General features: G+C 30.2%; 43 protein-coding genes and 1 pseudogene (1 of these 44 running past the window's edge). 9 read left to right on the top strand and 35 right to left on the bottom strand.

From position 1 onward, the window contains the following. The 8 genes and pseudogenes from speE to L1S46_RS16420 form a co-directional block, all read right to left on the bottom strand. Window positions 1–103, bottom strand: partial view of a polyamine aminopropyltransferase gene (gene speE, locus L1S46_RS16455; RefSeq protein ID WP_238858918.1) — the start only. It extends 752 nt beyond the left edge of the window; only the first 103 of its 855 coding nucleotides appear in the window; the start codon lies at window positions 101–103; its stop codon lies beyond the left edge, outside the window. Next, on the bottom strand, window positions 104–1,561 hold the full coding sequence (locus L1S46_RS16450) for an aminotransferase class I/II-fold pyridoxal phosphate-dependent enzyme (RefSeq protein ID WP_238858919.1): 1,458 nt from the start codon (window positions 1,559–1,561) through the stop codon (window positions 104–106). It abuts the gene before it with no gap. An 18-nt stretch (window positions 1,562–1,579) separates the two neighbouring features. Then, window positions 1,580–2,398, bottom strand: coding sequence for an adenosylmethionine decarboxylase (speD, locus tag L1S46_RS16445; protein ID WP_171781401.1), 819 nt, complete (start codon window positions 2,396–2,398; stop codon window positions 1,580–1,582). Window positions 2,399–2,681: 283 nt separating this feature from the next. Beyond that, complete coding sequence (locus L1S46_RS16440; RefSeq protein WP_238858920.1) at window positions 2,682–3,374, bottom strand: hypothetical protein; 693 nt, start codon at window positions 3,372–3,374, stop codon at window positions 2,682–2,684. A 222-nt stretch (window positions 3,375–3,596) separates the two neighbouring features. Next, on the bottom strand, window positions 3,597–3,941 hold the full coding sequence (locus L1S46_RS16435; protein WP_017212590.1) for a DUF3892 domain-containing protein: 345 nt from the start codon (window positions 3,939–3,941) through the stop codon (window positions 3,597–3,599). 195 nt (window positions 3,942–4,136) lie between these two features. Further along, window positions 4,137–4,739, bottom strand: a complete 603-nt coding sequence (locus L1S46_RS16430; protein ID WP_238858921.1) for an HAD family phosphatase — start codon at window positions 4,737–4,739, stop codon at window positions 4,137–4,139. A gap of 82 nt (window positions 4,740–4,821) precedes the next feature. Then, window positions 4,822–5,384, bottom strand: a pseudogene (locus L1S46_RS16425) (HDIG domain-containing metalloprotein). Window positions 5,385–5,631: 247 nt separating this feature from the next. Continuing rightward, window positions 5,632–6,459, bottom strand: a complete 828-nt coding sequence (locus L1S46_RS16420) for a hypothetical protein (RefSeq protein WP_238858923.1) — start codon at window positions 6,457–6,459, stop codon at window positions 5,632–5,634. Window positions 6,460–6,828: 369 nt separating this feature from the next. On the opposite strand from L1S46_RS16420, the gene L1S46_RS16415 reads away from it, so the two are divergent. The 7 genes from L1S46_RS16415 (at window position 6,829) to L1S46_RS16385 (ending at window position 15,235) form a co-directional block, all read left to right on the top strand. Further along, window positions 6,829–7,272 carry an RNA-binding protein gene (locus L1S46_RS16415; protein WP_077309330.1) on the top strand — a complete coding sequence of 148 codons (444 nt, stop codon included), beginning with the start codon at window positions 6,829–6,831 and terminating at the stop codon, window positions 7,270–7,272. Window positions 7,273–7,569: 297 nt separating this feature from the next. After that, window positions 7,570–8,739 (top strand): galactokinase, encoded by a 1,170-nt coding sequence (locus L1S46_RS16410; RefSeq protein ID WP_238900445.1) that lies wholly within the window; start codon window positions 7,570–7,572, stop codon window positions 8,737–8,739. A 107-nt stretch (window positions 8,740–8,846) separates the two neighbouring features. Beyond that, the gene (galE, locus tag L1S46_RS16405) at window positions 8,847–9,839 is read left to right on the top strand and encodes a UDP-glucose 4-epimerase GalE (RefSeq protein ID WP_012060576.1); all 993 of its coding nucleotides are present in this window, start codon (window positions 8,847–8,849) and stop codon (window positions 9,837–9,839) included. A 182-nt stretch (window positions 9,840–10,021) separates the two neighbouring features. Next, on the top strand, window positions 10,022–11,521 hold the full coding sequence (gene galT, locus L1S46_RS16400) for a UDP-glucose--hexose-1-phosphate uridylyltransferase (protein ID WP_238858924.1): 1,500 nt from the start codon (window positions 10,022–10,024) through the stop codon (window positions 11,519–11,521). A gap of 12 nt (window positions 11,522–11,533) precedes the next feature. Continuing rightward, window positions 11,534–12,547: a LacI family DNA-binding transcriptional regulator gene (locus L1S46_RS16395; RefSeq protein ID WP_238858925.1), complete on the top strand. Its 1,014-nt coding sequence runs from the start codon at window positions 11,534–11,536 to the stop codon at window positions 12,545–12,547. Window positions 12,548–13,061: 514 nt separating this feature from the next. Then, window positions 13,062–14,486 carry a putative DNA modification/repair radical SAM protein gene (locus L1S46_RS16390; protein ID WP_077830879.1) on the top strand — a complete coding sequence of 475 codons (1,425 nt, stop codon included), beginning with the start codon at window positions 13,062–13,064 and terminating at the stop codon, window positions 14,484–14,486. A gap of 2 nt (window positions 14,487–14,488) precedes the next feature. Continuing rightward, a complete protein-coding gene (locus L1S46_RS16385; protein WP_238900444.1) occupies window positions 14,489–15,235 on the top strand; it encodes a TIGR03915 family putative DNA repair protein in 747 nt (248 codons plus the stop codon). 865 nt (window positions 15,236–16,100) lie between these two features. On the opposite strand, the gene L1S46_RS16380 is transcribed toward L1S46_RS16385, so the two are convergent. The 12 genes from L1S46_RS16380 to L1S46_RS16325 all read right to left on the bottom strand — a co-directional run bounded on the left by L1S46_RS16380 (window position 16,101) and on the right by L1S46_RS16325 (window position 33,175). Next, window positions 16,101–16,673, bottom strand: a complete 573-nt coding sequence (locus L1S46_RS16380) for a carbonic anhydrase (RefSeq protein WP_087701205.1) — start codon at window positions 16,671–16,673, stop codon at window positions 16,101–16,103. Window positions 16,674–16,781: 108 nt separating this feature from the next. Next, window positions 16,782–17,825, bottom strand: a complete 1,044-nt coding sequence (locus L1S46_RS16375) for a galactose ABC transporter substrate-binding protein (protein WP_238858926.1) — start codon at window positions 17,823–17,825, stop codon at window positions 16,782–16,784. A gap of 56 nt (window positions 17,826–17,881) precedes the next feature. Continuing rightward, window positions 17,882–18,943: a galactose ABC transporter substrate-binding protein gene (locus L1S46_RS16370; RefSeq protein ID WP_238900443.1), complete on the bottom strand. Its 1,062-nt coding sequence runs from the start codon at window positions 18,941–18,943 to the stop codon at window positions 17,882–17,884. Window positions 18,944–19,317: 374 nt separating this feature from the next. Then, window positions 19,318–20,376, bottom strand: coding sequence for a galactose ABC transporter substrate-binding protein (locus tag L1S46_RS16365; protein ID WP_038457975.1), 1,059 nt, complete (start codon window positions 20,374–20,376; stop codon window positions 19,318–19,320). Window positions 20,377–20,453: 77 nt separating this feature from the next. After that, window positions 20,454–21,434, bottom strand: coding sequence for a substrate-binding domain-containing protein (locus L1S46_RS16360; protein WP_012060585.1), 981 nt, complete (start codon window positions 21,432–21,434; stop codon window positions 20,454–20,456). Then, the gene (locus tag L1S46_RS16355) at window positions 21,434–23,242 is read right to left on the bottom strand and encodes a sensor histidine kinase (RefSeq protein ID WP_077856087.1); all 1,809 of its coding nucleotides are present in this window, start codon (window positions 23,240–23,242) and stop codon (window positions 21,434–21,436) included. The genes L1S46_RS16360 and L1S46_RS16355 overlap by 1 nt, the downstream gene beginning before the upstream one ends. Window positions 23,243–23,253: 11 nt before the next feature. Beyond that, window positions 23,254–24,870: a response regulator gene (locus tag L1S46_RS16350; protein WP_238858927.1), complete on the bottom strand. Its 1,617-nt coding sequence runs from the start codon at window positions 24,868–24,870 to the stop codon at window positions 23,254–23,256. Between the two features lie 336 nt (window positions 24,871–25,206). After that, window positions 25,207–26,433, bottom strand: a complete 1,227-nt coding sequence (gene mglC / locus L1S46_RS16345) for a galactose/methyl galactoside ABC transporter permease MglC (RefSeq protein ID WP_023973608.1) — start codon at window positions 26,431–26,433, stop codon at window positions 25,207–25,209. 205 nt (window positions 26,434–26,638) lie between these two features. Then, window positions 26,639–28,138: a sugar ABC transporter ATP-binding protein gene (locus tag L1S46_RS16340; protein WP_012060589.1), complete on the bottom strand. Its 1,500-nt coding sequence runs from the start codon at window positions 28,136–28,138 to the stop codon at window positions 26,639–26,641. Between the two features lie 88 nt (window positions 28,139–28,226). After that, entirely contained in the window at window positions 28,227–29,297 is a 1,071-nt protein-coding gene (locus tag L1S46_RS16335; RefSeq protein ID WP_012060590.1) for a galactose ABC transporter substrate-binding protein, read from the bottom strand. Between the two features lie 718 nt (window positions 29,298–30,015). Further along, the gene (locus L1S46_RS16330) at window positions 30,016–31,722 is read right to left on the bottom strand and encodes a methyl-accepting chemotaxis protein (protein WP_238858928.1); all 1,707 of its coding nucleotides are present in this window, start codon (window positions 31,720–31,722) and stop codon (window positions 30,016–30,018) included. Between the two features lie 28 nt (window positions 31,723–31,750). Then, the gene (locus L1S46_RS16325; RefSeq protein ID WP_238858929.1) at window positions 31,751–33,175 is read right to left on the bottom strand and encodes a bifunctional diguanylate cyclase/phosphodiesterase; all 1,425 of its coding nucleotides are present in this window, start codon (window positions 33,173–33,175) and stop codon (window positions 31,751–31,753) included. A 390-nt stretch (window positions 33,176–33,565) separates the two neighbouring features. Here L1S46_RS16325 and L1S46_RS16320 point away from each other — a divergent pair, with 390 nt between their 5' ends. Further along, window positions 33,566–34,165, top strand: a complete 600-nt coding sequence (locus L1S46_RS16320; RefSeq protein ID WP_077309346.1) for a tyrosine-type recombinase/integrase — start codon at window positions 33,566–33,568, stop codon at window positions 34,163–34,165. Window positions 34,166–34,248: 83 nt separating this feature from the next. On the opposite strand, the gene L1S46_RS16315 is transcribed toward L1S46_RS16320, so the two are convergent. The 8 genes from L1S46_RS16315 to L1S46_RS16280 form a co-directional block, all read right to left on the bottom strand. After that, a complete protein-coding gene (locus L1S46_RS16315) occupies window positions 34,249–35,961 on the bottom strand; it encodes a methyl-accepting chemotaxis protein (RefSeq protein ID WP_238858930.1) in 1,713 nt (570 codons plus the stop codon). A gap of 274 nt (window positions 35,962–36,235) precedes the next feature. Further along, window positions 36,236–37,654 (bottom strand): [FeFe] hydrogenase H-cluster radical SAM maturase HydG, encoded by a 1,419-nt coding sequence (gene hydG, locus L1S46_RS16310; RefSeq protein WP_238858931.1) that lies wholly within the window; start codon window positions 37,652–37,654, stop codon window positions 36,236–36,238. A 135-nt stretch (window positions 37,655–37,789) separates the two neighbouring features. Beyond that, entirely contained in the window at window positions 37,790–38,041 is a 252-nt protein-coding gene (locus L1S46_RS16305) for a TM1266 family iron-only hydrogenase system putative regulator (RefSeq protein ID WP_238858932.1), read from the bottom strand. Window positions 38,042–38,393: 352 nt separating this feature from the next. Continuing rightward, the gene (locus L1S46_RS16300) at window positions 38,394–40,490 is read right to left on the bottom strand and encodes a glycoside hydrolase family 36 protein (protein ID WP_238900442.1); all 2,097 of its coding nucleotides are present in this window, start codon (window positions 40,488–40,490) and stop codon (window positions 38,394–38,396) included. A gap of 209 nt (window positions 40,491–40,699) precedes the next feature. Further along, complete coding sequence (locus L1S46_RS16295) at window positions 40,700–42,913, bottom strand: alpha-galactosidase (protein WP_238858934.1); 2,214 nt, start codon at window positions 42,911–42,913, stop codon at window positions 40,700–40,702. A 58-nt stretch (window positions 42,914–42,971) separates the two neighbouring features. Further along, a complete protein-coding gene (locus tag L1S46_RS16290; protein ID WP_077856483.1) occupies window positions 42,972–43,802 on the bottom strand; it encodes a carbohydrate ABC transporter permease in 831 nt (276 codons plus the stop codon). Between the two features lie 16 nt (window positions 43,803–43,818). Further along, entirely contained in the window at window positions 43,819–44,757 is a 939-nt protein-coding gene (locus L1S46_RS16285) for a sugar ABC transporter permease (RefSeq protein ID WP_238858935.1), read from the bottom strand. A 55-nt stretch (window positions 44,758–44,812) separates the two neighbouring features. Then, window positions 44,813–46,105 (bottom strand): sugar ABC transporter substrate-binding protein, encoded by a 1,293-nt coding sequence (locus L1S46_RS16280; RefSeq protein WP_238858936.1) that lies wholly within the window; start codon window positions 46,103–46,105, stop codon window positions 44,813–44,815. A gap of 450 nt (window positions 46,106–46,555) precedes the next feature. Between L1S46_RS16280 and L1S46_RS16275 the strand changes: the two genes are divergently transcribed. After that, window positions 46,556–47,416, top strand: a complete 861-nt coding sequence (locus L1S46_RS16275) for an AraC family transcriptional regulator (protein ID WP_017210078.1) — start codon at window positions 46,556–46,558, stop codon at window positions 47,414–47,416. 203 nt (window positions 47,417–47,619) lie between these two features. On the opposite strand, the gene L1S46_RS16270 is transcribed toward L1S46_RS16275, so the two are convergent. The 7 genes from L1S46_RS16270 to L1S46_RS16240 all read right to left on the bottom strand — a co-directional run. After that, window positions 47,620–48,453 (bottom strand): DegV family protein, encoded by an 834-nt coding sequence (locus L1S46_RS16270; protein ID WP_238900441.1) that lies wholly within the window; start codon window positions 48,451–48,453, stop codon window positions 47,620–47,622. A 483-nt stretch (window positions 48,454–48,936) separates the two neighbouring features. Continuing rightward, window positions 48,937–50,133 carry a multiple monosaccharide ABC transporter permease gene (gene mmsB, locus L1S46_RS16265; protein WP_023973620.1) on the bottom strand — a complete coding sequence of 399 codons (1,197 nt, stop codon included), beginning with the start codon at window positions 50,131–50,133 and terminating at the stop codon, window positions 48,937–48,939. A 12-nt stretch (window positions 50,134–50,145) separates the two neighbouring features. After that, window positions 50,146–51,681: a multiple monosaccharide ABC transporter ATP-binding protein gene (gene mmsA / locus L1S46_RS16260; protein WP_012060605.1), complete on the bottom strand. Its 1,536-nt coding sequence runs from the start codon at window positions 51,679–51,681 to the stop codon at window positions 50,146–50,148. Window positions 51,682–51,751: 70 nt separating this feature from the next. Next, window positions 51,752–52,891: a multiple monosaccharide ABC transporter substrate-binding protein gene (gene chvE, locus L1S46_RS16255; RefSeq protein ID WP_012060606.1), complete on the bottom strand. Its 1,140-nt coding sequence runs from the start codon at window positions 52,889–52,891 to the stop codon at window positions 51,752–51,754. 207 nt (window positions 52,892–53,098) lie between these two features. After that, window positions 53,099–53,371: a hypothetical protein gene (locus L1S46_RS16250; RefSeq protein WP_012060607.1), complete on the bottom strand. Its 273-nt coding sequence runs from the start codon at window positions 53,369–53,371 to the stop codon at window positions 53,099–53,101. A 661-nt stretch (window positions 53,372–54,032) separates the two neighbouring features. Beyond that, window positions 54,033–55,640, bottom strand: coding sequence for an FGGY-family carbohydrate kinase (locus L1S46_RS16245; RefSeq protein ID WP_238858939.1), 1,608 nt, complete (start codon window positions 55,638–55,640; stop codon window positions 54,033–54,035). Window positions 55,641–56,244: 604 nt separating this feature from the next. Next, a partial coding sequence (locus L1S46_RS16240) for a transketolase (protein ID WP_238900440.1) occupies window positions 56,245–57,671 on the bottom strand: 1,427 nt, incomplete at its 5' end.

Below are 57,671 nucleotides of genomic sequence, written 5' to 3'. Positions count from 1 at the left end.
CATCTATTCTTTGGAATTCAGTTTTTTCAGTATGTATTTCTTTTTCAACTTTAATTGAAAATCTTACATTTTCTGTGTGTTGTTCTGTATACCATAATTCCATTTACTTGTCCTCCACAATATTAATATTCTCAATTTTAGTGTCTTCCGTTCCAGTTAAAAAGCAGCCTTTTTCTTTTGCATAATTTATGTAGTCTAATATTTCTTTTGTTATTTTTTCTCCTGGAGCAAGAATTGGTATTCCTGGTGGATAACACATTACAAATTCAGCACATATTTTCTCATTGCTTTCATTTAGCGGCACTGAAGTTTTTTGAGAATAAAATGCTTCCTGAGGAGTTAATACAACTTCAGGATCTATATACTCATGATCAAACATTCCAATTTTGTCTTTTGAATGCAATCTCTTAATTTCAGATAATGAAGATATTAATCTTTCAATTGCAAGACTACGATCGCCAACAGAAATAATAGCTAAAATATTCGCAATGTCTCCCAATTCAATTTGTATACCATACTCATCTCTTAATAGATCATATACTTCTATTCCAGCGAGACCTATTTCTCTAGTGAATACAGATAACTTTGTTATGTCAAAGTCATACACAGAATCATTATCAATTAATTCCTTTGAAAAAGCATAATAACCGCCTATTTTATTTATTTCTCCTCTAGCATATTCAGAGATTTGCTTTACTTTATCAAAAATTTCTTTTCCATGTAATACAAGATCTCTTCTTGCCAAATCAAGTGATGACATTAAAAGATATGAACCACTTGTTGTCTGAGTCAAATTAATTATTTGACGAACATATCCTATTGCTAAATCACAATTTAAGAGTAGAAAAGAACTTTGAGTTAAAGATCCTCCAGTCTTATGCATACTAACTGCTGCCATATCTGCCCCAGCATCAACTGCTGATAAAGGCATATTGTCACCAAAATAAAAATGTGTTCCATGAGCTTCATCTACTAATACGTACATTCCATTTTCATGGGCAAGTTTCGTAATTTCTTTTAAATTTGAACAAATCCCATAATAAGTAGGATTATTTACAAATATCGCTTTTGCGTCTGGGTTTTCTCTAATTGCTTTTTTTACATCTTCAACTGACATCCCAAGTGGTATTCCAAGTTGTTTATTTGTTCCTGGATTTATATAAACCGGAATTGCTCCGCTAATTATTAAAGCATTTATAGCACTTCTATGCACATTACGAGGCATTATAATCTTTTCACCTTTTTTACATACACTCATAACCATAGCCTGAACTGCAGAACTTGTTCCATTAACCATTAAAAATGCGTGTTTAGAACCAAATGCATCAGCCGCAAGCTCCTCAGCTTCTCTTATAACCGATACCGGGTGAATAAGATTATCGAGTGGTTTCATTGAATTTACATCTACTGAAAGACATTGCTCTCCCAAGAATTCCCTAAGCATATCGTTTCCTCGGCCCTGCTTATGACCTGGTACATCAAACGGAACCACTCTAGCTTTCTTATATTCTATTAATGCTTCATAGATTGGTGCTCTTGAGTGGGATTCTTTGTTTTTCATCGTATACATCCCTCCCCGTTAATATATATTAGTTCCACTAAAAATCTCAATCATCTCTCTTCTTAAGTTGTTTTCAATTTCAAGTCTTTGCTTTGGCTTGATTTCATAAACATCTCTATTAAAAAGGTAATTTTGAAGTTCAATTTCTTTAATTAGCATTTTAGTGTGAAATATATTTGATTGATATACATTTATATCCATTGCATCATATCTCTTCAAGGTATTTTCATCAATATAATCTTGTATTGATGTTATTTTATGATCTATAAATAATTTTTTGCCATCAACATCTCGGGTAAAACCTCTGACACGATAATCTATCGTTATGATGTCTGAATCAAAACTTCCTATAAGATAGTTTAGTGCATTTAGCGGAGATACTTCTCCACAAGTGGCTACATCAATATCAACACGAAAAGTAGCAATTGAATTATCTGGATGATATTCTGGATAAGTATGCACAGTAACATGACTTTTATCTAAATGTCCTACAACAGTGTCTCTAGTTTTCAAAATGTCAATTTCACCTTTATTACAAGATGCATCTATTTCTTTGACTGCTAGGGTCTGTTCCGATACTAGAATAGTTACACTTGCTCCTTGAGGATCATAATCTTGTTTTGAAATATTAAGTACATGTGCTCCAATACTTTCCGTTACATCACACAGAATTCTAGTAAGTCTTTCTGAATTGTATTGCTCATCAATATAAGCAATATAGTCCTTTTGCTCTCGCTCACTTTTTGCATAGCATACATCATAGATGTTAAAGCTAAGTGTTTTTGTGAGGTTGTTAAAGCCGTATAACTTCAGCTTGTTTTCCAACCCTAACATCACAACCTTTCTGGCATAAATTATAGTTGCATTAGAATTTGTTTCAAAAATTCAATCACTAAAATCCTATATATTCTAATGTTTATAACCTTCAAATACTCACCTTCTAGTTTACCTTGAAACATCTTTATTATACAACATTGACATTTTACTATATTATCTTTAAAATTGCTACTATTTATGACAATATTTCTTTAATATACTTGATAAATTTGTTTGAAGTCCCTTATGCTTTATTTTGGTTGCAAATCCTTCTTATTTCTCACATATATAAATAAAGTAATAATTAACTATTTTTTCTTAAAGCTCTTTCTTTTACATATTGATTATATTCTTCTATTGAATAAACTTCTGGTTCTCTTACTTCTTCCAAGAAATGTGAAGCCTCTGCATCTGCATTACTAAATGCCAAAACTGACTTATGCATTTCTATTGCCTTATTGTAGTCTCTATATTCATCCTTTGGAACATAAGCACCCATATGCCATCTTATCATTAAACATTCTTCTAATGATAACTTGACAAACTGTTGAAGTAGAATTACACTTTTCTCTCCATGTCCTAAAGGAATTTTATCGTCAAATTCATAGGCTGCATATCCTATCCACTTTCCTGTCATCTCATCTTTTTTTAATCTCATAGTTTTTTCATAAAAATTACACTTACACAGATCATGCAGATATCCTGTTAAATACATTGTATCATGACTCAAACCTATGTTATATTGTTTATTTTTTTGTATTAATAGTTCAACAACATTATCAGAGTGAAGTGCTAATCCTCCATCAAAGTTTGAATGAAACTTAGTAGATGCTGGGGCTGTAAAATAATCGGTTCTTTCTAAAAGATATTTTATTAATTCATCTATCCCATCTCTTTTAATCGAGCTCAATCTTTCTAATATCTTATCTTTCAATTCTTGCATTTCTTTTGCTGCCTTAGCTTTTGTCATTTCCTTTAAGTCACTTAAATCACTCATGAATACATCTCCTTACATTAATCAACTTATAATTATTATTTTTTTCCTCTAAGCACATATCTATTCATTATTATGCTTCTTTTACTATTTTAACACTTTTAAGAAAAAACTCATATCATTGAATTCAATGATATGAGTTTTCTAGTTAAAAATATTCTTTCTTTATTTTAATAGTAACATATTTCATAGAGTTTATAAGCAAATTTTATTTAAAAAAGTATTTTATTCTTCTACTACTGGCAAGGCGCTTAAATTGTTTGACTCATCATCATCTCTTAAGCTCCGTAAATATTCCTCACCTTTTCTTGATGTTGAGACAGATACTCCAGATATAGCTCCATCTTTGGCTAGCTCCACGCCTCTTTCTTTAGTTATTCTCTCTCCATTTGAAAGCTCATATCCTGTTATCTCACCCGAATGCTTTATTATAGCCTTTATAGAGCTTTTTTCAACATTTGACTGTGAATCTTCGTTATCACTTAACTTTATGTCAGTATTTGCTACAGCAGCATTATGAATAAAGTCATATGTTAATCCCATTGAAGATACATTATATTTATCCTCCATACAAACACCTCCTATTTTCTAGATAAGCATATGTGTATATTTTTAAACTCTGTTTTTTAATTTTTTAAAATACACTTGCTGAATAATTAAAATATAGCAAGTCAGTATTTTAGTATATTTTATATGCCTATTCTAAAAACCTTTAGTGTTATATTGTCCAATAAAAATACTTTAATGCATTCTATTATTTACTATTTAAATATTGATATCAAATTTTTGTAATTCATCTTCCAGTTTCCTTGGTTCTTTTAAAACTATTCCTTTTAATCCAAGCTTAATAGCAGCTTCGATATTTTGCTCCATATCATCTATAAATAAAGTTTCACCTGGTTCTAAACTATATCTATATAGTATCTTCTCATAAATTTCTTTTTCAGGTTTAAGTAATTTCTCTTTATAAGAAACCACTCCTCCTTCAAATAATTTAAATAAGTCATATTTATTATTTATATATTCAAACGCTGCTAGATGAAAATTGGATAGATAATAAATTTTATAACCTTTTTGCTTTAGTTTTTTTAATGTATCCACGCTGCTTTCTATTGGAGTCAGTATGTCGTACCAATTTTCAAAGACTTTATTAATTAACTCTTCACTTTCAGTGTTTCTATTAATTATATTTCTTTTAGCATCTTCTTCACAAATTGTTCCTCTATCAAGCATCGGCCATTCATCACTCTGAAATACACATTTATATATTTCTTCTACCTTTTCTTCATCAATTTTAGATTCCACATATATCTTTGGTTGAAAATCTAAAATAACATTTCCAAGATCAAATATTACATTTTTAATCATAAAAATTCTCCTAATTTTAATAATGTATTTTATCAATATAATTTTATATTTTTCTAATAAATTTAACTATTAATATTCCATACTAAAGGCCAATATCTTCTGCTACATTTCTCATTCCTAAAATTGTATTTTCTATAACCTTGTCTAATTCCATATCTATCATCTTGCAACCATTTAATATTACATTTCTGTCTACTCCTGCCGCAAATCCTTTAGTCTTAAATTTTTTCTTAACAGATTTAACTTCTAGATCCATTACGCTTTTAGATGGTCTCATTAATGCAGCTGCCCCTATAAGACCTGTAAGTTCATCTATTGTATAAAGTACCTTCTCAGCATTGCTTTCAGGTTTTATTTCATTTACTATTCCATATCCATGAGATGCAACCGCTCTTATATAACTCTCCGGAAATCCTTCTTCTCTCATTATTTCTTGAGATTTAGCACAATGCTTATCTGAATACATTTCATAATCTATATCATGAAGTAATCCAATTATGCCCCATACATCCTCATCTTCATTATAGAGTTTAGCAAAATGTCTCATTGCCCCTCTACTGCTAGTCCATGTTTTCTGAGTGCATCACTTTTATTATACTTACAAAGTGCGTCCCATGCCTTTTGTCTATTAATTTTTTCTTCCATATTATATAGCCCCCTTAACATATGTATATAAAATTATTTTTATTAACATTTATTTCTATATATGAAATTATATCCATGTTAATAAAAATAATATCACTATGAAAATTTATAATCAATATTATTAGGATTTAAGTTATAAAATTATATATATCATACTTAAGTTTCTAAATTCTAATCCCAATGCAAGATCCTTCTTACTAGCATTTTTAAATGTAAATTTATTATTCAACTTTATAAATGCGACTTCCTATTTATAAGTCTGCATTTTATGGCTAATATTTTTATATTCATCCTTTAGCTTAGTAATTACTCTTTCTTCATCATATTTATTATACGGCCATATTCTAGTTTCTACCTTACATCTAATCCACTCAGCTTTTAAACATATTTGCACAAGCTCATCTATATCTCTATTTAGGCTTTCAATTTCATTTTCATAATTACTTACTATATAGTCGCTTTTTTCAACTATATTATTTATTAATTGCAAATCATCTCTGTATGCAGATTTAACTTCATTTTTAAGTTCTAGTAAATTTAATAAATTTATATTATTTTTATGTTCAACATTCTTATAACTATTTGCCATAGTCAAAAATTCCTTTAATATTTTTTTTTCACTTATCACATCTATAGCTTCATAAAATTTCGTTGTTATATCTTCATTTCTTTCTGCAGATTTTATTGCATTTTTACAATAATATATTAATAAATAACTATTAAGTGTAGCTTTTAATTCTTCTACTTTTGATATTAGCTCAATATCTAGTTTTCCTGTAAAATTCAAATGCATTTTAATCAACGATACTATTTTATCTAACTCTCTTCTATATTCAACCTTATTACTTCCATCTTTAGTTCTAATATATAAGTTAGTTATATTGCTTAGCTCTTTCAAGCTTGCAATATGCGTTCTTAATGTAGTTATCCATATGACTCTAAATCTTGTAATATTATTTATGTAAAGAGTTTTCTTGTTTTGAAATAAATTAAGCACTCCTGTTAAAAGAGTTATTAATATTCCCGTAAATGTAATTATATCTATTATTGCTATCTCCAGTTCTCCGATTCTCATAAAATTCTCCTAAGTTCCTTAGCTTATATTCTCTAGCTGTCTTTATATTTCATAAACAAACATAAAAAAGAACTAAGATTACAGTTCTCAGCCCTCGTTCTTGTGTTTATTTTATTCATTTTTTCCTCTTTTATTCTGTATTCTAAACATAAAATATTTTCTTTCATTAATATATATATTTCAAAAATGATTCTTCATGATAATTCTAAAAATATTGCAATAATTTTAGTTGCAATTGTGAATTGTGCAATGTGCGTTGTGCATTGTGAATTGCAACATATATATATTTTATTATAGATTAAATTTTAGTATCCTTTTATATGCCTCTGTAATAAACTATAATAAAGCAATTAACAAAAAGGTGGTAAAATGAATCCTTTATTAAGTATGATACTCAGTTCCCTTTTTAATGGAATGGGTGGCGGATTTAGAAATCCCATGATGCCTAACCAAAATGGTGGCAGTAATCCAAATCAAATGGGTGGTAATCCTTTATTGAACATGCTTATGGGTGGCATGGGTGGCGGCATGAACCCTATGAATGGAAATCCATTAATGAACATGTTGATGGGAAATATGGGCGGATCTAACGGTTCTCCATTTAATAATCCAAATAACAACCCTAACATGAATAATGCAAATAATATGAATAGCAATGGTCCAAATATGAATAATATGGGAAATATGAACGATATTAATTCCTTATTAAGTATGCTAATGGGAAATCAGGGCAATATGCCTATGAATAATATGAATAACATGATGAACAATATGAACAACAATTCAAATAGACATTCCCATTCAAAAAAATAGTGGACATTCTAATAGGTAGCTTAAAATTTAGGCTACCTATTAAATTTTATAACAGTAAGCCTTTTCTATAAAAATATTCTAAATTTATATATTCTCAAATAATCACTTCAGAAATAATTATTATTTGTAATCTTTCTCATGAAAGATCAAGCTTATCACTGTTGTCCTATTAAGCCTTCATCTATAGTGTATATTCACAGATTTTGTATATATCTAAAAAATTCTAAATTTTCTTAATTCCCTCTTTACTTTTTAATAGTAATCGCTTACTATTAAATTAAAAGGGAGGTATTAAATATGGAGAATATTAATGTATTAAAAAGTGATTTCACAAAATTATTTGCAAAAGATGCTGAAAGTGTTTTCTTTTCACCTGGAAGAGTTAATTTAATTGGAGAGCATACTGATTACAATGGAGGTAATGTCTTTCCTTGCGCTCTTACTATTGGAACTTATGCTTTAGTTAGACAAAGAGAAGATAAAAATGTATTAGTTAACTCTTTAAACTTTAAAGAATTAGGAATTTTAGAATTTAGTTTAGAGAATATGATATATGAAAAACAACACGATTGGGCCAATTATCCTAAAGGTGTAATTAAAACTTTTGAAAATCATGGTTATAATATTCCTAATGGATTTGAAATACTTTTCTATGGAAATATTCCAAATGGTTCTGGATTGTCCTCTTCTGCTTCAATAGAAGTTTTGATGGGAACTATATTAAATGATTTGTTCAATTTAAATATCAACATGGTTGATATAGTAAAAATGTGTCAAGAAGCTGAAAATAAATTTATCAGTGTAAATTGTGGAATAATGGATCAATTTGCTATTGGCATGGGAAAGGAAAATTGTGCGATTCTTTTAGATTGTAATACCTTGAAATATTCATACAGTACTATTGCTATGGATGGCTACAAGATAGTAATTGCCAATACAAATAAAAAGCGTGGTCTAGCTGACTCTAAGTACAATGAAAGACGAAGTGAATGTGAAACTGCCTTAGCTGAAATACAAAAAGTTAAGAATATTAATGCTTTAGGTGAGCTTACAGAAGAAGAATTTGAAGAAGTTAAATCTTGTATTTCAGATCCTATTAAAGCAAAAAGAGCAAAACATGCAGTATATGAAAATAGAAGAACATTAAAGGCTGTAAAAGCTCTAGAAGAAAATGATTTAACTCTATTCGGAAAACTTATGAATGATTCTCACATTTCTCTAAGAGATGATTATGAAGTTACTGGAATAGAGCTAGATACTTTAGTTTCTCTTGCTTGGAAAAGTGAAGGTGTAATTGGAGCTCGTATGACAGGCGCTGGTTTTGGAGGCTGCACAGTTAATATTGTTAAAGAAGACTGCATAGATTCATTTGTAGAAAAAGTTAAAGCTGAATATACAAGCAAAATTGGCTATGAACCTAGCTTCTATGTAGTTAGCATTTCAGATGGAACAAGAAAAATTGGATAAAAGATTTACTACTTAAGATTTTATTAAGTTGATTATAAGAAAGATTTAGTTTAAATTTAAAGTATAAGTCTTTAAACCAAATCAATAAAAATAAGGGAGATGTTAATATGTCAATATTAGTTTGTGGTGGTGCTGGATATATCGGCTCTCATACAGTTCATGAACTTGTAAAACAAAATAAAGACGTAATAATAGTTGATAATTTACAATCAGGTCATATGAAAGCTGTAAATCCAAAAGCAAAATTTTATAAAGGTGATATAAGAGATTCTGAGTTTTTAGATAAAGTTTTTTCTGAAAATAAAATCGATGCTATTATACATTTCGCTGCTAATTCTTTAGTTGGCGAAAGTATGGTAAAACCTCTACTATATTTCAATAATAATGTATATGGTATGCAAATATTACTTGAAAGCATGGTAAAACATGATATTAAGAATATAGTTTTTTCTTCAACTGCAGCAGTATATGGAGAACCAAAGAAAATTCCTATCTCTGAAGATGATGAAACAAATCCAACTAATACCTATGGTGAAACAAAGCTGACTATGGAAAAAATGATGAAATGGGTTAGCAAAGCTAATGGAATAAATTACGTTTCTTTAAGATACTTTAATGCAGCTGGTGCACTAGAAGATGGAAGCATCGGTGAGGATCACTCTCCTGAAAGTCACTTAATACCTCTAATACTTCAAGTTCCACTTGGAAAAAGAGAAGCTATAACTGTTTTTGGAGAAGATTATGATACTCCTGATGGTACTTGTATAAGAGATTATATTCATGTACTAGACTTAGCAGACGCACATATAAAAGCTGTTGAGTATTTACAAAGCGGAAATAAAAGTAACATCTTCAATCTAGGTAATGGAATTGGCTTTAGCGTTAAAGAAATGATTGATTCAGCTAAAGAAGCAACTAGTGAAGAAATTAAAGTTGTTGTGGGCGAAAGACGTGCTGGTGATCCTGCAAGATTAATAGCTTCTAATGAAAAAGCTCAAAAGATTCTAGGCTGGACTCCTAAATATACTGATGTAAAAGCTATAATCAAAACAGCTTGGACATGGCACAAAAATAATCCTAACGGATATGATGACAAATAATAAAATCATATAGAATTTTAAAATTTATCTTGGGAAACTAGAGCCAACCTAAAAACTTATATGGTTCAAGTTTCCGCCACCTAGGCATAGAAAAAGATAGTCTATGAAATAAACTAACATGGACTTATTTTTTAGATATGTCTTAGATTAATACCTTTTGTTAAAATTGAGGAGGTTTTAGCATGATAAATATAAATCATGAAATAAGTAGACTTATAAACTTTGCATTGAAAAAAAATCTTATAAATAATGATGATATAATTTACTCTACCAATATGATTCTTGGAGTATTAAACTTAAATGAATTTGAAGTTTGTGAAGTTGATGAAACTTTAGAAACTCCAACTCCTATCTTAGAAAATATCTTAGACTACGCATGTGAAAATAATTTAATAGAAAATACAGTGACTGAAAGAGACTTATTTGATACTTTAATTATGAACTGCGTAATGCCAAGACCTTCTGAGGTTATAAATAATTTTAATAATTTATATAATATATCTCCAACTAAAGCTACTGAGTACTATTATGATTTAAGTATTTCTTCTAACTATATTCGAAAAGATAGAATTGATAAGAACATAATCTGGAAAGCACCAACGGAATATGGAGACTTAGATATAACAATTAATTTATCAAAGCCAGAAAAAGATCCTAGAGATATAGCAAAGGCTAAATTGATTAAATCTAGTTCATATCCTAAATGTTTATTATGTAAAGAAAATGAAGGATTTTATGGTCATATAAATCATCCTGCCAGACAGACTCATAGAATTATACCTTTGGATTTTGATAAACAAAAATATTTCTTACAGTATTCCCCTTATACTTATTATAATGAGCATTGTATAATTCTAAATAGCGAGCATATACCTATGAAAATTAATAAGGATACTTTTAGGAATTTATTGATTTTTACTGATATACTCCCTCATTACTTTGCTGGATCTAACGCTGACTTGCCTATAGTTGGAGGATCAATACTATCTCATGATCATTATCAAGGTGGTCACTACACATTTGCTATGGAAAAGGCTATAATAGAAAAAAACTACTCAGTTAAAAATTATGAAGATGTTGAAATAGGTAGAGTCAAATGGCCTATGTCTGTTGTTAGACTTTCAAGTAATGATAAAGATAAATTATTAGATTTAGCTGATCATATTTTAACTTCATGGAGAAGTTATTCTGATGAATCTGTAAATATATTAAGTCATACAATGGATGAACCGCATAATACTATTACTCCTATTGCAAGAAAAAGGAATAATAAGTACGAACTAGATTTAGTCTTAAGGAACAATAGAACAAGTACTGAGCACCCTCTTGGTATTTTCCATCCTCATAGTGAAGTTCATCACATTAAAAAAGAAAATATAGGACTAATAGAAGTCATGGGACTTGCAGTTCTTCCTGCAAGATTAAAAGAAGAATTAAACATTTTAAAGGAATACTTAATTAATAGAAAAGACAACATTTTAGATGATGAAATGGTGGCAAAACATTCTGATTGGTATAAATATCTTCTAGAAAAACACTCTAATATATCTCAAGAAAACGTTGATTCTATTTTAAAAGAGGAAGTTGGATTTAAATTCTTAGAAGTATTATGTCACTCCGGAGTATTTAAAAGAAATAAAGAAGGATTTGCTGCCTTTGATAAATTTATAAATATATTATAAGGTGGAATAATTATGAAATTAACCATAGTAGATGTAGCAAAAAAAGCTAATGTATCTGTTGCCACTGTTTCAAGGGTAATGAATGGCAATTATCCAGTGAAAGAAGAAACAAGAAAAAGAGTACTTGAAGTAATAGAGGAACTTAAATATATTCCCAATATGCAAGCACGTGAGCTTACTAAACAGAAGTCAGCTACTATAGGTGTTGTTGTTCCTAGTATCAATAATATGTTTTTCCCAGAAGTTATAAACGGGATTGAAAGCAGCTTAAAAGCAAATAATTTGTCTTTAGTGCTGGCATGTAGTAATAATGATAGTGAAGAAGAAAAATTATGTGTTAACAATTTATTATCTAGGAATGTATCTGGAATAATAGTTATTGACCCAAATACAGAAAATATTAAATCTAAATTTTTTCATAATATTTCAAAACAAACTCCCATTGTTTTTGTTAATGGACATTCCGTGTCCACAAATATTTCATCTGTTGTAAATGATGAAGCTATGGGTGCAAGTATGGCTTTAAATTATTTATTAGAAAAAAATCACAAAGATATACTATTTGTTAGAGGAAAAGATAGTTATTCTTATGACGTAAAAGAAAAAGTTTATACAGAAATAATGGATGATTTAAATAATTTTAATCCAAAAAATATTATCAACATAGGAAATGGAAATAGTAGTGAAACTGTTGATAACACTGTTAATACATTCCTAAATATCCTTAAATCATCTACTGCAACTGCAGTTCTTGCTTGCAATGACCTTATGGCTGTTGGTGTACTTAACGCTTGCAAAAAACTAAATATAGATGTACCAGATAAATTATCTATTATGGGATTCGATAATATAGATTTGAGTAAATTTGTAGAACCTAAGTTAACTACTATAGATCAAAACATGTTTCTTCTTGGCTCAAATGCAGCAACACTGCTATTAGAAAAAATAGAATGTGATAATTCTTGCAGCAAGAGAATTATTCTTATGAATACTTTAATTGAGCGTGATACTGTAACCGCTATTTAATATATTTATTAAAATAAATAATGCATTTGTTATAGTTACTGATTATTTTTAATGTAACATATACCAAAGCATTATTTTTTTAATTTAATCATAAATAAGTTTATAACTGAATTCTATTTACACAGAAGTTACTCTTACATACGGAATTTAACTTTTCATTTTAGTTTTTTATCAAAACTTTAAAATGAATTCATTGCCACAGAACATATATTCGTATATAATATTTTTAACGAATATATGTTCTTTTTCTATTTGTATATGTTCTAAAAAATATGATTCAATCATTATAGAATTACCTAATTTTTTATTATCTTATATTTTAAAATAAACTTCGATGAATTAAATTTTTTAGAGCGTGTATATTTTATGATAATTAATTTAACTTTAAAATTTTATTCTCTACGTGCCTAATTAATGCAAAAATACAAAAACTAAATTCCAATACACTATTCAAGTTTTGTCAGAGCATATATTTTAATTTTAAAGTTTCATTTTATAAGGAAGTGTAATCAAAATGGATTTAATGGAAAAATTAAAAATATTATCTAATGCCGCAAAATATGATGTCTCTTGTTCCTCTTCTGGCTCAAAGAGACAGAATGCTAAAAATGGAATAGGCAATGCTTCAGAAGCTGGTATTTGTCACAGCTTTACTCCGGATGGACGTTGCATTTCTCTCCTTAAAATATTATTTTCAAATGATTGTATTTTTGATTGTAAATATTGCATTAATGGATCATCTAGAGATTTTTTAAGAGTAAGCTTTACTCCTGATGAAATATGCAGTCTTGCTATTAATTTTTACAGGCGTAATTATATAGAGGGCCTCTTTTTAAGTTCTGCTGTTATTTATAATCCTAATTATACTATGGAACTTCTACTTAAAACTGTGAAAAAACTGCGTATAGAAAATAAGTTCAATGGTTATATTCATCTAAAAGCTATACCTGGCGCTGATAATGCTTTAATTGAGGAAGCTGGAAAGTTTGTAGATAGAATGAGTGTTAATATAGAACTTCCTTCTAGCAATAGTCTTAAACTTTTAGCACCTCAAAAGAGTAAAGAAAAAATTCTACAACCTATGAAAACTATAAAAAATTCAATACTTAATTATAGTGAAATGAAAAAAAGCATAAAAAGTACACCATTGTTTGTACCAGGTGGTCAAAGTACTCAATTAATCGTTGGTGCAACTCCTGAAAGTGATGGAAAAATCCTAAAACTCTCTGAAGCTCTTTACAATAAATATAGTCTAAAGAGAGTGTACTACTCTGCTTATGTCCCTGTAATTAAGGACAATAACCTGCTTCCTGACATTACGCATCCACCAATGCTTAGAGAACATAGACTTTATCAAGCCGATTGGCTTCTTAGATATTATGGATTTAAAGCTAATGAACTCTTGAAGAATGATGATGATAACTTTGATTTAAATTTTGACCCAAAAACACATTGGGCATTATCCAATTTGAATGAATTTCCTGTTGAAATTAACAAAGTTTCTTATGAAAAATTATTACGAATACCTGGTATAGGAGTTACTTCTGCTAAGAAAATTTTAAAAATAAGAAGAGTTCATAATCTGACCTTTGATGACTTGAGAAATCTAAGGGTTGTACTTAAAAGAGCTAAATATTTTATTACCTGTAACGGAAAATATCATGGAGATGTTCTTTTTGATACTATTAAAATAAAAAATAAACTTCTAGAACACGATATTTCTAAAAGTGGCAGCGTAAATCCTAATCAAATATCATTTTTTGATAATACTTCATTTAATGATGTAAAGCTTCCTTCTGGAATTATATTACCTAAGGATAATATTTCTTTATCACATATATCATCTATAAAAAATGAAAACTCTTTAAATAATATAATTCCTAAGTCAAATATATTAACATTAGGTGATAAAATTACTTCTTTAACTGGAGAGTTTTGATTATGAAAATATACTTATATGACGATACTTTTGAAGGCCTATTAACTTCCATATATGATGCTTTTTACTCAAACGGCTCACCTCCAACATCTATATATGGAAAAAGCCAAACAAATACTCCCCTTCTACTAGGGAATATAGTTGAAATTTCTACTGATATTAATAAGTTCAAAAAAGTAAAAAATGCTATTATAAATAAAATTAATTTCCTCTCATTAAAAAAAATATACTTTGCATTTTTAAGTAATTATGAGGACAAAGGAATAATAATATTTAATTATTTAAAGATAGCCTTTAAACTCGGACCAGATGTTCATGATTTTTTAAATATAGATGTAATAAGACTTGTAGATAATATTACAAAAAATGTTTTAAATGAATGCCATAGATTTGAAGGATTTATTAGATTTAATCAAATAGAAGAGAAACTTTTATACTCTTCTATTGAACCAGATAATGATATTTTAGAGCTTATTGGGGATCATTTTAAAAATAGATTTCCTAGGGAATATTTTATTATACACGATATTTCTAGACAAAAGGCTTTAATATATAATACAAATTTTTACGAAATAATAGATATGGATATGGAAACTTATGAAAAACTAAAATTTCACAACGATGAATATACAGACCTTTGGAAAACATATTTTAAAGCCACTACTATACAAGAGCGAAAAAATCTTAAACTTCAATGTAGAATGATGCCTAAAAGATATTGGAAGCACATACTAGAAACCAAGATATAATTTACATTCTTCATAAGTGTAAGTATTGCTAATTGAGTGAAATATAGAAATACTTGCAAGTATTGAGGACAATTTATGTTTGCTGCTGAAAAGACGAAATAGAATATATGTGTTTGCTCCGGTTCCTTGAAGATTTTACTGGGTAATTCTACAATTATAAGTTGCATCCAAAGTGCTTGCTTCAAAGACTATGCTTTGAACAAGCACATTTGGAACAACTTATAATCTAGAATTACAGCCAGCAAAATCTTCTTATGAACACTGTGCAAAAACATATATTCCATTTCTAATTTAGTAGTAAATTAAAGTAAATCCATATTCACGCAAATATTTTTATATTTCCGAGGTTAGCAAATTAGGCATATGAAAGAACACACTCAAAATACGCTGATTCTCCCATGCCAGACAAAGAATTCTGATGTCCCCATATAGGATAGGTAAATTTTACTCCTACATAACATTCAATGTTTAATTTTAAAATTATTGGGTATTTATTAACACTATAGATTTGATAACTCATAAAAATTTACAACGTAATCACAATCCATGTATTGATCTCTAGGTATTTCGTATCTAGATACCGAACTCAAATCAAAACATATATTTCCAATTATGATATATTCCAGAAAGGAAGGTCATGCTTTTGTGGAGGCGTTACATATGGGATTTAGTTGCAGACATTTCTTCATTAGAAGTTGTTCCATTTATTGCTTGTCCTGTGCTTGTCACGGGAGCATGCAAAAATGGGTACAACTTCTAATGTTAGAAATTCGCAACAAAATCCTTAAGTAACCCGAACAAATGCATGACCTTCCTTTCGGTATTTATACACCTAACTATAAATTTTAACTTCGGTATCTAGCCTTTAGTTTACGTCTTTAATATCTCCATTTATTATGATTTCTAATTCTCCAGTTTCAGGACTCATAATGAGACCATGTACCCTTACGTCGTTAGGTAAAAGAGGATGATCTTTTATCATTTTAACACTTTCTTTTATTGATTCCTCAACAGATTCAAAACCATGAAGCCATCTCTCAACGTTAACTCCTGCGTTATTTAAAGTAGAGAGCGTTTCTTCCTTAATTCCTCTATCTAACATTTTATCAACAAGTTTTTTTGTGTTTAAATTACTCATCCCACAACCATGATGTCCTATTACAAAAACATCTTCTGCTCCAAATTCATATACTGCAACTAATATACTTCTCATTACGCCACCAAATGGGTGCATAACTGTTGCTCCTGCATCTTTTATTATTTTTGCATCCCCATTTTTGATATTCATGGCTTTAGGCAACAATTCTGTTAATCTTGTATCCATACATGATAATATCGCCATCTTTTTCTTAGGTATCTTAGTTGTTACATATTCCTGATAATCTTTGTTCCCCACAAAACTTTCATTATACTTTATTATTTCTTCTAATTTACTCATTTTAGCCCCACTCCTCGTAAATTTTAATAATATAATACGTTTTTTTATTAACTTAATATTAAGTTAAGTTGGTTTGATTGTAAAGTTATTTTATATATCTTTTAATTCTTACTTACTCATGTATTCATGATAAGGCAATCGAATTGAAACTCCTGTTTGATCAAATTTATATTCTGTATCATAAAGCGGGTTTTTATTAGAAACAAGATTAATTCCAACACTGTAAAGTGCTTTAGCTAATTCATAAGGATCCTGTAGAACAGACCCAGTCATTATTCCTTGTTTAATTAATTCCTGTGCCTCTGGTATTGCATCAACTCCTACAACTGCTATATTAGGAGTCTTGCCACCCTTATTATAGCCATATTCTTGCAATGCTTTAATCGCACCTATAGCCATGGAATCATTATTCGCAATTATAGCCTCAATTTTATTTCCATACTGCAGAAACAATGTTTTAGTAACATTCCTAGCTTCTTCCTCATTCCAATCACAAACCCTTAATGCAACTTCTTGAGTCTTTATTCCCGAATTATTGATTTTTAATATAGAGTATTCTGTTCTTTTAATTGCCTCTAAATTATTTTGTTCTCCCATTAACATAACATATTGAAGTATATCATCTTTATTTTTATCCATTGCTGTTTTATTTTTATTCCATGCATTTATAATAACTTTTCCTTGTAATAGTCCGGCTTCCTCAGCCTCTGTTCCTATATAGCAAGCTTTATTATAAGATCTTATAGAATCTATCGCAACTGGTTCCCTATTAAATAGAATTACTGGAATATTAATTCCTTTTACTTTATTAATAACTGACTGTGTACTCGTTGTTTGGACTAGATTTACTAGCAAAAGATCAACATCTTGCTTTTCAATTAAGTTATTAATATCTTTATCCTGTATAGATTGATCATTCTTCCCATCATAAAAAATAAATTCAATGTTTCCTTCGTTCTCTTTTTGTATTTTTTCTAAATTTTCACGAACTAAAGAAATATAAGCATCATCAAATCTATATAATAGTACAGCTGCTTTAATAGCCTTTCCTTCAGCAATTCTTGAACTCGCCATGATATTACTTTGATTAATGCTTATTAGCATAGCTGCTGCAATCATGATAATAATTATGGTAGTTATTTTCTTAGACATCTTATACTAATCCTCCATATTTTTTATTATAAGTTATTTAATCAACTTAAATAACCTTAGATATTATCATTGCTTATATATCCTTTGTAAGGAATACGTACTGCAACTCCTGTATCATCAAACTTATACGAAGTTCCATCAAGTGGAGGTCTACCATTAACCAAATTCATTCCTATAAGATAAGTCGCTTCTGCCATGCTAGCTGCATCTTGAGGAACAGATCCAGTCATAATTCCTTGATTAATGAGCTGTATCGCTTTCGGTATCCCATCTACACCAACAATTGGTATTGTCCTATTTTTATCTCCACTATTATATCCATACTTTTGCAATGCCTCAATTGCACCTATTGCCATAGCATCATTATTAGAAATTATAACTTCAATTTTATTTCCATTCGATAAGAATAATGCATCCATAGCATCTTTAGCTAAGTTTTCTTCCCAATTACAAACTCTCAAAGCAATTTCTTCTGTTTTAATTCCTGCATCATTGATTGATAAAACAGAATACTTAGTTCTTCCAATTGCCTCCAAGTTATTACGCGGTCCCATCAACATAACATATTGCATTATATTATCTCCATTTTTATCAATAATTGTTCTATCCTTATTCCATAAGCTGGAAAGAAGTTCACCTTGCAGTATTCCCGCTTCGGCTGGATTTGTTCCAACAAAATAAGCTTTACTATATGATTTTACAGTTTCCATATTTAGTGGTTCTATATTGAATAAACCTAAAGGTATATTTTTTTCTTTGACTCTATCTACAATTGTCCTCACTCCTGTTGGATCTACTAGATTCAGTAATATAATATCTGCATTTCCTGCATTAAGTATTGAATTAACATTTCTGTTTTGTAATGATTGATCATTCTTACAGTCATAAAAAGTAAATTCAATATTCCCTTGATTATTTTTCTGAATCTCTTCAAAACTTTGCTTAAGTAAGGCGGTATATGGATCCTCCAAAGTACGTAATAATACGCTTGCTCTTACTGGCCTTCCTTCCGTGGCTGTTAACTTGATATTGGCAACTACTTTATTAGAATTTAATAATAAATTTATTATCATAACCATAATAGTGAATAATACCAATATCTTTTTAGAATTTCTCATTTTTATCCTCCGTTGATTTATCAAATAGCTCCCTACTCTTCCTAGCATCTCGATACTTAAGGTTCCTACGAAAATAAACCTATTTTCATAGTACTTTGCAAAGACTTTGCCTTCATGGTCAGTTTCTATACATAAAAAGCACATTAAATTTTATCTTTATTTCTTAAATCATTTATTTTATTATGTGTGTAATAAAGAACTTTATACTGGTATAAGGCATATTGAATATAATCTAACTATAGCTATAGATCCTGCTGATAAAAATTTATAAAAATAGAAGTATGCTTATACAAAAAATGAGGTAAATCGAAAAAGACTTACTTCTTTTTTTGTAATAAATATACTTCTACATTATCTATACATAATATATAATTTTATTTATTTTCTATATATAAATCAACATTATCACTAGTAACCTCAGCATGAGGAGTCCTAATATACTTTCCTTTCTCAAGTCCCTCTATGGAATTTACATTTCCATGAGAAGCTAATGTATATGCAAGATTGAAGATCGCATTTGCCTGTTTTTTCGAATCGTTTAAAATAGTTCCTATCATAGATCCATTTTTCACTGCCTCTAACGCTTTAGGAAGCCCATCAATTCCTACAACTAGTGGTTTTTTACCGCCTATATTAGCATCATTTATTGCATTTATTGCTCCAAGTGCCATTTCATCATTATTGCTAAATACAACTTCAATTTTATCTCCAAAATTTTTAATCCATTGTGACATCTTTGTTGTTGCCTGAGCACTTTGCCAATTTGCCGTATCATCAGCTAATTTCTCTAATTCAATTCCATTTTGAGTTATAGTTTTAATGCAGTATTCCGTTCTAATTAAAGAATCTTGGTGTCCCTGCTCTCCTTCAAGCATTACATACTGGATTTTGCCATCTCCATTTTTATCTACCATTTTATTGTCTTTTTTATAAGCATTTATAATGATATTTGCTTGCATCTCACCTGATTGTTGCGCATCTGCTCCAACGTAATAGAGCTTATTCCATCTTTCCATATCTTCCTCTACTGGTTCACGATTAAAGAAAACAATTGGAATATTAGCTGATTTTGCTTTATCAATGATCATAGATGCCGCTGTACGATCAACCATATTTACGCATATAACATCGTAATTCTGCGCAACAAATTTATCTACTTGATTACTTTGGTTAATTAAATTTCCTTTAGCATCTGCAACATTCACAATGATCTTATATTTACCTTGATTCTCCTTTTCTTTTGCTATATCCTCAATATTCTTTGAAATTTCTGATATGAATGCATCATCTTGTTTATATAAGGTTACACCTATTTTTATTTCCTTAATATCATTACTATAATTTGCCGATTTCACATTTGCACTACAAGATGACAATACATTAAAAATTGAGACTACTGTTAAAAGCCCTGATAATTTCTTAATTAATCTCACTACAATCCCTCCACCATATGATTCCATCAAGCACCACAATACATTTATACAAAAGTTCATCCTTGCATTTATGGTGCTTATCTAACAAATGGGAATAATAATCTTTGATTTTCTTCCGAATACATATTTTTTGTATTTATAACTGTTGAAGAGATAATGTTATTGGGCATATCTTTTTTATTAATCTTATATACTGCTGATTTTATACTTAGATATCCTACATTAAATTCATTTTGAATAGCTGTTGCACTAATAACCTTATCTTCTAAAAAAGAAAGAATTTTGCTTGTACTTCCTGTCCCATATATCTCTATTGATGCTTTTTCTTTGTTAATACCCATTACATCCTTTTTAGCTTGAGAAACATTTTCTAATAATCCTGCATCAAATGTAACCACAACATCAATATTATTGTTCTCTAACAAACTTTTAGCTTGATTATAATAAGTAGTCTGCTTATCTTCTGAAAAATCCCAAAATGTACATTTGTTATATGTTCGATTCATAACACTCATGAATCCATTATATCGTTCCTTTACACTGCTGCACTCTAAGTTGTTTTTGATTATTAAAATATTCTTGTTCATATCTCCGTTCTTTATTAATTCTTCCCCCAAGCTAGATCCAAGCTTATAGTTATCACAAGAAATACTAGGCTGAGCATGTTCTGATTTTATAGTAGAATCAAATAATATAATTGGTATCTTTTTTCTAGCATTTTCTATTGGTTCTGCCATTTTCTCGTAATCTGCAGGCGATATAATTATTGCATCTGCCTTATTTTTTATCTCTCGTTCTATAAGTTCTTTCTGTTCGTCAATACTATTATCTTCCGACAAAGTAACAAAACTTACATTAACATTCATTTCTGAAGCTGCCTGCTCTATCCCCTGTCTCATTATCATTAAGCTTTCACTGTTTCTTCCTCTAGTTATAATTGATATGTTGTATATCCTTATATCTTTTTCATGCCACAATGTATTATTTAAGAAAAGTAAGAAAGATAATATTAATAGCAAAAATAAAGTAATAAAAATTTGCTTCCTTTTTCTCTTCACTATTTATCTTCCTCCCTTTTTCTAATTTCATAAAAGTCCACACATGGCATATGAATACGAACTGTTGTCCCTTCATCTGGCTCGCTATAAATTTCGAGTCCATATCTCTTTCCAAAATATAGTTGTATTCTTTCATTAACATTCTTCAATCCTATACCAGAGCTCTTCTTTTCAATCTTGCTTTCACCTGTTAAAAGGCTATTTGCAACATCTTGAAGCATTCCAAGTCCGTTATCTACAACATCAATATATAACTCATTATCTTTTGCATATGCCTTTACTAAAATCTCACCATCTCCCCCCATAAATTCCATACCATGATAAATTGCGTTTTCAATTAACGGTTGAATAATTAATTTAATACTTCCATAATTAAGAACTTTCTCATCAACTTCAATATTATATGTGAATTTATTTTTATACCGTATATTTTGTATGGTCAAATAATTTCGTGCATGCTCAATTTCATCTCTCACTGTTATTATATTTTTGCCTTTACTTAAGCTTATTCTAAAAAGTTTTGCTAAAGCAGTTACCATAATTATTGCCCCATCATAATTTTCATTTTCTATCATCCATATGATTGAATCCAATGTGTTATATAAAAAATGGGGATTAATTTGTGCTTGAAGAGCATTAAGCTCACTTTTTCTTTTTGATTCTTGTTCAATCATTATGTTGTCCATAAGTGTATGCATTTGGTTGACCATAGAACGAATTGCTTTTCCTAAATGCTGAACTTCATATGATCCGCTTATCGAAACATCTACATCTTTTACTCCATTTTCCAATTTCTTCACACACTTTTCTAATAATCGTATTGGGTTAGCTATTCTTGAAGAGACAAACATATTAAGAAATACAAGTATAAAGATAGCGAAAGACATAATGAACACAGCAAATATACTCATTTGATAATAATCTGAAGTAATATCTAACATCGGTGTAATTCCGACAATTTTCCATCCAGTGTATCCAACAGTTTTAACTGTAACTAATCTTTTTTCTCCTCTGAAAGTTTCTATATGATTTCCATCATCATAAGCTGCTTCAATTTTATTATTTTCATCTATTAAATCTGAATAAATCAATTGCTGCCTAGGATGATAAATAATTTCGCCTTCTCTATCAACTAGATAAACATATCCTGACTTTCCTATATTTGCATTTTTACATATCTGCTCTATTCCACTAAAATTTATATCAACTAACAATACTCCAGATGTTGTTTTCTTATTATTAGTAAGTTCAATAGCCCTACTTAATGATACGACCCAACGATATTTATAATCTGGATCTACAAATAAATTTTGAACATGAGGTGTTGAAAAATGTAAATTTTCTTTCTTATCTATCGCTTTAGTAAACCAATCACTCACTCGTGGATCAATAGAGCTTTTTAATTGTTTTACAGGAGATGCCGCTATAACTTCCCCATCTTGCGAAAAGGCACATATGCTTATAAGTGAATCTTTATTTGTTTCATACAATAAGTCCATTTCTTTATCTATGGTATCTGTAGCCAAATCTTTCTTCTTAATTACATTGTAATAAGTGGTATCAGACACTTTCATCATATTCCTCAGATAAGAATCTAAATTCAAATTTACTTGATCTAACATAGATTTATTATGCTCAGATACCATTTCTTCAGTGGAAGTTATAAAACGAAAATATAAAGCCCCTCCAACAGTAACCATTCCTATAACTGCTATTACGGTAAAAGAAATTGATATTATATGTTGTATACTTCCGCTGTTAACGTAATTTATTGTCTTCTGTATTTTTCTCTTAAACAAATTAAGCATAGTAAATCAACTCAATTCTTTCTATACTTTGATGGAGATACTCCAAACTGTTTCTTAAAAACATAACTAAAATAATTAGCTTCTGGATATCCAACTTTTTCCGCTATCATGTATGTCTTATCATCTGTTGTATTCAAAAGTTTAACGGCTTCTTCTAAACGTGTTGCTGTGAGATAATTTACGAAGCTTGTTCCTGTTTCCTTCTTAAACATTGTAGAAAAATATGTTGGACTAACATGCAATTTAGAACATAATTTTTCTACTGAAACATCATAATCACTGTAATTTTCTTTTATATATTGTTTTGCTTTTTCAATAAGCATCATAGATGAATTGATTCGCTCTCTTTTAATATAACTATTTATCCTAATAGCTTTTTCTATAATCCATTTTTTGACTTCATGAATAGAATTAAAGGATTCTAAATAACTGTATGCATTAAAATTTTCACCAAAAATTTCTTCTATATCAAATGCATATGTTTGAACAAGTTTTAAAAGTGACGTCATAATTTCCATAAGATAAATTCTATATTGATTAAAAGGCAATAATAAATCCTCTGTTTTCTTAAACAAACTATCAATTGCCTCTGAAATTTCATCCTCTGAAGAAATTTTTATTGCATTTAACATCGATCGTTCTTCTTTCTCATCAAGTTGTAGCTGGATTGAATTATCTGGCTCTACATCATCAATATAAATAGCCTTTCCAGCTCCTAATATAAATCTATAATCTAATGCATTTTGTGCAGTTCTATATGAAAAACGTATTTGCGAAGGATTACTATAAACATACCCTATTCCTGCAGATATTGTTAAACTCATAATTCTCTTATAAACCTTACAAACCTCATTTATACCTTTTATAAATAATAATATATCTTCCTTTTTTTCAAAGTTACCCATAACTATTACCATACCAGAATAAATAAAACTAATAAATTTACAATACTTACCCACATTTTCATCTACAATTTTCTTAATAGAAATTGGTGTAAGTGCTGATTCCTTTTGCCCCGAAAAACTATTTAAGTTTTCTTCAAAGGATAGTGTTCCATCTGCCTGAATAATCCCTACTGTTAAATGCTTATACTTGAATTCTATTCCCAGCTCCTCCATTTGTTCATGCCATTGTTCTTCATTTATCCTGCCTTCAATTGCACCAACTAAAAATTGTTCTCTAATTACTGGTAGACTTTTAATATAATGCTTATAAAGTGTTTCTAAATTTCGTTTTTCGTTATATTCACGATCGAGCTGTTCTTTTAGCCTCACTAAAACTTCTATGAGTTCTGCTGAGTTAATCGGTTTCAAAACATATTCAACTACATTTATCTTTATTGCCTTATGAGCATACTCAAAATCATCACATCCTGAAAATACAATAATTTTTGTAGATGGCATTAATTCTACCAACTTCTTTCCTAGTTCCAACCCATCCATAAATGGCATTTTAATATCTGTCATTATAACATCTGGCTGTAGTTTTTCTGCTTTTTCCAAGGCATCTTGTCCATTCTCAGCATCACCAACAACTATAAATCCATTGGCTTCCCAATCAATCTTTTTTATGATTCCAAGGCGTATTTCTTCTTCATCGTCTACAATCATAATTCTATATGAATTCATTTAACTACCTCCGATAGATGAATTATTTAATAAGGCACATGAAAATAAATAACAATTAGAACTGCCATGAATATTTTTTATTAGCCAAGGAGACAAATTACTCTCATATCAGGTCTATTAGGGCACTTTGGCAATAAATTATGATTAAAAAATACTGACAGATAGATTTGTTATTTTTTGATTATGCCTAAATACTATTATACATTATGTATTAAATTATTACTAGCACGAGTGCTAAGGCTTACCAATTTGATTATTATTTAGAAAATAAATAAAATACAGGCAAATCTCTAGCTAAAAAACTAATGATTTGCCTGCATTTTATTTATTTAATAATTATTTTCTTCTGTATTTTGCCATATCTATTGCAACTGCAACTGCTATGATAATACCTTTTATAACTTGTTGCCACATAGGACTTACCGCTATAAATTGTAATCCATATTGGATAACAGTAAAGATTAGAACACCACTTACTATTCCACCAACTTTACCAACGCCACCATTTAATGAAACACCACCTACAACGCAGGCTGCGATTGCATCAAGCTCATAACCATTACCATAGTTATTTGTTGCACCAGCTGTTCTAGCTGCTTCAAGTACACCACCAACACCATATAAAAGTGATGCGAAGATGAATATACCCATAATAGTTGCAAATACATTTACTCCAGAAACTACTGCTGCTTCACGGTTACCACCAATAGCATATACATTCTTACCGAATACAGTTTTATTTAAAATAAACCAAACTAGAATTATAAATACTACAGCAATTGGAACTAGAATTGATATTCCTGGGAAACTTCCAATTTGAAATAATTTTGTTTGTCCAAGATCTATAAAGTCTTGACGAATACCACCAATAGGTTGTGATTTGTTTGGAGGTAAATCAAAGTATAGAGAAGTTACACCATATACTATAACTTGAGACGCCAATGTTGCAATAAATGGATGCATATCATATTTTGCAACCAAGAAACCATTAAGAACTCCAAATATAGCACATCCAACTACTGCTAACAGTATTGGAATGATAACTGCTAACTGTGGCATATTAGGGAAGAATCTATTTGCATAATCAGGGTTTTGCAACATTGAAGTTGATATTACAGCTGCAAGACCTACCATACGTCCTGCTGATAAATCAGTACCAGCAATTAATAATGTAAAACATATTCCTAAAGCAACAATCATTTTTGTTGATGATTGTGTCAAAATATCTAAAAATACAGCATATTGCATAAAACGTGGTTGAATTATCATAATTACAACTACTAGTAATAATAATGCTATAATAATCGCATTATCTGTAAAGAAATGTTTTACAGTCTTTGATGAAAAAATAACATCCATGTCTGCATTCTTCTTATCCAAAAACTGTTTTGCGCCATAAACAAGTAATGCTATACCAACTCCACCTACATAAATTGGTAAATCATAAAATACACTTGGATCTAAAATAAAATTAAAAACAATTCCTAAAGCCACCAAAAAAGCACCAATACCTAAAAATATTTTTCCAAAGCCTTTTCGTGAAACTATCTTCTCTCCACTCATATTACATACCTCACTTTCTTTCTCTCCTACCAAAATCATTTGTTATAAAATTTCATTTATCCAATACCTAGCATCCGTAATATTTTCACCTCTTTATAAGTAGGATAAAATAACGACTGCACACTTAAGGACATAAGTTCAACTAAAATTCAGCTATGGATTAACCCTACCTGAATTAAGTCCCACTTGATAAAGGAGATATTTCTTATTGCATAAATTTTGTAGCAAGATTCATAACTTTTACTGAATCTGCTTCACTTTGATCTAAAATTCCAGTAACCTTACCTTCACACATAACCATAACTCTATCTGACATACCAAGCAATTCTGGCATTTCAGAAGAAATCATAATAATTGACTTGCCCTTCTTAACCAATTCATGCATGATCGAATAGATTTCATACTTAGCTCCAACATCAATACCTCTTGTAGGCTCATCCAATATAAGAATATCTGGATTTGTAAGAAGCCAACGTGCAATTAAAACTTTTTGTTGATTTCCACCTGAAAGATTTTGAATCAATTGTTCCATGCTTGGTGTTTTAGTTCTAAGTTCTTGATTTGACTGCTTTGCAGCTTTATATCTCTTTGCTTCTTGCAAAACTCCTGCTTTAGCATATTCTTTTTGACTTGCAATTACAGTATTATCTAGTACTGAAAGAATACCAAATATACCAGTAGCACGTCTTTCTTCTGTTAACAGTGCAAAACCATACTCTTTTGCATCTTTAGGGATTTTTATTTTTATAATCTTCCCATCCTTTTCTACAGTACCAGAGGCTACTTCACGAAGTCCAAATAAAGCTTCGACTAATTCTGTACGTTGTGCCCCAACAAGACCACCTATTCCTAGTATTTCACCCTTATGTAAATCAAAGCTTACATTTTGGAATGATTTTTTAATTGGAGAACAAAGATTTTCTACCCTTAATACAACATCTTTACTTGGTGTATATTCTCTTGGTGGAAATCTATTAGTCATATCACGACCAACCATACGATTTATAATTAAGTCTGTTGTAAGATCCTTAGCATCCCAAGTTCCTACATACTGACCATCTCTCATAATTGTTACTTCATCTGATATCTTAAGAATTTCCTCCATCTTATGGGATATGTATATAATTGCACAGCCCTTATTTTGAAGTTGTTTTATTATCTTAAATAAATGCTTAGTTTCATTTTCTGTTAATGATGAAGTCGGTTCATCCATAATAATAATTTTAGAATTATAGCTAACAGCCTTTGCTATTTCAACTAATTGAAGATTAGATGGTGAAAGTGTTCCCGCTAATGCTTCAGGATTTATATCTAACTCAATTTCTTCAAATAATTCCTTTGTTTTCTTAATCATAGTTTTCTTATCAACAGCAATTCCTTTCATTGGAAATCTGCCAAGCCAAATGTTTTCCATAACTGGACGGAAACGAATTGGGTGCAATTCTTGATGTATCATTGATACACCTAAATCCAATGCTTGTTTTGAAGTATTTATCTCCATTTTCTTTCCATCTAATATGATCTCTCCACCATCTTCATGATAAATACCAAATAGACATTTCATTAGGGTTGATTTTCCAGCACCATTTTCTCCCATTAATGCATGGACACTTCCCTTGCGAACCCTCAATGTTACACCATCTAATGCTTTTACTCCTGGAAATACCTTTGTTATGTTATTCATCTCCAGTACATATTCACCCATACAAGCATCCTCCTTTTCTAAATAATAATTCAGGGATGGGGATTTTTTATAATCTCGCATCCCTGACAATTTCTATGTCAGATATATCTTATTTTAAATAATCCTTGTAGTTATCTTGAGTAACTTTTACATAGTCAATCCATACATATTTTCCATCAGTTACATCAAATCCAACATTTTCTTTATTAATTTCTTTACCTTGAGCAGCTGCTAAAGCTATATTAACTGTAGCCTTACCTTGGTTTTGTGCATCATTTAGAACTGTTCCAAGAAGTGATCCTTCTTTCATAGCTTGTAATGCTGGTGCTGTTGCATCAACTCCAACTACTGGAATATATTTAGATGCATCACCTTTGTTATATCCTTCAGCTTTTAATGCTTCTACTGCACCAAGAGCCATATCATCATTGTTACAAAGAACTGCTTCTATCTTATCAACGCCTTGACCTGTCATAAATGCTTTCATAAGGTCAGTAGCTTTTGCCTTGTCCCACATTGCTGTATCAGCAGCAAGTTTTTGAGTTTTTAATCCTGCAGCTTCAATAGCTTTTATAGAATATTCTGTACGAAGAGTAGCATCTTGATGTCCTGGTTCTCCTTGAAGCATTACGTATTGTACCACTCCATCATGATTTTTGTCTGCTTCTGGATGTGCTTTGAAGTAGTCAGCTATAAGTTGACCTGATAAAGTTCCTGATTGTTCTGCATGTGCACCTACATACCAAACCTTATCATAGCTATCCATATCTGCTTTTTCTGGCTCACGATTTAAAAATACGATTGGAAGTTTCTTAGCTTTTGCTTTTTCAATGATAGGACCTGCTGCAGTTCTATCAACTGGATTTATTGCTAAAGCGTTTACACCTTTTGTAATAAATGTATCAACTTGCTCATTTTGAGTAGGTTGTTTATTTTGTGAATCCACTAGTTCAATAGTTGATCCTTTTTCCTTAGCTTCACCTTCCATAGCAGTACGAACTCCTGTCATGAAAGTATCATCAAATTTATATATTGCAGAACCAATTAAAGTATTTGAAGATTTAGTACTTGTTTGTGCATCCCCTCCAGAACTTGCACTCTTATTTGCTCCACATCCTGCCATTGTTGCAACTATAGCTGCTGACATTACAATTGTTAATAGACTCTTAAACCTTTTCATTTTTACCCCTCCATATTCTTATCTAAATCCTAAAACAAAGACTCAAATCTGTTCTTCGTTTACATTACTAATTATAGGGATTTTATCAATTAGTCTCCATACGAAATTCTTCACTTTTTTATCGAATTTCTTAGATGTTATAGATAAACTAGCTATAATCTATACTTATGCGTATACCACACCGAAATGAATAATATACTTTTATTCCAGTTTCTAGGCAATTCTGATGGGTGATTCTAAGGCTATAAAGTTGCACCCAAAGTGCTAGCCTCAAAGACAAGCGCTCAACAGAGAAAGTTCGAAGAACGAAATATAAAATGCTCATAGAGAAAGTTCTGCTTACCAAATGTAAAATTTGGAGCATCACTTTTCGATTCTCACTTTTTGAACTAGCACATTTGGAACAACTTATAGCCAAAGAATCACATCCATCAAAATTACCAACGAAACATTCCACAAAAGTATATCACTCATTTCTGTTTGGAATATATTTCATATCCTATATAATTTATGATTGTGTTATCTATAAACAACATATAACTTATACTTATGGGATAACTTACCTAAATCATAAATATTTTGATTCCGAAAAACTATGAAAATATAAAAAGAGGATATAAATTCAAAACTTATATCCTCCATAAATTATATGTATAATTATATTTCTATTGATGAAATTGACTTAAAGATAAAATCATTATTTCTTGCATCTTGATACCTAAATTTTAAACTTTTGTACCATTTCATTAAGTCTTTGGGCGAGCTCTGCCTGACTATGTGCTGTTAGCGCAACTTGCTCTATAGCTTTAGTTGCCTCATCCATGCTTTCTTTGATTGTAGTTACTTCTTCACTAGACTTTTGAGTAGTTTGTGCCATATCTTGTACAACTTCACTAACCTGACCTACAGTAGCTGTTATCTCTTCTGACATAGCTGCAATTTCCTCTGACATCATGCTGACGAAATTTGAATCATTATAATATTGGTCACCGGTTTCCATATAAGCATTAAATTGTCTATGTACTTCAGTATTAATAAATGAAAGTATGTCATTGCCAGTATCGATACTATTTTTAAAAGCATCACGTACTCTATTTATTGTTTCCTGTATAGACGTTACAGCTTGTGATGACTGTTCAGCAAGTGTTCTTACTTCTTCGGCAACAACTGCAAAGCCTTTACCTTGTTCTCCTGCTCTTGCAGCCTCTATAGCTGCATTTAAAGCTAATAGATTTGTTTGTTCAGCTATACTTCCTATTGTATCTGCCATAACTTTTATATTATCTACTACTTTTCCATCTTCAATAACTTCTAACATTTTGTTCTCTTTTTCTGCATATAGATTTCTTGTTTCTTCTATAGCCTTTTTACCGCTATTCTTTACCTCTGTTGCTTTCTCTTTGGATTTACTTGAACTACTGCTTCCCTCCATTGCCTTTCCTGAAAGTTCATTAACACTTGAATCCACTTCTTCTACCGATGCACTTATTTCCTCGGCTGCCGCACTAGATTCTTGCATACCATCAGAAATGTTTGCTATAGCATCATCAATACTTCTAGCTCTCAAAGATAATTCTTCAGCTGTAGCAGATAGTTCCTCACTCGACGCACTTATATCTTGAGAATTCTCCATAATCTCTTTAACTAATATGTTCACATTTTTTTGCGCCTTATTTAAAGCAATACCAGTTTGTCCAAATTCATCTTTTCTAGTAATGGCAATTGGAGTTGAAAAATCATACATTGCTAATCTCTCTGCATAATCTCTTATCTTCCTTAAAGGCTTATTTATATGACTTGACATAAATATTCCAAGTAAAACAGCAATTATAAAACCTACAATACTCATCAAAATCATAATTATGTTTGTTCGCGCAGATGATAAATTGATATTATCACTTGCTACTTTTGCTGCCGTTAAATTTATTTCTATAACTTTATCAAGGCTAGCGAGCATTTCATCTTCTATGGGTAAAAAAATCATGTACTGTTTCGTCACTTCATTTGAATCGTTTAGATCTGCTGCATCTATTATCCTGTTTCTTGCATCTCTATATTTTGTTACATTCTCAGTAAACTTCGTCCAATTTTCTTTTTCCTCTGCAGTAGCGATTAATTTCTCATATTTAGCTATATATTCGTTATCTTCAGTTACCATATCGGTAATGTTCTTTTTTGCTTTATCAGTTTCTTTTTTATTTTGATCATACATTATAACTGAAACTTCGCTCTTTATTTGCGACATATTTGATTTTATTGACAAGATTTCATTAACACTCTGTAAATTTACGCTATACATTGTTTCTGCATTTTTATTTACTCTTTTTACTTCTATTCCACCAATTGTGCCTACAACTGCAATTAATATAGCCACTAATAAAAATGCTGATATTAACTTAGCTCTTACTTGGTTTAATAAATTCATATTAAAATTTCCTCCTACTGTTAAAATGCTATTGCATATTATTTTTTCTATTACTATCCAATAAAGTTTTCATACCATCTTCTGTAAGCGGTTTGCTAAAATAGAAACCTTGAATTATCTTACATCCTAAGTCAGTAAGCACTTCTATCTGCTCTCTTGTTTCAACTCCCTCAACTATTACCTTGTATTTCAAGTCCTTTGATAAGTTAACTATGTTCTTTATTAATACCATGTTCTTATAATTTTCTACATGATCTACAAATGTTTTATCAATCTTTAATGTACTTACTGAAATATTAATTAAATAGCTTAAAGAAGAGTATCCCGTCCCAAAGTCATCTATTGCAATATTTATTCCCATCCCTTTAAGTTCATTTAATACTTCTATATTTTTTTCTGATATATCTAATAAAGTACTCTCTGTTATTTCTATCTCTAAAAAGTTTGGAGAAATATTATACTTATTACAGCATTTTAACAACTTATCCTTAAAATCTTTTTCCTTGATTTGAATTGGTGATATATTAACTGCAATATTATTAAACTTGTATCCCATACGCTTCCACAAACTCGCTTGCTCTATAGATTTCTCCATCACCCAATCGCCAATTTGAACTATATCTCCGTTTTCTTCAGCAATCGGAATAAATTCTGCTGGTGAAACATTTCCAAGCTTATCATTATTCCATCTTAATAAAGCTTCAATTCCAACAATCTCATTATTAGACAAATCAATTTGTGGCTGATAATTAATATTTAGCTCATGCTTATTAATAGCATTCTTTAATTCCCTTCTAATCAATACGTCCCTATAATATGTCTCAAATATTTCGTTATTAAAGATTGTATAATTGTTTTTTCCAGTTTTCTTAGACTTGTACATAGCTAAATTACAAAACTCTAACAACTCATCAGAATTTATGCTATCATCCGGGAAAGTAGATATTCCCATGCTTATACTTACAGAAATATCCAATTCAGCATCTGTTATCTTAAAGGGTACTGATAAGTTTTTATAAATTTTATTGCAAATTTCCTCTATTTCACTTATAAATTTAAATTCATAGATTAAAATTGCAAATTCGTCACCATTTAATCTAAATAATTTACCTTTTCCTTGAATGCATCTACTTACCCTTTCAGAAAAACATTTTAATATGAAATCACCAAAAGAATAGCCCCAATTATAATTTATAATTTTGTAGTCATCGATATCAATATAAATAATCGCACCCTTTCTACAATTAACTTTTGATATCTCTAAACTCCTATTAAGCTTTTCAAAAAAATAAGTACTATTTGGTAGCCCAGTAAGAATATCATACCTTGAGAATTCTTCATTAGGCTTACTTTTTTTTCTCCTATGTATATCCTTGTTTAATTTTCCTCTTGTGGTATTTACCATTTTTATCTTAAGTTTAAGTTCTTTTTTGGGCATATTAATTTTATTCATAATAACTTCCTTTTTTAAATTAGTACAACTCAACACGTGTAAAACCTCTCCACCTCACTCCTATTATTTAATAATAAAATATGACATCTTCAATGATAATTTTTGCGTAATTATTCTACAAACTTTTAAACTTTGACTTTTTAAAAAATTAAATATATCATTTATTTGAACATAATAAATATTTTGTCCAATTTTATTATATTATAAGTTGTAGTATATGTAAATATTGTATAAAAAAGCTTAAAAAATGTACAAATATAGGTTAAATTGTATTCTTATGACACATTAATATGCAATATTTGTATATTTGCAGAGCTATAAATACATTATTACATAAAATAATAGGACAAAATATTTATTATGTATCATTACTTCTAGAGGAGAGTGCATATGAGGGCATCTAATGAAACTGAAATTAAATATTTAACGCAAAAAGAAGTATTATCACTATTTAATGCAATTGAAAATTCTGGAAAGCTGCATTCAACACGTGATTTAGCAATATTTAGATTAGCTTATAGATGCGGTCTTAGAGCTTCCGAAATATCAATGTTAAAATTGGAAAATTATAATATTAATAAAGGAGAAATATATTGTAAAAGATTAAAGGGTAGTAAGAATAATACTCTGCGGCTAGATGAGAAAACTAAAAGCGTTTTAGACAAATACATTACTGAAAATGAAATTACATCTGAATCTCAAACTATATTTACAAGTCAAAAGAATAAGCCAATTTCAAGGCAAACCCTAGACCACCTAACGAAGCAATATTTCTCAATGGCAAGTATTCAAGATAAGTCAAAGCACCATTTTCATACCATTAAACATACTACAGCAGTTCACCTTGCTGAATGTGATATGGATATAAAAGAGCTTCAATGGTGGCTTGGACACAAATCTGTTACCAATACAGAAATATATTTTCAATTTACTACAAAACAACAAGAAAAGATGTATGAAAAACTAGAGGGAAAAAGTGAAATGGTATAAAATTTACTTAATTAATTAAAAAAGACTTACTTTAGCTGCTAAATAACTAAAATAAGTCTTTTATTTTTCATCACATATCTTCTTTAGATTTTAAACTTTTGTATCATTTCATTGAGTTTTTGCGCAAGCCCTGCTTGGTTTTGTGCTGTTAAAGCAACTTGCTCTATGGCTTTTGAAGTCTCATCTACACTTTCTTTTATCGTAGCTACTTGATCGTTTGATTCCTGCGCTGTCGATGCCATCTCTTGTACTAACTTATTAACTTTCCCTACAGTGATTGTAATTTCTTCTGACATGTTTGCAATATTCTCTGACATTTTACTTACAAATTCAGAATCGCTATAATATATATTTCCTGTATTTCCATAGGCATTAAACTGTTCATGCACCTCTGTATTTATAAATTTCAATATATCATTTCCAGTGTTAATGCTGTTATTAAATGCATCCTGAACTTTAATTATAGTATTTTTGATAGCTGTTACAGCCTCTGATGATTGTTCTGCAAGCTTTCTTACTTCATCTGCTACAACTGCAAATCCTTTACCTTGCTCCCCTGCCCTTGCTGCTTCTATTGCTGCATTCAGTGCTAATAAATTTGTTTGTTCAGATATACGTCCAATTGTATCAGCCATAATTTTAATATTATCAACTATCTTTCCATTTTCAATAACAATTAACATGTTCTTTTGTTTTTCCTTTGATAATTTCTCCATTTCATCTATAGACTTTTTACTATTGTTTTTGACTTCTATAGCTCTCTCTTTGGATCTATTAGCATTCTGGCTTCCTTCCATAGCTTTTTTAGATAAATCATTTATATTTGAGTTTACTTCATCTACTGTCGTACTTATAATTCCTGCCTCCTCACAAGATTCCTCCATCCCTAGTGAAATAGTACTTACAGCTTCATCTATACTCGCAGCTTTTGATGAAAGCTCCTCAGCTGTTGCAGAAAGTTCTTCACTAGATGTACTTATATCTTGAGAATTTTGAATAATATCTCTAATTAGTTTATTCACATTTTCTTGTGCTTTATTTAATGCACTTCCTGTTTGTCCAAGTTCGTCCTTTCTTTTAATTGAAATTGGAGTCGAAAAATCATATAACGCTAATCTCTCTGCAAATCCTTTGATTTTTTTTAATGGTATATTTATAGCCTTTGATATTAGTGCCCCAAATATAATTGCTACCACTAATCCAAAGATAGTAAGTGTAATCATAATTTTATTAGAATTAATATAAGTAGATGATATATCCTCATTAGCTGATTTTGCATCAGATATATTTATATCTATAACTTTATCCAGGCTATACATCATTTTTGTCTGTAGAGGAACCATTTCTAAATACCTCTTTTTTGCTTCTTCTAAATCTTCTGATTTTACAGCATTCACTACCTTGTCTCTAACCTGATTATATTCCTTCGCATTATCATTAAATTCCTTCCAAGATTTTGTTTCACTACTTGTCATTTGTGATTTTTCATAATCATTTATATATTTATCATTCTCATTAAGTGCAGTAATAACATTTTTTTGTGCTTCCTCTACCTTATATTTATCTTTTTCATACATCATGATTAATATGTTACTTTTAATTTCTGTCATATTTGATTTTATAGATAGGATCTCATTGACATGATTAAAATTTCTATTGTACATTCCTGATGCTTTATTATTTACATTTTTCAAAGACAATGCTCCTATTATTCCTACTACGCCAATTAAAATTGCTACCGTCAAAAATGATAAGGTTAATTTAAATTTTATAGGCAGGCTTCTTCTCAAAAACATAACTTTTCCCCTCTCTAAATTTATAATCTCGACCATTTATTACCCTTTTTGCAATAGAAAACGTTTTACTAAGATGTTGAAATTAACATATATTGCTAATTATTATGATAATATTTTTAATTTATATAATCAACTAAAAAATCTACTCTTATATCGAAATGTTGAGTATTTGCTAATCATTTTTAACTATAAACTTAATTATAGAAAAAATAATAAAGCTATACACAAGTCTACTTTAACTATGCATATAGCTCTATTAATTAATTTAATCTATTTAAAATCTAAAATCACGTTTTCCTTCATGTAAGTTTTCAAGATTTTCTAATACTATCTTTTTAACTTTTTCATTTGGAATTCTTGGAATTTCATTTTTAATTACTTCTTCACCTTTTCTTCGTGTATCTTCAGACGCATAATCCTCTAGATATTCCTTTAGCGTCATAAGTGCATTAGGCTGACAGCAGTTTGCTATTTGTCCTGATTTAACAAGACTCATAAATCTATCCCCAGTTCTTCCTTCTCTATAACAAGCAGTACAGAAGCTTGGAATATGACCCTTTTCTAACAGCCAATTTACTATTTCATCTAAAGTTCTAGTATCATTTACATCAAATTGAGCTGAATTTTCTTCTTCCTTCTCTTTTTCAACATATCCACCAACGCTTGTAGATGATCCTCCACTTATTTGAGAAACTCCAAGTTCAAGTACTTTTTCTCTTGTTTTTTGAGATTCTCTTGTTGAAACAATAAGACCTGTATATGGAACTGTAATTCTAAGTACTGCAACTATTTTAGCAAATATCTCATCTGAAATTGCATTAGTAAATTCATCTGGATTTATATCATCAGCTGGTCTTATTCTTGGTACACTTATTGTATGCGGTCCAACTCCCATAGCTGCTTCTAAGTGCTCTGCATGCATAAGAAGTCCAACGAAATCATATCTATACATATTTAATCCATATAGTACACCTAGTCCGACATCATCAATTCCACCTTCCATAGCTCTATCCATAGCTTCTGTATGGTAAGCATAATCATGCTTTGGTCCTGTTGGGTGAAGCTCTTCATATGTCTTTTTGTGATATGTTTCTTGGAATAAGATATATGTTCCAATTCCCGCTTCCTTTAACCTTCTATAATTTTCAACAGTTGTAGCTGCAATATTTACGTTAGCTCTTCTAATTGCGCCATTTTTGTGTTTTATACTATAAATTGTTTTTATGCTTTCAAGTACATATTCAATTGGATTATTTACAGGATCTTCTCCTGTTTCTAATGCAAGTCTTTTATGCCCCATATCTTGTAATGCAATTACTTCTTTTTCAATCTCCTCTTGAGTAAGCTTCTTTCTTGTTATATGTTTATTCTTGTGATGATATGGACAATAAGTACATCCATTTACACAATAATTAGAGAGATATAATGGCGCAAACATTACTATTCTATTACCATAAAATCTTTGCTTGATTTCTTTTGCAAGTTTATACATTTTTTCATTTTCATCTTCTAATTCACATTCAAGTAAAACTGCTGCTTCTCTATGTGAAATTCCTTTACACTCTTTAGCCTTTTCTAGAATTTCATTAATTAATTGTCTATTGTTCTTATTTTTCTTAGCATACTCTAGAGTTTCTAATATTTCTTCGTTATCAATAAATTCTGTTGCTATCTTTGATTTAACATTATACATTACTCTACTCTTCTTTCTATAATTGGATTTTTAAATTTTAAATTTAATTCGTTCTGATTAATGCTTTTTTCATCCAATTTTGGCAAAGGCTAAAATATTAATTAAAGCTAACCTATTTATTACTATATTTAATATTTATTTAGCAGTTTTAGAATACATTGTTTTTACATTTATTCCTTCGATCATACCAAGTTTTCCTGATAATGAACTTATTATATCATTGGTAGCATCTATTACGACGCTTATTATACCTATATTCTTTTCTCTATAAGGTATGCCCATTCTCCCAACCATATATTGCGAATATTCATGCAAAATATTATTAAGTTTATCTGTTGAATTCATATCCTCCACTATAATTCCTATCAATGCGATTCTTGTATCCATATTCTTTATTCCTTTCAAGAAGAAAATATTTTTAAATTCACCGTATTAATCAGCAATTATCTATTTTCAATTGCAATAAAAAATCCCAGTGCCACAAAAAGGCGCAGGGATAGCGTACATATCTCTATCTATAATACCGCCTTGTCATTTGGGACGAACCCTCATGTGTTTCAGAACGATCATGTGTTAAGAGTCTTTCTTCTTGGAATTCCCCCTTAAAGTCAGACTACATTTATATTTTATCATAAAAGCATATTTTAGCAATACTCATCATTTCTATAAAAAATTAAATTATCATGTTTAACTCTTTTTTTTAACTATCTCTTTCCAGTAAACCATGTAAATACTATTTTCACCACCTTATCTCGAGAATTCTTCCACTATAATTATGTTTATTTCTAATGATTAAAATATTCTTAATTTTATTTATATTCCAGCTTAAATCTACGTCTTCAGGATACCCAATTTTTACAGATATATTTTCTCCATTAAATTTTTCCAATGGAATCTCTATAATATCATTTTCACTTTGCATCCTCCATAAAGCAAGATAACATACTCTACTACATAACAGTCCATATGCTATCCATTCATCGTCCAGAGATGGCATTTTTATTGGCCAAAATGGTATTCCATTTGGTATATCATGTCTAATACTTTTATAATACTTAATTCCATCTTGAATATATTTAAAAGATTCATTATTTATTTCTGCTAAATGCCCACTCTGATGAATTCTACATAACATAGAATTTACCATGTTACATATTACTTCTTCTTTATCCCCATCTCGCAATGGATAAGACCAAACTGCACATTGTTCTGGAGTAACTAAAGATGGTACCGCTGCTGCAATTGCTGCATTTTTTCTATAATCTGTTTGGTCACTGCTTGATTGTATACTATGTCTTTGCAATAAGGCATAATCCATTCTAAGTCCACCACTACCACAATTCTCAATAACTAAGTCAGGATATCTTTTAAATATTTCGTCTAACCAAGCTAAATATGCTCTATTATGACCTAATAGTCCTTCACCGGCACTATCAGCTTTGTTATCAGTACCAATCCCCATATTAATATTATAATCCATCTTTATATATCCAACACCATACTCTTCTGCAACTCTCTTTATAATTCCAGTTGCAAACTTTCTAACTTCTGGATTTCTATAATCTAATTGATATCTTGAATGATCCTTTATTCTCTTTCCATGCCTCATAAAGAACCAATCATCAGGTAATTTGTCTGCTAATGAACAATTTATCCCCATTACCTCAAGTTCAAGCCAAAGCCCTGGAATCATTCCTTTCTCTCTTATATAGTCTAGAGGTTCTTTAATACCATTTCTAAATCTCTCTTTAGATGGCAGCCATTCTCCAACACCATCCCACCAAGGTCCATCACTATACCATCCACAATCTATGCAAAAATACTCACAACCAGCTAGTGATGCAGTATTAATAAGAGGAATTAGTTTTTCTGTAGTAGGATCACCAGATAAACAATTCATATAATCATTAAAAATAACTGGTAATTTTCTATTATCATCATTTTCTCTTCTTATTCTACGCCTATATTTAGTCATAACTTCTATTCCTGCCTGCAATCCTCCACTTATGCTTGTAACTGCGACTTGTACTGTTTCAAAGCTTTCATTAGGTTTTAGTTCTTTCCAGAAATGATTTTCTGCTTCTGAAGGCCCGCTCAATTTTAAATACAACATATTCATTATGTCACTGATTTCCCAATTCCATGAACCATTATGCTCTATTTGCCACATGTAACCATTACTTATTTCTGTATTTTCTATAAATCCTAGAGGCGCATACTGACAGGTTGACCAATTTCCTGTATTAGAAACTAACAATCTATTTGTTGATTCGTCTTCCACATGGAATATTCCAACATCTTTTAATGAATATTTCTCCCACATACCTTCACCACACCACTCATTATGAGGAATATATATCTTCATTTTATCTTCTCTGTCTAATACTCCGCCTCTATCAATACCAGTTAAAGCAAATGAAGTTATATACTCTATTCCAACACTTCTTTCACCTTTATTTTCTAAAATGCTCCATGTTCTAACGATTTGTAAATCATTATAAAATTGAAATATTACTTTTGCTTCAATTTTTGTAATCTTGTCAACTAAGTTAATAGTAATTCTTCTTCCTTCTTTTAGAATTTCATCATTATGACTCTCATAAATCATCCTATGTCCGGGCAGAGTTCCTGTATGTTTTACTCCTCTATGATTTAATTGATTTTCTCCTGTAAATTGCAATTCTAATAATCTACATTTTTCTTTTTCATCTTCACTTAATTTATTAAACTGTTCAAAAGGAAGATATGAAAAATGTAGCAATCTTATATCTCTATCTTTAGTTAATTCTAATACAATATTTAAATTATTCTCATTAATTTTTATATATTTACTCATCTATCTTTCCCCATTTCCTAAACATGCTCCCTAAAAAACACAATGGAGTAATTAATCAGAGATGCTTATTTCCTTATCTAGTTTTTAGATCCTTCATACTCTACATATAATTATCATTCGCATTCCATCCTGTTATTGTGTATAAATTACTATATAAATAAGCAGTAGATAAAAAATCACGATTAACTTGCATATCTACTGCTTCTAAACTAATTATTTATTTCATTCAAATGATATATTGCTGAAGTGAAATCTCCACCATGTTCGCAAAAATCTTCTGATCTTACTGGAATTCCAGCAAACATTAATTCGTCTCCAAAAAAAGATTCTTCTTTATTATTATTTATATAATATTTTTTATTTTCATCTAATCCTTGTAACTTTATCCTCTTAAAACCTTCATTAGCTGTGTTAAGTATTTTATAATAACCAACTATTGCTTCGGATTTATCTTCTGAGACAACCATCCAAGAATTTAATTTATTTTCAAAAGGACTTATAAGCCTATAAAAAGTTCCCTTTTGTATTAATTCTCTATTTTCTTTCATAAATTTAACTTGTTTCTTCACAATCGTTCTTTCTTCTTCGGATAAATGATTTAAATCTAACTCATATCCAAAAGCTCCAAAATAAGCTACATTTGCTCTAGTTTCTAGTGGCGTTATTCTAAAAACTTGTTGGTTCGGAACTTCAGATACATGAGCCCCCATGCAGCTTATTGGGTAAACATATGAAGTTCCATATTGTATTTTCATACGTTCAACTGCATCGGTATTATCACTTGTCCATCCTTGTGGTGCATAATAAAGTATCCCCGGATCAAATCTTGCACCACCACTCGAACATGATTCAAATAAAATGTGTGGAAATTCAGATGTTAATCTTTCATATAATGCATACACTCCTAAAATGTATTCATGCATTACCTTTCCTTGATTTTCCGCAATTGCAGATACACTATAACATTCAGTCATATATCTATTCATATCCCACTTTACATATGATATTGATGCCTCTCTGAATACCTTTGACATTGCATTATAAATATAATCTACAACTTCTTTTCTAGAAAAATCTAATGTATACTGATTTCTACAATGGGATGCCGTCCTATTTGGTGTATGGATAATCCAATCTGGATGAGCTCTGTATAAATCACTATCTTTATTTACCATCTCTGGTTCAAACCAAAGTCCAAATTTCATACCCATGTTTTCTATCTTCTTTGAAAGTCCAACTATTCCATCTGGAAGCTTTTTAGTATTTACATACCAATCTCCAAGCCCTGCTTTATCATTATTTCTACTTCCAAACCATCCGTCATCTAACACAAATAGCTCTATGCCTAATTCACTTGCTGTTTTTGCAATATTTAATATTATCTCTTCATCAAAATCAAATGTTGTAGCTTCCCAATTATTTATTAGAATTGGCCTTGCCTTATCTCTCCAATAGCCTCTAGCAAGTCTGGTTCTATATAATTTATGGTAAGCCTGACTCATTCCGTTTATTCCTTTATCAGAATAGGCCATTACAACTTCTGGAGTTTGAAAACTTTCATCTTTATTTAGTATCCATTCAAACATACTTGGATGAATTCCTAACATAATTCTAGATGTATCATGCGTATCAACAAGAACTTCACCCAAAAAATTCCCACTATAAACCAAGCTAAATCCATACACTTCGCCCTCAAACTCAGTTGTGCTTGGTCTCTTCAAGGCTATAAATGGATTATGCTCTGCACTACTTGTCCCTCTTAAACTGTAAATTGATTGAACTCCATGGTCTAATTTTTTATTTCTTATATGTCTTTCTCTACTCCAAGCTCCAGAAAGATGCACCATTTCGTAATCATAATCTGGTAAATCTATACTACAACTCATCGCCTTTGTTAATGTAACTTTATCTTCTCCTTCATACATAAACTTTGTATTCCTTGTTATTATTGGAAAATCTTCATATATGGTGTAACTTAATATTAATCTTGTACTAATCAAATCATCATATAATATTATTTCTAAAGTTTGTGCTTCTTTCTCATTTTCCACATAGGTAGCTGGAAGTTGTTCTAACTTCTTTTTACCTTGAAAAATATTATAGGATTGAAATTGAAAATTAGTAATTTTACTTCCATTTTCCTGCTTTATCTCAAATGCAGGATACCGAAAATCTGTTGTCCCATAAGAAGGATATTCCTGCCTAGTATGTTGCAATGAGAAGAAAGTATCCCCTTCAAATACATATGCTGCTAAAGGACGCATCCCTCCTTCAAAAAGATATGAAAATGATTCTTTATGATGTATCCTCTTCCCATAATATAAATTTCCCAGCTCATTATTATCTAGTATTTTTATGATATAACTTATCTCTTTATTGTATAAATGAAATTCCTTTGATTTTGCGTTGAATTTAATTGCCATGTTACTACTCCTCCCCATGTATTTCTGCAAATTATCTTTGTTCATTAGAATTATTGAATTAAAGTTTTCCACCTGAAGTTGCTATACCCTCTATAAATTGTTTCTGGAATACAATATAAATTGCAAGCATTGGCCAAATGGCAAGTACAGACGCAGCCATCAATTGAGGATAATTAACAGAATATGCACTTTGAATTTTTGCAAGTGCCGATGATAAAGTTGCGGAATCAGCACTAGAATTAATAATTAGCGGCCACATTAAATCCTTAAATGCAAATAATGCTGTAAATATCCCAAGTGCAACCAGGCCAGACTTAGTTAAGGGTAACATAACTTTTAAAAAGGTTTGTCCTATATTGCAACCATCAAGCCTTGCAGATTCTTCTAATTCTTTTGGCAATCCCATAAAGAATTGCCTTAACAAAAATGTACCAAATGCACTTACAAGTCCTGGAAAAAGAAGCGCAAATATTGAATTTCTCATTCCAATTTTATCTACCATCAAATATTGTGGAATTATAAAAAGTTGAACTGGAACCATCATTTGAAATAACACAATTCCAAATAAAAAATCTCTTCCTGGGAATTTTAATCTCGCAAAGGCATAAGCTGCCATAGCGCTAAAAGCCACTGAACAAAATATCCTTAAAAACATCATTGCAAAAGTATTAAAATATAATATAATAAAATTGTTTTGTCTTATTGCTTCAAAGTAATTCTCAATCTTCCACTCTGATGGAAAAATAACATATGGATTCATTGAAGTAGACTCTGATACAGTTTTAAATGATGTAAGTATCATCCAAACAAACGGTAATATCATAATTACTACTCCAAGAAATAAAAATAAGTGTATAAATAATTTTGAAGCATCTCTTTTCATTTTCATAATATAGTTCCCCTTTCTACATGTAATTAACCCATTTCTTCTGTGCTTTCATTTGAAATACTGTAATTATCATAATAATAGCAAGAAGTAACATTACTATAGCTGAACCATATCCTTTATCTGCATACTTAAATGAGCTATTATAAAATAAATAAACTAACGATACTGTCTTATCATATGCAGGACTAGCGACATCAATCATCATATAAATGACATCAAATACTTGCATTGCCTGAATTATACTAGTAACAACAACAAAAAATAAAGTTGGGGATACAAGCGGTAAAGTAATATTAAAAAATTGTCGTACTGGTTTTGCTCCATCAATACTTGAAGCCTCATAATAGTCTTTTGGTATTTCCTGAAGGCCTGCTATAAGTAAAACCATACTATATCCAACTGTACTCCATATTCCAATAATAGCTATAGAATAAAGAGCAATATTAGGGTTATCGATCCAATCTACAGGTCCAATTCCAATTTTAGATATCATATGATTAATAAGACCAAATTGATTATTATATAACCATTTCCAAACCATTGTTATTGCTGCCGGTGCAGCAACCATTGGAATAAAATATATTGTTCTATAAATACCTTTTCCCTTAATCTTGGAATTCAATAATACAGCTAATACCATTGCTATTATTACTGTTACTGGTACAACTATAATTGTATATTTCAAAGTATTTCCTACTGCGTACCATACTTGGACATCTCCAAACATCTTTTTATAGTTATTTAAGCCAACAAATATATTTCCTTTTCCAAAATCCCCACTCCTGAAAAAACTTAAATATAGAGTTTCAATAATAGGAATAATATTCAATATTATAAGTCCAATAATAGTAGGAGCGACTAAAAAATATGCCCATTTCCACTCATTAATTGTTCGTTTTGATGGTTTTCCTACATTTACTGTTATATTTTTTGCCATATATTCATCTCCTATCATATTTATTTTAAAGATTACGGCAACATACTTGCTGCCGTAATCATAAATAATTATTTTATTTTTCCTCTTTTAATGCATCATTCATCATTTTAGCAGTATCTTTACAAGCATCTTCTACTGTCTTTTCTCCAGTAAATGCACCTTTTAACATTTCATATGCCTTATCTTCCCATTTTGCAGTTGTATTAGAATATGGTCGTATTTGTGCATATTTAACCATATCAACAAAGCATTTTATATTAAATGTTTTGTTTGAATTTATCCATGCATCAGCTGTACCATTATAAGCAGAAATTGCAACTCCAAGTTCAGCTTGCTTTGTCTGTCCATCTTTTGAGCTTAAATATTGAACCCATTTCCAAGCCTCTTCTGGATGCTTTGTATTAGCTGAAATTGCATTTCCAAGTCCATTGAAGATACTAGCCCTCTTTCCATCATTTGCTGAAGGTAATACTGTAACATTAAAATTCTTAGTCATATAGTCATTTGCTGCAAATCCACTTAAATTCCAAGAACCAAAAAACCCCATTGCGCATAGTCCATTTTGTAGTGTCTCTGCACGTGCTGCATCATCAAAAATTTTAGGTGACAATCCTTCACTAACAAATCTCACATAATATTTCATTGCTTCTATTGTCTTAGGGTTATCATATCCTGATACTTTATCATCAGTTATGATTGTTCCGCCATTTTGATATACAAAATTATAATATCCTTCTTGATTGTGTAAAGGTGCTAGGAATCCATATTGCTTTCCATCACCTGTTGTTAATTTTTTTGCTACTTCGTATAGCTTATCCCAGTTCCATGTTTCATCAGGGTATGAAATACCAGCTTTATCAAACATTGTTTTGTTATACCAAAGACCTATAGTATCATAATCCTTTGGAATAGCGTATTGTTTATTATTCAAATTATATATCTTCACCAACCCTTCTGGATAATTAGATAATTTCACATCATCACTTTTGTTAATTTTATCTGTTAAATCCATAAGCATTCCATTTGATGCATACCTATAAATTTCATTTGAATGCATCCAAAAAGTATCTGGCAGAGATCCTCCTGTAGCTGCCGCCTCTAACATTGTCCAATAATCGCTCCAACCCGTTACTTGTATATCAATTTTTATCCCTGGATTTTTTCCCTCAAATTCATCTGCCATTTTCCTAAGACCTTTTTCCTGATTAGAATCCCAAATTCCATAAGTAATGTGTACATCTCCCCCACTAGATCCCTTAGCTGTGTCTTGTCCACCAGTTGCTGCAGAATTTGAACTACCACACCCAGCAAGTCCTGTAACAGCCATCATACTAGCTAAGATTAAAGAAACAATTTTCTTTTTCATTAAATTTCCCTCCTATTTTTGTACATATTCGATTTTGTAAACAAATATATTTTTAATATGTAGTTTGCAACACTAATATTAAAATCACATTCATCATTTTAATTTGTTCAAATTATAAGCAAATATATATATTATTATCGTTAAAAGGATTTAAGTAAAGCTTTTCAAAAATTAGCTAAAAACGAATTATATAGAATTTCTATATAATTTTGTTATTTTGCACATCGGGTGCTATTACTGCAGTATAAAGCGTTCTTTGGACTTTATTCACTTTCTATAATTAAATATTATCATTAAAAAATTCCGGAATACATAGAATAAACAAGCTAATAATATATACTTTTGCTATATTACTTAGTTATTGTTCAACTATAAACGCAAAAGTATATATTTTATGCTATAATGGAAGAAAATTTATCCATTTAACGTTTTCAAAAGGAGGTATACCATTTGGCCGATTTTAAAAGTTATATTTTTAATAACATAAATTATGTAGATATTATACTTTATCAATTTGGCTCAGAACGTTGTGATCCCCTACATTCATTTGGCCCCACGGTTAAAAATCATTTTCTTTTCCATTATGTTTTATCTGGAAAAGGAAGACTCTACTCATTTAATAAAGGAACACAAAATGACTCCTCCATTTATACTATAAAAGCGGGGGAAGGTTTCTTATTAACCCCAAATATAATTAACACTTATGAGGCTGATAAAGATGATCCCTGGAATTATGTTTGGGTAGAATTTGAAGGCTTAAAAGCCCAACGATATCTTGAAGAAATAGGTCTATCAAGCAAAAATCCAATTTTTACACCTAAAGAATATAATAATGATGATAATTCTATAAAGGACAATCTAATGTTTTTATTAAATAACCCAAGTGCTCCTGATTCAGCTATTTTAGGTCATCTTTATTTATTCTTCTATGCTCTACTAGAAAATTCAAGTTTTAATAACACCAAAAGTGCTAGTAATCTTCAAGAATTTTATGTAAGAGAAGCTATAAATTACATTGAAAAGAATTATAACAATAATATTTCTGTTGAAAATATCGCAAAATGGTGTAACTTAGATAGAAGTTACTTTGGTAAAATATTCAAAAACTCTATGAAAACTACTCCTCAGGAGTTTTTAATTAAGTATAGGTTGTCTAAAGCATGCGAAATGTTGAAGGATAATAATATATCTATTAGAGAAATTTCTGAACTAACTGGATATCCAAATCAGTTTCACTTTTCTAGATCCTTCAAAGAAGTCTATAATATGTCTCCTAGGCAATGGAGAAATCAAAATAAAACTAAGTTATAACTTCTTCTATATTCAAAAAATAAGCAAGCTTTACATTAACTATATTAACTAATGCAAAGCTTGCTTTATATTTCTTATTTTATTAAATATTTTCTTAGGATTATTTACTGATATCATTCATCTAAATATTTTATGTAATGACATTCTCATAAATCAAAATAGCTAACTGTGAAATTATATAATTAATATTTTATAATTTAGCGTTAGTAGCAAATTACAATCCCACCATCATCAGCATAAACAGTACTTAATCCGCTTCCTTCAAAAATTATTATATCTTCAAAGTTATACTTGTTTTTTATTTCTTCCTTAAGCTTTTCTGCTTTTTCTCTTGCATTTATATGCCCTATTCCTAGAACCTTATCTTTAAAATCGCTGCCTTCTTCACCTATTAGGTCTATTAGTCTATTAAATGCCTTTTTCTTCCCTCTTACTTGCTCTTTTAGCACAATTTCTCCATCGTTAGCAGTCATAATTGGAGTAACTTGCAGAAGTGATCCCATTAAAGCTTTTGCACTGCTTATCCTACCATTCTTAACTAGGTTGTCCAATTTATCTAAAACAAATAATGTCTTCATATTTTCTATGTATTCAGTAACTTGCTCTACAATCTGAGAATTATGTGCTTTTTCTTCAATTAACTTTTTTATTTTTAAAACAACTAGATCAGCTCCAGATACTGCTGTCTTACAATCGAATACATGAACGAAACTTTCTGGAAACTCTTCTTGAAACATTTCCTTTGCCAATACAGCACTATTATGTGATCCACTTAATTTACCAGAAATGGTTACAACAAAATTATTTTTACACTTTTTTAAAGCTTCTAGAAAATCATGTGGCGATGGGCATGCTGTTTTAATTTTGTTTTTGCTGCTTTTCATTTTTTCAAGTAGATCATTTATATTTACATTCTTATCAACGATTTCTTCATCATCAATAATAATTTTAAATGGAATTCTTTCCATATACTCTTCATTTCCAAAAACTTCATTATTAAAATCAACACAACTGTCTACTATTATTCTAGTATTCATTTTATTCCTCCATCTTTTTCATTTGTAGTTCTAATACTTTATCTATCAACTCATTTAATTAATAACGCTTGCCTAAATTAATATATAATTGTCCACTAAATTATATATTAATTTTACTATTATTAGTAGTTCTTTTTTTCTTAACATATATATTGAAAAAGTAATCCTTCATTATAATTCTAAAAATATCACAAGAATTTTAGCCGCAATTGTGAATCGTTGAAATGTGAATTGTGAATTTCAACACATATGCATATCTAAAAATAAAGTATTATAAGTAGTACTATCTAATACTTACTCTTAACGATATATCTTTCAAATTATACGTAATAGTAAAAGGTAAGTTCTGCACATATATAAAATATTTAGTGCAGAACTTACCTTAACCTCATACATTTTCTTTTTCTTAATTTATTTAACACATTTTATTAACAAACTATGCTTTAAAGTTTGAAGAAACCATTTCTTATATTGCTGCTATATTTATTTCTTTTTCTTTGAATATAAGTCGAATACTACAGCGAATAATAATACAAATCCTTTGATAGCTTGTTGCCAGTTATTATCAACTCCCATTAAAGACATACCATTATTAAGTACTCCCATTACAAGTCCACCAACAACTGCTCCCAAAATTCTTCCAGTACCACCTGCTGTAGATGCACCACCTATATAGCAAGCTGCTAAAGCATCTAATTCGAAGTTAACACCAGCTTTAGGTTGTGCTGAGTTAACACGTGCTGCATAAGCGAGTCCTGCTAATGCTGCCATCAATCCCATATTTACAAATACTAAGAATGTAATCTTATCAACGTTTACACCTGATAAAGCTGCTGCTTTTTTATTACCACCAACTGCATATACTTGTCTACCAAATACTGTTTTAGTAGTAATGAATGAGTAAATTGCTATTAATACTCCTGCTATTATTAATATATTTGGTATACCTTTATAAGATGCTAATACAAAGCTTCCACCCATAATTACTACAACTGATATTATATTTTTAGCAAGGAACATTGAATTATGATCAACATTGAAATTATATTTTTGAAGTTTCTTTCTTCCTTTTATATTATTAAACACCATGATTGCTGATAGTATAACACCTATAATCATTGCTGATCCTACTAAGTAAATATCACCCATTTTAAAGTAGAATAGTGGAGGTATGAATCCAGATCCTAAGTTCGCAAATTCATTTGGGAATGGAGCTATTGTCTTACCATTTAATATTATCATTGAGAATCCTCTAAAGATTAATTGTCCCGCTAATGTTACAACAAATCCTGGAATTGCTTTATACGAAATCCAATATCCTTGTACAGCTCCAACAGCTGCACCTATTAAAAGTGATAGAACAACAGATACTACCGGATTCATTCCTTTATTAACCATAAGAACACCGGCTATTGCTCCAACAAAGGCACACACTGAACCAACCGCAAGATCGACCGTACCTACAATAACTACTAAAAGCATTCCAACTGCAAGAATAAGTACGTAACCATTTTGCTGAATTAAATTTGTTATGTTAAGTGATTTTAACATAACTCCCTTAGTTAAAATCGAGAATATAACTACTACCACCAATAATGCAACTAGCATACCATTGTCTTTCATAAATTTATTAAATGTATTTTTTGCAACTTTTTTTTCTTCAACTCTTGCTTCACTCATTTTACTACCTCCCTATTTTGATGCAACAATTTTACTCATGATAACTTCTTGAGTAGCATCTTTCTTATCTAATTCTCCAATAATCTTTCCTTCGTTCATGACATAGATTCTGTCACTTAATCCAAGGACTTCAGGTAATTCGGATGAAATTACAATAACTGCTTTTCCTTGAGCTACCAAATCATTTATAATTGTATATATTTCGTATTTTGCTCCAACGTCAATTCCCCTAGTAGGTTCATCAAGAATTAGTAAGTCTGGCTCTGCATAAACCCATCTTGAAAGTACTACTTTTTGTTGATTTCCACCACTTAAGTTTCCTGTAATTTGTAATATACTTGGAGTTTTGATTTTCATTGATTTTCTGAATTCTTCTGCCGCTAAAATTTCAACTTGTTCATTTATAACACCATTATTAGAAATCTTACCTAATGAGGCTATTGAAATGTTATGACGAATATCATCAATCAGGTTTAAACCTGCTTCTTTTCTATCTTCAGTTACGTAAGCAATACCCGCATTAATTGCATCTTTAACTGTCTTAATATGAATCTCTTTACCTTCTTTTAAAATGCTACCAGAAATCTTTTGTCCATATGTTCTACCAAAAATGCTCATTGCAAGTTCAGTTCTTCCAGCACCCATAAGCCCGGCAATTCCAAGTACTTCGCCTTTTCTAACTTTTATATTTACATTATCAACCATTTTTCTATCCGGATAATCTGGATGATATACATTCCAATCCTTTATTTCAAACATCACATCTCCAATTTTAGGAGTTCTTTTTGGATAACGGTCTGTAAGTTCACGACCAACCATCCCTTTAACAATTCTATCCTCTGAGATTTGCCCTCCAGAGGCATCTAATGTTTCAATACTAGCTCCATCACGTAGTACTGTTATAGAGTCACATACTCTTGAAACCTCATTTAACTTATGTGAAATTAAAATACATGTAATTCCTTGTGATTTTAACTCTAACATTAATTTTAATAAATTTTCACTGTCATCCTCATTTAATGATGCAGTCGGTTCATCTAGAATTAATAATTTTACGTTCTTTGATAATGCCTTTGCAATTTCAATTAATTGTTGTTTACCAACACCAAGTGTGTTAACTATTGTATCTGGGTCTTCATCTAATCCGACCTTTTTAAGTAATTCTTTAGTTCTAATTCTTACCTCTTGCCAGTCTATAACTCCATGACTTGCAATTTCGTTTCCTATAAATATATTTTCTCCTATACTAAGATGTGGACTCAAAGCTAATTCTTGATGTATAATAACTATTCCATCTGCCTCACTGTCTTTTATGCCTTTATATTTACATGCCTTTCCATTATATAGAATTGCACCTTCGTATGATCCGTGAGGATATATTCCACTTAATACCTTCATTAAAGTTGATTTACCTGCTCCATTTTCTCCACAAAGAGAATGAATTTCTCCTGATTGCACTCTTAAATTAACATTATCTAGTGCTTTTACACCAGGAAATGTCTTAGTTATATTTATCATTTCAAGAATAATATCATTGTCTTTTAACATACGTCACGCCCCTCCTTATTTGAATGATAGTGGAACAAAGTTGTCCGCACTATCATTACTGCTGTTAATCTTATTTAGAAAGATCTGCTTCTTTTAAATATCCTGAATCAATTAGAACTTCTTTATAGTTTGTTTTATCTACAGATACAGGTTGACATAAGTAAGATGGTACAACTTTTACTCCATTGTTGTAAGTCTTCTCATCATTAACTTCAGCTTTTTGACCTTTAATAGCTGCATCGATTGTTTTAACAGCTTGAGCTGATAATTTTCTTGTATCTTTAAAGATTGTTGATGTTTGCTCTCCTGCAATTATAGATTTAATTGAAGCTGTTTCTGCATCTTGACCTGTAATTACTGGCCATGGAAGATCCCCTGAACCATATCCAACACTTCTTAACGCTTCTACAACACCACGGCTTATACCATCATAAGGAGCTAATACAGCATCAACTTTTTTACCACCTGAGTAGTTAGCAGTTAATATATTTTCCATTCTTGATTGTGCTAAAGCTCCATCCCATCTTAATGTACAGATTTCATCAAATTTAGTTTGACCTGAAACTACAGTTAATTTCTTAGAATCTATATATGGTTGAAGTACTTCCATTGCACCTTCAAAGAACATATGAGCATTATTATCATCTGGAGATCCAGCAAATAATTCTATGTTAAATGATTTTTGTGCATTTTTTAAATCTAATTTCTTTTCTATATATTGACCCATTTGGTTCCCTACAAGTTTATTATCAAAAGAAATGTAATAGTCTACATTTGCAGTATTTTTAATTAAACGGTCATAAGCTATAACAGGAATTCCTGCATCTTTAGCCTTTTGACAAACATCAGTTAAAGATTCACCATCGATATTTGCAATTACTAAGCCACTAACACCTTTTGTAATTAAGTTTTCTGCTTGTGATACTTGAGTTTCTACAACGTCTTCAGCATATTGAAGATCTGTATTATAGCCAAGATCTTTTAACTGTTTTACCATGTCATTTCCATCATTTATCCAACGTTCAGAAGATTTAGTTGGCATTAAAATACCTATTGTTTTTCCGCTTCCTGATCCCCCGTCAGTTTTTCCCTGTGACTCTGTTTTAGAATTATCTGCATCTGAGTTTGGAGCACTAGTTGTTACACTACATCCACCGATAGAACCTAGTAATGCCATTGATAATAACATAGCCATTAATTTTTTCTTCATAATATTTTCTCCCTTCAACTTCCCATATAATAAATTATAAATTTATATTTTCTTTTAATCTGCTTAATAGTTATCATTTCTGATAAATTAAAGTGGACTAAAAGTTAATATTCTAAATTATTAAAACAATATAATTTTTTTAATACACTTATAACCAAAAATTAAACTTTATTAATACGTTTTCATCAAGTTCAGACATGTTCTTATTTATTTTGACATATTATAAGTTAACTCAAGAATAACTAATATAGCCATAGCATTAGCATATTTACTACTAATATTGAATTTATACTCTGGATTCTTTCTCTTATAAATCATTGGTATTCCTACTCCAAGCAAAATGGCTAATCCAAATATAGCTAGTACACCAAAAGAAGAAGTAATTATTCCTGAATCGATAGAAATAAAATATAGTAATAAGCCAGGAGCTACTAGATAGTATAATAATTTGTTACATAAAGTAATGTGCTTTTCATTCATAAAATTCCTCCCCTATCCTAGTAAATATTATTGTTTAATGTTTGATTGATATTATTCATATAATTTGAATATATATCATGGAAAATACATTTTCCTATATATGCTCTATGATATATATCTTGTAAGTACATCAATATTCTTCTTTATTGTCATAATAAAAATTTACATTAACATTTATTTATATATGTATCTTGCTTGTACAAATTGAGAATAGCTTATCTTGTCACTTCTATCTGATACATATACTCTAACTCTTAATGTGTTATAATTTTAGAAGATAGCACTTGTTAATATGTTGTACGTACTTCATGTATTTATTATATATCGTTTTCATCACTATAGCAATAGTTTTTTTTATATTGTATGTACAATTTTATTATATTTCTTCACCAATGTGCATACATCTAGGATTCGTTGCAATAAAATGTTCAATTTTAACTTGTTAAACTAGAAATCAGAGCATGCTAAAGTATATATAAGCTGATTCTTAGCCGCTTCAATGATATTTTTACAATCTTTATGAATCGAAATATCTATAATTGAGGTGAGTTATAATATAAACACAAATTGTATATTTTTTATCTATTCCTTTATTATTTATAGATAATAGATAATAAGGTTGAATCCTTTTTATTGAATTCAACCTTATTAATCATACTTTCTATTTAAGGCTATCTATCGCTGTTCTTTCAATAGCAAGCCCACTAGTGTAGCGTTTTATAAATTCATTAAATCCTTCAACATCTTTAGAATCTGGATCTATTTTTGTACCTATTTGTCCTGCAAACACTTTATTTGTAAGATAATCGTCTAATGTCTCATTTTCATCTTTATTTATCATATAAGATGCAAGTACTGCAATTCCCCACGCTCCGCCTTCGGCAGCAGTTTCCATCACAGAAACTGGTGCATCTATAGCTGCTGCCATTATCTTTTGTCCTACACCTTTAGTCTTAAATAAACCGCCATGTCCTAACATTTCATCGACCTTAACACCTTCCTCTTTAAGAAGAAGGTCCAAACCAGTTTTTAGTGCTCCTAATGATGTAAATAAATGTACACGCATAAAATTAGCTAGATTGAATTTACTCTCTGCTGAACGTACAAATAGTGGGCGTCCTTCTTCAAAACCAGTTATATGCTCACCTGAGAAGTAATTATAAGCTAATAATCCGCCACAATCCGAATCCCCTTCAAGTGCCTTATTATATAGAGTTGCAAATAACTTATTCATATCAACTTCTACACCAAATGCCTCTGCAAATTCTTTAAATAATCCAACCCAAGCATTAAGATCCGAAGTACAGTTATTACAATGAACCATAGCTACTAAATTACCAGTAGGAGTTGTAACTAAGTCTATTTCTTCATATGCTTTTAATAATTCTTTTTCAAGTACGATCATCGCAAAAACAGATGTTCCTGCTGATACATTACCTGTACGCTTAGCAATACTGTTAGTTGCAACCATTCCTGTTCCTGCGTCACCTTCTGGAGGGCAGAATGGAATACCTGCTTTTAATTGTCCTGTAACATCTAAAAGCTTTGCACCTTCTTCAGTAAGTACACCTGCATTTTCTCCAGCTAACAATACCTTTGGTAAAATATCTCCAAGTTTCCATGAAAAATTCTTAGGAGCTACTAACTCATCAAATTGATCAATCATACGTGCATTATAATTCTTTGTATCTATATCAATAGGGAACATTCCAGATGCCTCTCCAACACCTATAACTTTTTCACCTGTTAATTTCCAATGAATATATCCTTCTAAAGTTGTTTGGAAATCTATATCAGCTACATGCTCTTCACCGTTTAATATTGCTTGGTAAAGATGAGCAATACTCCATCTTTGAGGGATATGGTAGTTAAATAATTTTGTTAATTCTTCTGAGGCTTTTTCAGTAATAGTGTTACGCCATGTACGGAATGGTACTAAAAGCTCTCCCTCTTTATTAAAAACCATATATCCATGCATCATAGCACTGAATCCAATTGCTCCTATTGTTTCAATAGTAACTCCATATTTTTCTTTGACATCTTCAGCCATCTTCTTATAACTATCTTGAACACCGGTCCAGATATCATCTAAACCATAAGTCCAAATATTATTAACATATTTATTTTCCCAATCATGGCTCCCTGAAGCTATTGGAGTATTATTTTCATCTATTAAAACTGCTTTAATTCTAGTTGAACCTAGCTCAATACCAAGCACTGTCTTACCATTAATAATGGCATTTTTTATATTACTCATCTCTAATCCCATAAAAACCTCCACTACGTGTAATTTTTTTAAATCGTTTACTTATTATGTGATAAATTTATATTATTATAGCTAAATTAAATAAATCTTAATTTTAAAATAATTTCTAATCTCTTCTGAATATCATTCCATTGTAATATTACTAAACCTAATACAAAATAACTCTTATAATCACCTAATGTCCAGTCCTCATACCGTTACCGTCCCCAGCTTAATGTAAGATCGGAATGCAATAATGACTAGACATTAGATAAATGATTTTATTAAATTCTAAAACTGCTTCATTGTCATATTAATTTATATACATTTATTAAAAATCTATAAATATATTTCTAACCAATGATTTATTATTTTAATTACATAATTTCACACTAATCTTTTCACACATCTTTATACATATCTTTTAATAATTTTAACTTTTATAATAATGAATAAATTGGTTTTAATATATTTATAGATTAATTAATTTACACACTTTTAATATAGATCTTTTTTATATCTGTTTCGCTATATTTATTAATATTTTAAGGTTAAATCTATTTTTCTAAAGTTTTACTATAATCACTAAATTTCCTCTACTATATCGTAGATTTAATTACTGTAACTTCTATTTCTTTGCTACATTAATAGCCTTTTCAACAACATTTTCTACAGTGAATCCAAATTTCTCGAATAGGATTTCTGCTTTACCTGACGCTCCAAAAGTATCTAAAGATATAACATCTCCATCAAGACCTACATATTTGTGCCATCCAAAGCTTGTTAATGCTTCTACTGCAACTCTAGCACGAACTTTATTTGGCATAACTGACTCTTTATAGCTTTCGTCTTGAACATCAAATAATTCAAATGATGGCATACTGATAACTCTTGCATCTATACCTTTAGCTTCTAATTCAGCTGCTGCTTTATAGATTAATTCTACTTCTGAACCTGATGCCATTAAAAGTACATCTGGAGTTTCTTTCTTAGAATCTTTTAAGATATATCCACCCTTTAATGCTCTCTTAGGACATCCATCATATAGTGGTAACTTTTGTCTTGTTAATACTAATGATGTTGGAGTAGTTCCATTAGTTACAGCATAATACCATGCTGCTGCAGTTTCTTTTGAATCTGCTGGTCTAAATACTGTCATATTTGGCATACTTCTAAGAGCTGCTAATTGTTCTATTGGTTCATGAGTTGGTCCATCTTCCCCTACTCCAATACTATCATGTGTTAATACATAAGCTACTGGAAGATTCATAAGAGCTGATAATCTCATAGCACCCTTCATGTAATCACTGAATACAAAGAATGTTGCACAGAATACTTTAAGTCCTCCATGAGCATACATTCCGTTAGCGATAGCTGCCATAGCATGTTCTCTAACTCCAAAGTGAAGGTTTGATCCACTTCTATCTTCTGCTGAGAAATCTCCTCTATCGTTCATATGAGTTTTGTTAGATGGAGCTAAATCTGCTGATCCTCCAATGAAGTTTGGAATTAGTTTAGCTAATCTATTTATCATTATTCCTGAAGATTCTCTTGTAGCCATTTCTTTATCAAAGCTCCAAAGTTCTTCGTTGTTTAATAAAGCTTCTTTATCAAGTTCTCCACTCATCCATTTAGTATATTCTGCTGCAAGTTCTGGATAAGCTTTTGCATATGCTTTGAATAACTCATTCCAAGCTTCTTCAGTCTTTTCACCTTTTGCTATGTGTTCATTCATATTTGTGTACACTTCGTCTGGTACGTAGAATGCAGGCTCTGTCTTCCATCCTAAGTTTTCCTTCATAGCAGTTACATTTTCAGCCCCTAAAGGTTCACCATGCGCTGAAGCTTTTCCTTGTTTTGCTGGACATCCAAAACCAATTTGATTTTTAACTATTATAATAGATGGTTTTGTTGTTTCTGCTTTAGCTGCTTCTATTGCTTTTTCTATAGTATCTATATCATTTCCATCTGCTACATTTAGTACTTGCCATCCATAAGCTTCGTATCTCTTAGCTACATCTTCTCTAAATGCTATGTCTGTATTTCCTTCAATTG

The organism is Clostridium sp. YIM B02500, assembly GCF_022324665.1.
GTDB classification, from domain to species: domain Bacteria; phylum Bacillota; class Clostridia; order Clostridiales; family Clostridiaceae; genus Clostridium; species Clostridium beijerinckii.
Note: the sequence above shows the minus strand (reverse complement) of the source record. Positions and strands in the feature narration are given on the sequence as shown.

Coding starts and splice junctions, on each gene's coding strand:
- galE (WP_012060576.1), top strand. CDS start 8,847: ATGTCAATATTAGTTTGTGGTGGTGCTGGATATATCGGCTCTCATACA.
- L1S46_RS16285 (WP_238858935.1), bottom strand. CDS start 44,757: ATGATAGGAGATGAATATATGGCAAAAAATATAACAGTAAATGTAGGA.
- L1S46_RS16315 (WP_238858930.1), bottom strand. CDS start 35,961: ATGTTTTTGAGAAGAAGCCTGCCTATAAAATTTAAATTAACCTTATCA.
- L1S46_RS16335 (WP_012060590.1), bottom strand. CDS start 29,297: ATGAAAAGGTTTAAGAGTCTATTAACAATTGTAATGTCAGCAGCTATA.
- chvE (WP_012060606.1), bottom strand. CDS start 52,891: ATGAAGAAAAAATTAATGGCTATGTTATTATCAATGGCATTACTAGGT.
- galT (WP_238858924.1), top strand. CDS start 10,022: ATGATAAATATAAATCATGAAATAAGTAGACTTATAAACTTTGCATTG.
- L1S46_RS16295 (WP_238858934.1), bottom strand. CDS start 42,913: ATGGCAATTAAATTCAACGCAAAATCAAAGGAATTTCATTTATACAAT.
- L1S46_RS16435 (WP_017212590.1), bottom strand. CDS start 3,941: ATGGAGGATAAATATAATGTATCTTCAATGGGATTAACATATGACTTT.
- L1S46_RS16385 (WP_238900444.1), top strand. CDS start 14,489: ATGAAAATATACTTATATGACGATACTTTTGAAGGCCTATTAACTTCC.
- L1S46_RS16375 (WP_238858926.1), bottom strand. CDS start 17,825: ATGTCTAAGAAAATAACTACCATAATTATTATCATGATTGCAGCAGCT.
- L1S46_RS16350 (WP_238858927.1), bottom strand. CDS start 24,870: ATGAATTCATATAGAATTATGATTGTAGACGATGAAGAAGAAATACGC.
- L1S46_RS16320 (WP_077309346.1), top strand. CDS start 33,566: ATGAGGGCATCTAATGAAACTGAAATTAAATATTTAACGCAAAAAGAA.
- L1S46_RS16330 (WP_238858928.1), bottom strand. CDS start 31,722: ATGAATTTATTAAACCAAGTAAGAGCTAAGTTAATATCAGCATTTTTA.
- L1S46_RS16380 (WP_087701205.1), bottom strand. CDS start 16,673: ATGAGTAAATTAGAAGAAATAATAAAGTATAATGAAAGTTTTGTGGGG.
- L1S46_RS16415 (WP_077309330.1), top strand. CDS start 6,829: ATGAATCCTTTATTAAGTATGATACTCAGTTCCCTTTTTAATGGAATG.
- hydG (WP_238858931.1), bottom strand. CDS start 37,654: ATGTATAATGTTAAATCAAAGATAGCAACAGAATTTATTGATAACGAA.
- L1S46_RS16440 (WP_238858920.1), bottom strand. CDS start 3,374: ATGAGTGATTTAAGTGACTTAAAGGAAATGACAAAAGCTAAGGCAGCA.
- L1S46_RS16420 (WP_238858923.1), bottom strand. CDS start 6,459: ATGAGAATCGGAGAACTGGAGATAGCAATAATAGATATAATTACATTT.
- L1S46_RS16250 (WP_012060607.1), bottom strand. CDS start 53,371: ATGAATGAAAAGCACATTACTTTATGTAACAAATTATTATACTATCTA.
- L1S46_RS16390 (WP_077830879.1), top strand. CDS start 13,062: ATGGATTTAATGGAAAAATTAAAAATATTATCTAATGCCGCAAAATAT.
- L1S46_RS16245 (WP_238858939.1), bottom strand. CDS start 55,640: ATGGGATTAGAGATGAGTAATATAAAAAATGCCATTATTAATGGTAAG.
- L1S46_RS16395 (WP_238858925.1), top strand. CDS start 11,534: ATGAAATTAACCATAGTAGATGTAGCAAAAAAAGCTAATGTATCTGTT.
- L1S46_RS16305 (WP_238858932.1), bottom strand. CDS start 38,041: ATGGATACAAGAATCGCATTGATAGGAATTATAGTGGAGGATATGAAT.
- L1S46_RS16300 (WP_238900442.1), bottom strand. CDS start 40,490: ATGAGTAAATATATAAAAATTAATGAGAATAATTTAAATATTGTATTA.
- mmsA (WP_012060605.1), bottom strand. CDS start 51,681: ATGTTAAAAGACAATGATATTATTCTTGAAATGATAAATATAACTAAG.
- L1S46_RS16355 (WP_077856087.1), bottom strand. CDS start 23,242: ATGCTTAATTTGTTTAAGAGAAAAATACAGAAGACAATAAATTACGTT.
- L1S46_RS16370 (WP_238900443.1), bottom strand. CDS start 18,943: ATGAGAAATTCTAAAAAGATATTGGTATTATTCACTATTATGGTTATG.
- L1S46_RS16450 (WP_238858919.1), bottom strand. CDS start 1,561: ATGAAAAACAAAGAATCCCACTCAAGAGCACCAATCTATGAAGCATTA.
- L1S46_RS16340 (WP_012060589.1), bottom strand. CDS start 28,138: ATGGGTGAATATGTACTGGAGATGAATAACATAACAAAGGTATTTCCA.
- L1S46_RS16270 (WP_238900441.1), bottom strand. CDS start 48,453: ATGAATACTAGAATAATAGTAGACAGTTGTGTTGATTTTAATAATGAA.
- mglC (WP_023973608.1), bottom strand. CDS start 26,433: ATGAGTGGAGAGAAGATAGTTTCACGAAAAGGCTTTGGAAAAATATTT.
- L1S46_RS16280 (WP_238858936.1), bottom strand. CDS start 46,105: ATGAAAAAGAAAATTGTTTCTTTAATCTTAGCTAGTATGATGGCTGTT.
- mmsB (WP_023973620.1), bottom strand. CDS start 50,133: ATGAGTGAAGCAAGAGTTGAAGAAAAAAAAGTTGCAAAAAATACATTT.
- L1S46_RS16410 (WP_238900445.1), top strand. CDS start 7,570: ATGGAGAATATTAATGTATTAAAAAGTGATTTCACAAAATTATTTGCA.
- L1S46_RS16290 (WP_077856483.1), bottom strand. CDS start 43,802: ATGAAAATGAAAAGAGATGCTTCAAAATTATTTATACACTTATTTTTA.
- L1S46_RS16325 (WP_238858929.1), bottom strand. CDS start 33,175: ATGAATAAAATTAATATGCCCAAAAAAGAACTTAAACTTAAGATAAAA.
- L1S46_RS16430 (WP_238858921.1), bottom strand. CDS start 4,739: ATGATTAAAAATGTAATATTTGATCTTGGAAATGTTATTTTAGATTTT.